Raw genomic sequence first — 57,671 nt, forward strand, 5'->3', positions numbered from 1 at the left:
AAAGAGAAGTAAGTCCATAAATAAGAACCTCTTCTCCTTCTAATGTTATATCTTCGCCAATAACCCCTTAAACTTTTCATAATTCACTTGCACACCGTCATCCAAGTTAATCTCTATCTGCATATCAGCCATATGATGCAACAACTCATCATATGCTTTCAATTCGTCGATTTTCTTATCGAGCGACTTCAATTCTTTTTTCGCATCGCTAATTTCCTTCGTTGTGGAATCCCCTTCGGTAACATCAAGCAAGTCTTTCTTCTCCGCATCCATACGAATCTGAACCTCATGCAAATAATCTGTCCGAATACGGGAGAGCGTCGTTTTGTCATAGCGATGCATATAAATTAAACAGTTGAATGCCTTCTCCTTGCCAGACGTGAACATCCAGTAAATGGGGCGTTTCTTATACACCTGGACATGATCTTTATAGAAATCATTCATGAAATAGCGACGCAATACTTCCTTTGCTGTTTCATTCTTCTTCCGCCCAATTGCATCCGACACAAAATCAAGATTTTCTTCAAGTGTTTCTTCACTGAATGTCATCCGAACGAAATCGACGAATCTTGTTACAATGTCATCTTCGAAATATGCACCTGGCAGGATTGGAAGTATATTATCTTCATCTGCTGGGAATGTTTTATAACGGGAAGCATCGAAATCTCCACCTGCAAAGATTAGACCTTCTTCATCGAGCGAATAACGACCGAAAGAACAGCCGATTGCGTAGGAGATGAACCTTTTGGTGTCATGTTCTAAGTCAACTTTTCGAATTGTTATATCTGCTTCATCTACTTCAGGTGTAAGTTCATCTTCCAAGTTATAAATTTCAATAAAATTTCGATTTAAATCTTCTTCATTTTTTTTAATTTGGTTAATATGAATCCCTGTTTCTCTCTCCCAATATTGGAATGAATCACTAATTTTAGTTTCCCCTTTTATCAGAAACGGATGAACTTTAAAATCCCATGAAATTTCTGAACAATCCCAATCACGTTTTGAGATTTCAATATTTTCTTCAACAAGTTTATTGATTATTGGTTCATACTCTTTAGAGTATATAATTGGCATTCTTCCAACATCTCCAACTTGACTTGCAAGAGTTGGATTTGATACTTTCATCAATTCTGTGCTTATTTTGCTACAAAGAAAAGATAAAATATAATTCTCTTTACTATCAGAAATGAATAATGACATCCCATTAGTATCGAATAGGGATCCTTCTGGCCTTAATCTCGCTCCAAAATAAGCACTATTAGTTAAAGACCAAGTAACACTTTTCTTAAACTGATACTGTGGATTCCTTACTACAGAATTTTTAAATGTTTTTAATTCAGTTCCATCATCTTCCCAATTAATAACATAATCAAAGTTCCCATACCATTTTCTATAAGCCCCTCCTTTGTTATATGGAAACCACTTCTTACTACTTTCTTTAGCGTCTTGCATGGTTGCGGAATTTAATTTTATTAATTGAAAATTGGGTTCAAACCAATATCTTAAAAACCTATCGTTATCTGCCGTTGCAATACCTTGTTTCAACTCAGATATATCGGAAAGTAACTTTGCATTATGATAAATTTCAAAAAATCTATCACTTAGCCAATATGCAATTGGAGTTGACGGAATCCAGGTGAATTTCTTTTGTTGTATAATAAATTTTCCTAAGTTATTAAAAAACCATTCTTTTTTTTGTTCATTAGTATCTACTGCACCTTGTCTTACAAAAAGCCTTCTATAAGTTGAATTATAGTTTGAAGTTTCAACATTTCTTAAGACAAATGAAGTAGTTCCAAAATCAGGGCCAAAAACCCCTCTACCAAGATGTAACATATTAATGAAAGTTTTTTCCCGAACCAAATACTGTCTTAGGTTTTCATACGTTATTATAAACATCCATGCAGGAGGATTAATTAAACTTATCAATCCTCCTAATTTAGTGAATTTTAAACTTCGCTCCATAAAGACAGTACTTAAATCTGATTTTGTATTTGGAAATACTTTCTTACAGTATTTAGAAAGTTTATCATTCATACTTTTCGCCCCCATATATGGGGGATTTGTACAAACCACATCATAATTTTCACTAATTATTTTTGTGAATAATAATAAGGATGGAAGTTTTTCTTCAATAATTTGTTTTTCAATCATCTCCACAAGGTCAGCTTGATTCTCTTTATACTCCTGAAAATATTGTTCAAGAAGTTCATACTTTAATGGTTCCACACTTAATAATGACCCGTACTCTTTTGCATCTTTCAATGTGATTTGAATAGATTGCAGTATTTCCATAATTTGCTCATTGTCACCTGCAACATTTGCAATCATCTCATCTGTTAGCCAATTGCTCTCTTGCACAGAACAAATTTTTAACTGAATAGTTTTTCTAAATACTCTACGGGACTTTGCCCTTGCTTTCATCATAACTGCAAAAGAAGCTAACTGAACTGCACGATCATCAACATCTAATCCGTACAAATTATTCTCTAAAATAAGTTGTGGAATCTCATTTTCCATATAACCCTTTTCAAGATACATGTCGTAGAAAACATCAAATGCATATACAAGAATATGCCCACTTCCACAACAAGGATCAAGAAAAGTGATATCTTCAGGATTTACATTTTTATATCGAATCTCTTCAAGTTGTTTAATAACCTCTTCTTCCTGCTCCGCTTCATCTAAATAATATTTCCACTCATTTTGTAATGAACTTTCAGGATAACTTTCAAGCCAAATACGTCCTAATGAGTTTTCTACCATATAACGAACAATCCAATTAGGCGTGAAAAGCTGTGTGGCCGCAGGTAATGTGTCTTTCGTAATTTTGATATTCTTTTTCAGATTAGCAAAAACCTCATCCTTCTCTTCTGCAATATAATATTGATAAAGCCAACCGATAATCTCAACCTTTTCCCAATTGCTCTCTGGAATGAATTCTATATCGGTCATTTGACGAACAAATGAATCCGTTCCAAGCAATCCTTCTGGAAAGAGGATTTCCGAATAGTCTTCAATTGTCTCGAACATGAATGGCATGTAGCGATTTAAATCGTTACAATGCATTTTAATCAAATATTTAAATAGCTCATCTGTCTCGTTATTTATCTTCATATCGTAAACTTTCACCTTATCTAAATCAAGATCCAGTGACAGTGCATCTTTCATCATATCTGGCTCAGCACTGCCTGAATTTGAGGAAAGAACACGCACTTTCGTTGGTAGATAGTCATTCACTTCCATGTATCGAAGTGCAATGAAACGATTGAACCAGGTATAGGCTGTTTCTTCCATTACACGCTGGAAACTAATTTCATTGATACGAGAAATGAGCTTGCTTCGTTGTCGTCTTTCTAAATCTGAAAGCTGTTTGCCGTCAATAAAGATGGCGTCAGAGCTTTCAACGTTTGCTTCTTGAACGGATTCTGCTGTAATTCCAATTTTTCGTGCTTGCAGTTCTACTTTTTCAAGCAATTCTCTTCTGGCTTCACTTGCAAATTTTTTTAATACGGCTTTATTCATCTATTTTCACCCTTCACTCGATAAACTCAATCTGTTTATTCGATTTAATGATTTGCTTTAACTTGTTTGATAACGTATTGATGTATTTGTCTACATCTTCTTCAGTAGATAATGTTGTTATGGCAACGAGTTCTGATACTTTTACGCTATGTTTCTGAACAACAGGTTGTAAGGTTGGTGGATCCACGACTTTCCCACCATTTTGCTCTATCTGTTCTTCCTCTTTTTTACGTTTCCACTCAGCTATTTCACGTCTTATTTCAGTTGCTGTTCTATCTTTATAGCTCGTACTTTGGGAAATCGTTGCATCCACTTTGAAAATATCCGTAAACCTTTCAAGATTGCCTTTTAATTCGTTATAGTAATCATCGACACTCTGTTTCGTTTCATTAGAAACACCATATTGTTTCGCTTGCAAAGACAATTCGTCATAATCCGCTTTTAATTTTCCTTTGGCGTTGACTTTTTTCTCTGTTAAGACAAGACTTATTTCCTCTTCCAACGCATGAATCAGCTCTGGAAATTCTTTGATTTTCCGATAAGGAATTGGGTCTTGGACTATCGAACGAAGCTTGTCCATAGCTTTACCGACTTCTTGTCCAGACAGATATGCTTTGTTTTCCTCGTACTTATTCAATCCAGCCAAACCTTGATCGAAAATATCTTTCTGGTTTGTGCCGAAGAAACTTTTCACGTAAACGATATCCTCTTCCCAATCTGTCAAATCATCTTCCAGTTCTGTTAGATTTGTGAAGAATGAAGCATTATCGAGTTTGCTGTCAAATTGTTCAAAATATTCAAGTCCTTTTTCGAGCAAGCTCATACCTGGATACTTCCTGCCTTCATAGCGTGATTTGTATGCATTAATTTCGGAAATTTGTTTGTCTATCATTCCACGGATATCTTTGACAAGTCCATCTTCGTCATCTGCTAAATCAGTGGTATTGAAAATTTCTTTGCACACACGTTTTGCAGTACGGATAAGTATTTCATCGACTTTCACACGTTTAAGTATGATTCCTTTATCGGCTTCATTTGATTTTCCAAAGACCGTTAATAATTTACTTGTATCTGTTTCTGGCTCTAAATACTCGGCGTTGTAACGGATACGGATACGTTGCTCTTTCAATAGACCAGCAATAAGCCCTGCAATGTCGAGTTGTTTCCATCCGTATGGTTTGGCCTCAAAACGGTCATAAATAAGCTTCACTCGTACTTGTTTTTGTATTTGAACTTGCATATCGATAAATTCATAGACTTCCCGTTTTGCCAATTCATTTGGCTTTGGTCCGATTGAATCGTCTAAAGAAAGTTGATCATTATCTGAACCTAAAATAGCGATTAATTGTCGTTCATTCTCCAAATATTCTTTCACATACCCTAACTTTGTATAGACGTTGTCAACCAAGTGTTTGAAAGCATAATTGATTTTCTCTTTCACAGAAGAACCTTTGATATCCATTTTGTCGCCGTTGACGAAGAAAGCCCCATCTTTGATAGCATCGTCCAACAGTTCCCGCACTCTGCGTCTTCGTTCACGTACTTCCGCTTGCTTATTGTTCAAGATATTTTGAATATTTTCTGGTAGTTGAGTAATGTTCTTTTTCTTGCGGTACTCTTCGATTTGTAGTGTATCTCTCATTTCCTCAACATATGCTTCATTGCCACCAAGCTTAATAATCATTTCACCACTGCCCGAGGTCATCATCATCATCTCTTGGTCAGACTTATGGTAATGGTCTGAAAGTGGGGAATGAATTTGCAGACCAATACTTGAAGTCTGGTTGCCGTAATTTTTCTCATCCATCTTCTGGTTGTATGAGAATGCATATTCTCTTGAATAATTGAATCGTTTTTCATCATACAGGTCTTGGAATATGTAAGTTGCCAATTCACGCTTCACGATATCCTCATCAATGTTCATTTGTTTGATTTCTCGATTGATGTCCTGTTCATCATCCGTTAAGAACAGATAATAGTCTCCGTTCTTTTGAATCAATGTTTGCGAGATCAATTTACGAAGAGATCCTTTGATTTTTTCTTTTAGTTGAAGCTTATCTTCATCAATATGCGTCACCATAAGTGTGGCAATATTGTCGATGTTTGCTGGTAGTTCTTTAATATATTTGATCATGAATAAAACTTTCAGTAAGTCCATATTGAAAGGATCGTCTTTTAATACTGGATTTTCATTTGCTCCATCAATCACCCTTGAAATAGATGGGTTTAGAAATTCTTTAATCGTATCGTAAAATGCATGGAACGGAATCAGCGTACCTTCTTCTAAGTCTTTAAAGCGAAGACCAGCTTCCTTGAACGCAGAAAGCATCGAACGTTCTCCTTCTGACAAGTGCTTTCCTGATGAACCATGCTTCCTTACCTGCTCAAACACATTTTGTAGTAGCTTAAATTGATACGGAATGAATGGATATACTTCCGCAAATTCTTGCCCATTGTCATAACCTCGAAGATCCGCTGTACTTTCACCGAAGCTAATAAGGTTTTTCAAGATGGCACTCTTTTCAGGAAAGAGTACTTTTAGTTTATCGTTTACGTGCGAGTGCTTCTCTAAAATACGTTTCTTAATCACTTCATCCACTGAAATGGATGATAGGGATAGTCTTGTATCGAAACGACCTTGAATTCGGGAAAAGTCATCTCCTTTTACCTTTACTATGGAGTCTATACTTTCTTGAGATGTAACTATAATCCATGCTTTTCCTTGTGCATGTGTACCAAGATCTTCTGCAAGGGTTTGCAAGTTAAGCATTAGGCTTCGGCTATCACCAATATATTGACCAATTTCGTCTACAAGGAAAACTAAATGGAAATTAGATCCTTTTTCATCGATATACTCTTTTACATCCTTAGTAAATTTCTCTATGCTAATCTCGAAGTTGTTCACACCATTTTCAAACCAATTTCGTGCCGATTCTTCCGACATATCGGTTACTTTGGTTAATGCCCCGATAACAAAATCCGCATCGAAATAGAAACTGTTACGGCGTTCGTGCCATGATTCTCCTGCAAGTGCCTGAAATTCTTCTTTAAACAACTGATATACGCCTTGTTTGTCTAAATACTTCTCCATCTCTGCAACACCTGGGATGTCTCCAAAATATCCTCTATGCTCGTAAAATACCTTCATGAAAACTCGTAAAATAGCGTCTTCTTTGGATTTATTGTCAAGTGAAGCTTTAGAGTCAATATTGAATAGAATTACTTCTGTGTCCACATCTGCAGTCCGTTTCATGTTGGCATAAACAAGGGGATCTTTTACTTTACCTTCAAAAAAGTCAATTGGTTGCTTACCCTTTACAACCTCATTCTCCAACAGATAAGCAAGAATCTTAAGGAAATGGGATTTACCTGATCCAAAGAATCCACTTATCCACACGCCCATTTTGTCCGTCTTTCCGTTAATCCCCTTTTGGTAATTGTCGTAAAACTTTGAAATGTGCTTATTCAATTCTTGTGTAACGACATATTCATCTAACTCTTGATAAATATCCGATTCATTTGTTTGTGCTACTTTAATAACGCCTCGAATATCACGTTCAATATCTTTAAAAAACATATCTTTCAATATCATCTAAAATCCCCCTTTTCTAATCCACTAAGCGGAATGCTCGGTAGTAGTTATCATCTTTAAATTTGCTAAACAATTGTAGTGATTGCCCATCGTATTTTCCTGGAAAAAACATAATTACAGGCGTTTTATCCAACACTTCTTGTAAGTTATTCAGGATGTTGTGCGACCTCACAAATGGATACACTTTTCCTATACCAGTTAAAATGACAACATTATGATCACCCAGTTGCTCCTTAATTTTCTCCAAGAACACCTCTGGTTTTGCAAACGTCGTTAAAGCTTTAAACAAAGTATCTTTTCCTTGACGCTCCTCCATGTCAAAAATACGGTCGAATATTCTCTTTTCTTTCGTGATATCTATTAGCATTTTATATAAATCAAATTCAACAATTCGTCTATTTGATCCTTCGTAATTAAACTCTTTTTTGATGTGTTTGATATAATCTCTTACAACAAGTTCCCCTTCTGGTTCATAATCGAAGACATAAAAGCTGATTTCGTTTCCCAGACCTCTTCCATCTATGAACTTGTCCTCTTTGATTTTCGGTATGATTTGATCCAGCCTTGCATTCAAATTAGCCATGTTCTCATTCCTCATTCACCCATCGCACGGACATATCGGCCATCGCCAATATGTGTGAGATGATTTTTGATTTTCTCGTCGATGATTAAGCGGTTCAGCTCATCGCTTCGTACATTTTTTAAAATCCCCGTTTCAACAAGCACTTTTCGATATGATTGTTTCAAACGTTGAATGGTGCTTTCCGACCAACTTGCCAAGAATACATCTTGCTCCGCTTTATAGTTGAAGAAAATATTAATATCTTTCTTTTCCAATGTAAGATCGTTAATCGCCAGTTTCTCACTAACCACTTCATTCATAAATTCGAAAAATAGTTGATCTGTTTTCATAATTCCATAAAGGTTGATACATTTTGCTATCTCCACAGGTTCCTCAAGGACGTATTTCCTCAACAAAGAGTCTAATGCAGTTACTCGTCTAATGATGTAAGGTATTGCCCTTTTTATACTTGTAGTTTTTTCATATTGAAAAATATTTTCGTCAATTACTTTTGAACGTATTTCGGATTCCGACAGCCCATCATTTTTCAAAGATGTCACCTGCTTAAATTCCCGAAACATAAAAGATGCTCCTGTCAAAGCAGAAGAATACTTCATTTCCATTGTCATCTAATCAAACCTTTCACACAAGACTAATAATCTATTTATTTTCCAATATTCTTTCAACTATCGCTAATCTACGTTTTCCGCATTGCTGTTGAACAACTGTTGTAAACCCATTATTTCTCATTAGTTTATCCTGATTATTTAAATACATACTTTTTATTCCTTCTATTAGCTCTTCTTCTTTAATCTTCTCCGACCAATATGCGTCAATCAATTGATTTAACGCAGTAGCCAAATCACGCTGAGTACGGTAGAAAAGTTTTAACTCCAAAAACGTCACCTCGTATTTCTTTTTTACTTAATTCTTATTTTACTTTTACTTTTGATGTAACACAATGTATTCTCAAGAAATTGCACACATTCATAACAAGCAGGAACAAAAAACTAAAATAGCTTCGTACCATAAAGATACGAAGCCATTAACTGAAACCTTTTAATTACCAATAACCTTCAGAACGTTCTTCTAATTGAATACGATAACTATCCTCCGTAACGATGCCCTCTTCAGCACATTCTGTTTCTACAGAAACAAAACGTCGCCTAATCATTGGTGTTACAATTACTTGTTTCTCCACAAGGATTTCTTCCTTCCCAAATGTATAAGGGGCAAAGTATTCGAGCATTTTCTCAATAATCTCTGCTAATTCAGAAAAAATTACCTCGTAATCTTCATCTGTTTTAAAATAAACACCTAACCTTCTATCACCAAAAACAATATCTGGGTGTACCTTTGTCTTTATTTCTTGCTCATTATGTTTAAAATCCTCAAACCAATCGTTTTTTGATTGTTCGAAGAATAATTCGGCAAAGGAACGGTATCTAACATCTTTTGAAGAAATCCTCAGATAGATTCCCGCTTTACCACCTCCAACTGTCATTATTCGATCGTTCTGATTCATTTTTTTCTCATAGTGAAAGTTTAAGAAGTAAGGTACTTCCAATCGTAATTTGCTAAGGAGACCTTTCTTCACATCTTCCACACGTGAAAAGTCTAACTCTCGGTTCACTGGCTCTACAGTTCCACAATGCGAAGCGGATAAATTCTTATTCGAATACTGAACAGTTAATAGTTTATCTATCTGGTTTAAGCGATCAAGTTGATTGTATATATCCAATTTGTACAGTCCATTTAATTCTTGTAATAATCTTATCCCAGATTCATTAATGGTTAAGGCATAGAAATCAATATACTTCTTCTTATTTTCCTTCATCCATTCCACTAAATCCTTCAGCAATTCATCATCAAATGAAGATGCTACCCAAATAACTACTCCTTCCGAATATCCGCTATTCATCATTTCCTTAAGACGAGCTAAGTAACGTTTATTTGCTTTGGTCACTTGCATCTCAAAAAAAACGTTTATTCTTCTTCGAGAATCGTAGCCCAATAAATCAACGTTTTTGCCCGCATGTCGTTGTTCCAATCGGATATTTTCTACCTTAAACCCTAATAACTGTTCCCAGGATTGATAAAAGTCCTTCAAGAAAATAGAAAAGATGGACTCTTTATTGGAATTATTTATGCTCATACTACCTTCTCTCCATTCATCGGCTCTCTTTAATAAAACCTGTTTAGTATGTAACGGCATCAAAATTTATTGTCGTCATTATAAATAGTTTCCTCTTTTTCTACATCAACCAGACTTTCAAGAAATAACCCGTAACGAGACCAATTATGAGCATGAAAATGTCACTGGATATTTCAATAATAATATTTCTGATAAAATCTTTAGATTCTAATTTAGCCAATACTTTTTCCATTCCCATTGTCCCCCTATCTTTTTACTTTCGATACATGTATAAGTACATTCATTTACACCCACTCATGTTTTGTTGATTCTAATGCGTTCTAACAATTCTTTATTAGATTTTTCTAACTCTCTTGTAGTACGAGATTTTGATGCTTCTGTTAAATGAGTAGTTTTTGATGCAACAGGTAATCTTATTTTCCGTGGAGGCGGGTTGATCAGTTGGTCTAAATCCATACTTAATTCATACAATGTTTCGGCACTAAATTTTCGATTTTTATCCCAATAAAGATCTCCCGAAGTATTGTCTATTTTTATACTTAAAAATAAATCAACATCCACCGTAAGTTCTTTTAGAAGATCCTTACTACTTTTTACTGATTTTATAAAGTCGCACACTCTGTACTTACCATTTTCAAATTCTAAAACCAATTTGAATGTTTTTGTTGCATAGAAAGAGATAATTTTCATTGAATAACGTCGCCTCATTTCATTCATTTTGTCCCCAACCTTTCAAACGTGATTCTTTTAATCAAACTCTATTGTCTTCCTTTCCTCCTCTATTTCCTGGCTCATGCATTTCTACTTTGTGTAGAGATACTGCCAGTTAATAAAATGCAAAAAAGCTAATTTACTTACATGCAAAACTTAATAGGCCTCTTCCAAATGGGCATACTGCTCCCATGGAAAAATAAACTACACCTATCAAAATTTGCGAACATAAGTAAATTAGCTTTCATAAAAGCAAAAGGTTTAATAAAAATATTTAAAGAAAAAGTTATTGACTATAAAAATTGATGTAACATCAGTATAAGTTGTTTTTGATTAATATTCAACCATCTTTTACTATTTTAAATAAAATTTTCCAATACCGTTACTGTGATAACTGTATCACAAAAAATATTTCGTTTGCTATTACGAGATTCCTTGGCAAAATAGAAAATGAGAGGAATTTTATTCCTCTCTCTCTCTCTAATTCATACACTTAATTCCTGTTTCAAATCATTTACCACTTGAATAACTTCGTAAATATCCGCAATTATGGTGTCTTTATCCCAACTAACATCATTAACTAAATCTAATAGGTTAAGAATTAGCTCTTTTGTTCCAGGACTTACAGATTTAACTCCATTCAAGGTGAAATCGTTTGTATACAACAGTTCCTCTAACAGAACTACACTCTCCTGATTGTTTGAGCTTACTTCTAACAAAAGATTTGGTGTAACACCTAAAACTGTTGCCAACTTTTCAATTACAGGAAACGACGGACAGATACGAAAACCGTTCTCTATTCGATTAATATAGCTTTCGCTGATTCCTGTCGCCTCGGTCATTTGTCTCAAACTCATTGACCTCTTTCTTCTAAGATGTTTAACGAGGTTTCCAAAATTCGGATTAACTGATCGACTCTCTCTCATATTCTACCATTCCTCCTGTATTTCACTCATGTGAAATTCCTTTTTAATTTGAAACATTATATTATAGATAATTAGCTCTAAAATATAACTTCAAATCGGGAAGCAAAATAGAATATTGATAGATTATTAATACGCCATACCTAATTCACTATGTTCATCTTCAGTGACTCGGATTGCTTAATGATTCTTTCTGTTAGTGGATCCATCATATATTCTCGACTTAGTAAGTGAGCCATTTTAGCATAGTGTTTAACACTTTCATCTGTATATCGCAACTCAAACTTAGCAAATTTTTTTATCAGTGCTACCTGTTTTTTTATATTGTCTATATACAGATCATTTGTTAGCTCGTCCAATGACTTATTAAATAATTTGTGAACTAATTTGTGGTCGGAATATATCTCAAAAATTCTTTCGGCATTGCCCTTTTGCTGAATGAGCTGTAAAGCACAATCAAATGCATAAATTTCTGCTAATGTTGCATCTGCTTTCAAATGAAATGTTTGTAAAGTATGCGTCTTCAAAAAACCCAAACCATTGACCTCTACCACACCTGCACCCATCGCAATTCCCTTACTTGAACCATCAATGATAAACTGTCTCATTTTTCTTCACCTCATGTGTCTGTCAGATCCAAAAACGTTTGTGCTACTTCCTTTTATTTCTCCCACCTGGTACAAAATCATCTTTGCACCATTTTACGAAGTTATTGGCATGTAACAAATAAGTTTTTGCAGTGCTTTCTGTTAATAAACCGCTTTTCTTAGCTTCCAGAACTTCCTTTTCATAATCACCCAATAATTTTGCTAACTGCCTTTTAAATTCCACGTTTTCCATCACTCAATCATCTCCCTTAACTGTCTTTTCTTACGAGCAATCATATAACAAATAAAATTTTCCCGAAAGTAAGCGGGAGTTATGATTGAATGATTGTGTTAAGAGTGGATTAATGGAGAAAGATCACAGTTTACAAGTCCTTGTCTCTTAATTCTTTAGACTTTTTATTAGGCTACTTTATTGAAAATCTTAATCGAATTGCTTCAAGTGCCAAATAACAATTCTTTTCGTCCAAATTCGCAAACAGATCTACAACTGTCCCACATGCGAAGTTGTTGTAAAGATTAAATGCCAACTTCACCAGTGCTGTTGCACTACTGGACAACTTAACTTCTTGAAAACCCTCTGTCCGTATCATCCCATTTTCAAAGTCGTAGAAAACAATCATCTTTTCTAATAGCTCACTGTTTCCTGAAAAAATGTAGAACATCGCATTTCTTTCTATATCCTGTGGATGTGTTTTATCCCTTTTTAATAATTCTTGGTAGTTCCTTTGATGACATGGAAATAAATACATAGAAAATCTCCTCCTGTTATTTTAAATTCTCTATGTTTTATGCAAAAGTATTTTCTTTATAAGTAGTATAGTCATTTTTTATGTAACAATTGGAATATAAGGAGGAATGTTTCTTATATTCCAATTTATTTGTTCTTTCTCGGATTTATAGGGCCAATTAAATTGTAGTACTACTTGTATAATTTAATATTGCAAAGTCTCTATTGTTTATCGTTAATACACTCTTGTCGTATGGTAATACAATAGGAGCTGAATCCTCCTTTTTCATTACGAGCATGATGACTGGGAAGTTATCTTCTTCATAGAATACGTACTGATTTTCCAAAGTGTACTCCTCACCTTTGGTTAACTGTATTTCCTCGTAACCATAGTCTATTGTAACGTCTTCAACCACTTGAACCATTTGACTTCTAACTGTTCTAATTAATTCACCACACCATACATAATCCAAAATTACAGAATCCCAGACGAAAGCTCCTTCCTTACATACGATAATTCCATCATTATTCCAAGGTTCTATTTCTTCAATTATCATTTCATCCTCAGATTTATTTTCTTTTTGAATTAATATTAATTGGTCTTCTATTTCTGCACGTACTGCCGAGATGCTGGCAAATTCAATATAATCGATTATAGTTAGCACCCCACACAAACCTGAACCTTCTTCGTTATACATATACATCACTTCTTCATATTCGTTAATATAACCACGGCTTAGTGCCACCTCGATTACCTGGTTTTGTTCTTGAATATTCATTACGTTCGTCATTTTTGTTTCCTCCTTCGATTTGTTATAGTTTTTCCCAAAATCTTTTGTGCCTTTAAACTTTAAAACTTTGTATTTATATTTCTTCTATTCACCTCACCTTGATTAGATCAGTTATCGTATCAACAAATAATGATGGATAACCTAAGTAAAAAATTCTGCTAAATAATCAAAAAAATTCCCTTACTTCTAACTAACACAAAAAAGCTAACTTACTTACACATACAATCAAACAGCTCAATGACTATTAAAAGGGACAAACTCCACCCTCCAAATAAGAGATTGAAACTGTATCAAATTGTATACGTATGTAAATCAGCTTTTATCTAAAAATTGGTTTTATATTAAATAAGCAAAACAAAAATTTATAACTAAAAAATATGTACCCTTAATATATATCGCTCCACATTAGATGTCAACCATTTTTTTCTATTAGTCCTAAATTATTACAAATGTTGTTCTCATGGCAACTCCATTACAATAATCGAGTTTTATAAGAGATTTAGTAAGTTTACGCATTTAACTGTTCAAGAACTATTGGAGAAAACATTTCTTTTCACCAATAATTATGACTTCACTGAGATCCTGCTATTCTAAAGTCTTATTTTAATAATATTCCGTAAAAGTTGGATAAGGATCAAGGATTTAGAGTAGAAACTCGTACATTTTTTCTTTCTTTTTCCTTCCCCTTTTTTCACCACCATCCCTTCTCCTGCTTGCATTTTCCTTCTTTTTTGCAATAAAAAAACCGAGACAGCGTACCAACGGTACGTATCTCGATTCTGGAAAAATGCCTAATATATATTTGTACCCCATTCTTAGTCAAGGTATATCTGTAATCAATTAAGGGTTATTCGGAAAAACATCTAATTCCTTTAATAGTTGATCGTTCAAAGTCTTCAAATTTTTATTACACTCTTTCATAGTTGTTTTGAATTCATTAATTACTTCATTATTAAATTGTTTAATAGCTTCATTATAGGAAGATAAAGCTTCCTCTGATGCTTTTCTTAAAGAATCTAATTCTTCATAAATAGCGTTTAACAAATATTTCACTTCATCACTACCATTTACTGTATATCTTACTATTAAGTCATCTATCTTAGTAATTATCTTATTGGAAATTAAATGCGTAATTGGAACTGAACCCTTGATATCATCGTTTAATAAAGGATCATGTGCGTAAATCAACATTCTTTCAAGTAAAACAACGATTCCAGGATCATCCGTACTATTATCTTCCACATGATAGTACATTAGTTTATTAGCATCAAATAACTTAAATAGTAAATTCTTTTCATGATTTCTATGTCTTTGTTTAAGTCCGCCCACCCCAGTTGCTTTTCCTACATAAATAATATCATCATCTTGGTTAAGAATTGCATAAACTCCAATTCGATCGGGTAATTCTTTGTATACTTCTTTATCCCAGCTAACTATTTTATCAGAAAAAGAGAACGCTAAATTTTTCATTCTCATGCTAAATTTGGAGTTCTTAAGGTAACTACCTGTACTATTTATTTTTATCTCATTGTTCAACTTTACATCTCCCATGGTTAGTATTCTCTTGTATATTAATTTCCCTGTTTACAACTTTAGCTTTAAAAAAACAATATCTGTTAATATTACTAACAATTATTTTTCCAAAGATAGATTAGAGTGTTTTTTGATATTCTGTATCACTATAAATACCAATAAAATCAGATGATTTCACTCTTGAGTCAGGTTGCAAAAAAGAAAGCCTTTCACATACGTATCCTTGGTGATTAACATAATTGTATATATTTGATAAAGAATAATCAATTATCGTTTTTTTCTTTAATAAATCAATATCTTTTTCCTTAAAGTTGTCAAAAGTAGTAGTATTCGTAAAGGATTCTACTGAATAAGTTGATAATGGTATTGCAAATTTTATTACATAGCATTTATTGTTAGAATTGTTACTCCAATCTTCAACTAACTTATTATAATTTAAAAGATTCGCAATATTATTCATCAGTTCTGGTCTTCTATTTACATTACCACCATACGAGAGAGCATTATCGGTACAGAAAAAACCATTAATTTGACGATCACAATAGAACTTATACGCAATATGTTCTAATAGGCGTCTTTCCTCGCTTTGCGACCATCCCTCAAATTTTTGACCAAATGTATAAGTTTGCTTATTATATTTTATTTCTCCCATTTTGAGATCGATATCTATTCCGTGTTTTTTTAAGTGTCTATTAAAAGGTGTATTTAGAGTTACAGCATCTATGGAATTAACTAACCCAATCTCATTTAGCGATTTACACTCGTCATCATTTGTCGTTACATGAAGCGAAGTAACTAAAAAGTCAACTGTAGAAAGGTTACTCTCATTAATGGAAAAATACGCTAAAAAGTCATCACATGATAACTCTTCTCTCTTTAGATATTCAATTATTTGTGGTCTTCCTATATCAAACAAATCTATTAAAGACTTTATCGTTACTTCAAAGGAAGTAATATCAATTATTGTAGTCAATTAAGCAATCCTCCTTTAACTTTCCTATATACAGTAAAATACATTCGTTCGTAACCATACTATCTACCTTATTAATTATTAATTATTAATTGTCTTCCTCTTGCTCTTCAAAAATTGGAGCTAAATTTAATCCTTGACGTTCAACACTCTCTTTAAATGACTTCACAAAAGCAGGATTTTCTCATTCACTTAATCCCTCCAATAAGTCATTAGACTAATGATTTCGGATTTATACATCATTAGTCTTTACCATTCTGTATTTTTATAGGATTACGTTCTGTTGGATTTTGAAATATCCCCAGGAGCTTTACTTCTTCATACCTAATCCATTCTACTCTCTTCCTTTTAAGTTCTTCTCTACCCATATTACAATTCCCCCATACATTCCCTGGGGGGTTATAATGATTAATAGCGTATATTTCGTAAATCTTTCTATTGGTTGGACTACAATAAAAAACTTCAACGTAAGTAAATAAATGTTTAAATGATTTTGTTGTCCCGCTATCACCTCTAAAATGCTTACTTAACCTTTTCCTTATATTTTGTGATTCCCCGATATAAATAATTTCCCCTACAGTATTTTTCATAATATAGAAACCCGATATATTTTGAACACTTTTATAATCCGAAAGAAAAACACGTTCTGATGGATTTGGAAGTTCAATATGGATCATTTAATCCCCCCTTTACTAACAATGCTATCTAATTCATGTTATCAGCAGTTCTTTTTTTCCTTTTCAATCCGTAATCTAACCAAGCACTACATTGTCTGACTTTTTCTTTATGAGAGTTAACCCAAAATATCTATAAAAAATCTCTTTTTATATCATCTATATTCTTTCTTGTTGTTATTTGAATAAAATTATAAAGCTCTTCCAAAATCCCTTTACTAACTAATTCCTTAAATTTTGTAATTTGTCCTTCATATCCTTCAAAATAAGCACTATGATACTCATTATTGTTATAAATCATTAGATATTCTTGATAATCCATTGTTACAATCTTGTCCTCAATCTGAACAAGAATACTATTCCAATCATTTATCCTTTTCGAATGAAGTGGCTTTTTTAAACCAGATTCCTTGTTTTCTTCATTTTTTATCTGATTAATAAATTGTTCTACTTCTAATTGATGTTTAAATAACCGCTCTCTATTTTTACCGTCTAAGCTTCTTAACGTTTCAGTTTTATATTCTACAAATCGAGTTTTCCGATAATGAATCTTTCCCTTTTTTTGATTAGTTTCTTTTCTATTATTTACGAGGTTATTTGCCGTTTTTCCTACAGTAGCAACAACACCCACAGTTTGCGATATTTCTTTCCAGTTCTTCTTAACAAACTTCCCCACTGTCGGCCCATGTTGCTTCGCTAATTCTACCATTGGTTTTATTGGTATTTTACTCATTATTCACACCCCTAAATTAGTATATTTATAAATACTATTTTACTACATGAACCAATACTATGTACCCATGTATTTAAATAAATCTGAAACTTCAAGAATTTATTTACGTAAAGATAAGAAACATTAAAAGGAATGATAACCATGAAAGTATAGACTCGTACAATAAAGAATCTTTCATGAAAGAACATTTGACTTTAGTATAAAAGGAATATTGTAATCGAATGATTTGGGCTATTAGTTCTTTACGACCTGAAGGAATTAATCGACTCTCTAATCCTTTTTTAGTCAACTGTCTTCCTTCTTATAGAAAGTCTAAAAGAAAAGTATTATTTGTTGGACAAGAAACGAATGGATGGGATTCATTTACGATTACTTTAGATACCTTTAATTATGCTGATGAAAGTTTAAAGAGAGACGCAATTATAAATTATTTACAGTGGATGTACGAAGACTTTAGAATTCAGCGAAAATCAAATCACACTGCTTTTTGGAGAGGGATGCGTAGGTTATATCAGTCGATTTCAAATGACGAGAGTGACGATGCATTTTTACATACTCAATTGGTTCGCTTTGACTACAATAAGAAAAGACCAACTCTATCCGTAGAAGACTTATTACAAGAAGAGTTTAATGTATTACCAATGGAAATAAGTGCTTTAGCTCCTGATATTGTTGTATTTCTTACAGGGCCTAATTATGATGAAAGAATTATTAAAACTTTTTCTAACGTTTATGCTAAAGGAAAACAATTAGTGTTTGAAGTAGAGAATGGCTACCAGTTCAACGAATTAGCTCGTCTATCACACCCTGATTTGCCATACCATACTTATAGAACCTATCATCCTATATATCCTCTTAGAAACAATCCAGATTTGTTCAAGTGAATTTGTGAAACATTTAAGAATCTTGATTTTTTATATATTAAATAGCAATAAGGATACCCATCTTTCTGGAAACAAAAAAAACGAGATAGCGTATCAATGATACGTTTCTCGATTCTGGTATTTAATATACTTAGCCTCTTATACATAGAGAAGAATTCTATCACATTTGGTAGAATCCAATGAAGTCCAAGGTATGAAATACTTTCTATTTTAATATTAAATTACCATCAACCCATTTCAAATTAGTTGCTTCAAATTCGCAATCTCTTAAATACTTCTTAGTAATGTATAACCTCGAATTCTACACCTTTTCTGATCGAAAAGCTCTATCTGTAAACTGATTATTAGTGTTTAAAATTATTAAACACATGTATTATTTTGCCTCCACTAAGTGTGTACTCAAATTTCATTAGACAATAATTTGTTTCTTTAGGAAAACTATAGATTCAAGATTCAAGTTACTATTCATTAAACTCTAAAATAACCACTCTAAAAGTAGCAGATTAATGGATTAATAGATGGAGATTCGCAACGTGCATTAGAAGGAGCCAAACAAATAGGTAAAACAGCACTGATTGCTACACTCGGAGTCTCAGTTTTAGATATGGCTGATATTGTCGACGTGAATGGTAACGAAGGTGGAAACATAGGTACAGGTGAAGTTGGGAACAACAGAAGTTTCAATGGTGGTTATCCAAGCCCTGTTAATGCAGAAATTGTAATGCAAGATAGTGAAGTTAACGTAGACTATATTCAAGTAGATAATCCGAATTCTCATTCCGTCGAGCCTCATTGGAGAACCCTTTCTAATGGTGAAACAATATGGGTAGATGGTGATGGAGATACAAATGTAAATCAAAGTGCCGAAGAAGGTGGCGGTTGGTCTCAATCTAACCCAGATTATCGGATATTGACAGAAAAAGCCTAAATAAATATGCTAAGCCAACAAACTTGTTGGCTTAACATATTTTTATATCACAATGTTTCTAAAATTTCATGGTTCATTCTGGAAAATTAATTGTTATAATTATTTTAGTTCTGGTAATTATCAACTTGTATTTTAAGGAGGGGAAGCGATGTCTTTATGGGAAGATATCTTAAAACTCGAAAAAGAACAATGTCTAAAAATCGGCAAAAAATTCGACGAAATTTCTTGGGGAAATCTAAATGAACAAAGCCAGATAGATTGTATTAATGAGCTTGCTGATTTTTTAGTAGATAGAATGAAAATTAAAAAGAAACCCAAAATAGAACTTGGTAAACTTCAAAATGATTATGGTGCATACCTTCCCGAATCGAATAAAATATATATTAATAAAGACACTTTAGCAGTTGGTGGCACGTTAACTGCAGTAACACTTGCACACGAACTTAGACATGCATACCAATTTCAAATCATTCACGAAGTAGAAAGTTTAAAATGGACAAAGTTATATAAAACCAATTTAAGACAAAGATTAGATTACTTTATAAGTAATCCAAACAATGATCCAGTACAGTTGTGGAAAGAAAACTACAAAAAGTATTATAACGATGGCCCTGAATATGAGGAACAGCCCCTTGAATTTGATGCGTTCCGATACGAAAGAAAGTTTTTAGAAAAGTTTTTCACTGAATAAATATCTTAGTGAATATACATATCTATCTAACAACCATAAAAACCAAGGCATTATTCTTTGTCCTTGGTTTTGACACTTTCTTTTATTAGATCTATCTGTTTGTAATACCCTTTGGAAATTAATTCTTTAGGTCAACTAACAATAGCCTACGCATCATTTGTAAACTACTCCAATATGCTGTGTGTAAAGGAATATCGTTGGAAATACATGCATTTTTAGTAATCAGCCAATCGTCTTATTCTTCTGTTCAATTTCTTGTTTTATTCCAATTGTCCACGGACTATTACACTGTCTTAAATTTATGATATAAAATCCAGACTTTTTAATCTTAAGTAAGGTCTCACATTCATCTTTACCGTCATAAATGGTTAATGAGCTTATATGTACTCCATTCAAGTCTAATAGCTCTGATATAAACTGTGCATTGGAAGAGTGTTTTATATTTACTCGGTATAACCCTTTTCGTAGAAAGGTTTGTTGAGATATCCACTTTCCTTCTCCATTAAATGTGTATAAACACTCCTTTGGAAGATCACATCTCTCGATTTGTTCTATTATTGAATCCTCTACAACAGTATAATTATCTAAAGCTTGCTTTAATTCATAAATTCGACCTTTTACATAGGTAAGTTCGTATTTTAATTTCTTTCTAATTTCTAAGATAGAGGATCTTTCACTACTTAAATAATCTTCGAACGAAATATTTAAAATGTAAAACATTTCTTTTAAAACATTTACAGGAGGTATCTCTTGGCATTTTTCATAATTTCTATATTTATGAAAAGTTATATTCAAAAGGTTTGCCATCTCCTCTTGATTTATTTTCTCGTTCTTTCTCTTTTCCTTCAATCTTCTTGCAATATCTGCAGATTCAAATAATTCTTCTACGAGTTCTTCTTCCATTCTAAATGACATATTAATCTTCCTTTTTAGTTATTCTCTTATGTATTAATTAAAAGCTTTTATTTTCCTCATAAAAGATGTGAACAGATTATTTAGATATTCCCTTTTTATATCGGAATGGTCTTAACAATTTCCAATGATTGACGTGGATTATGTAACTATTCACGGTGAATACTTTTTAATAGAGTAATACAAAACAGAGATAGCGTACCAATTCAATAGTATGTATCTCGGTTCTGGTATTTATTATATTATTTATCCCATAATCGCAAGGGTAGATTCTTTCATCGAACTTTCTATCAACTCTTACTTACTATATCTTTGGCATTTATTTTTGACCACATTTCCCGTACATGTGCTTTTGTTTCTATCAACAATAATCTCTTGTAGTAATAATTACAATGAAGTCAACCATTCGTATGTTTCCGTTTTACTGAACGATATCTCGTGATTTAACACAAAATCAGCTTTATTAATTATTAGTGCTTCATACCCTATCAAATCATCTACTGTTGATTGAGATTCTTCATCGTCTTCTTCATCGAAGTACTCTTCAAGATTCTCATATGTCAACCATAGACCTACAAATAATTTATTAATACCACCAAATTCTTTACTAATTGATCTCATAACATCTTTAGTTGTTTGATCTACTAATTCAGCAATTGCAGAATCTATTAAATCATATTCATCATATTCTTCCAAGTCGAACGAGGATCCAACTAATTGACCAATACGGATGGGGCTTAGTTCAATTCTGTCCATCCAACTATGAAAATCTGTACTAAATGTTTCTTCAGTAGTTATAGAACAAAACTCACCGTACAAAACAACCATCGAAATTAGACGGATGTATACTTTACACCTTTCAAGTTCATTTCTGTAGTCTGCAAGTCCATTATTTTCGATGCCGATCCATGACTTTTCAGCCCAAAGAATTTTCATATCATCTGACCAACCAATTTCCTCTAAAAGTTCTTCAACTAAATCTGAAATCTCATCCCAGCTTATCGTATTTTTTGTCTCCAAATTCCTCACCTCAGTTATGATATGAAATGCATTTAAGTATAACCACTATTCACCTTAAAAAATAGTATGATTCCACAGAAACGGATTCGACAAGAGCGTAATGGTAGTAAAAGTAACTCCTATGATTTACAAGTTCACTTTCAATGGCGTATTCTGTTAAGATAATTTTTACGTCTTCTTTATATATTAAAAAAGCAGATTCAGAACGATGATTCAATTGAATCCGCCTTGTTAAGTTTGCTCGTATTGTAGAACTTCTTCTACTATTCTTCTCGAACCAATATAAGTTAAATTAATATCAGCAAGATAAGTAGAAATTCATTCTATTCTCTTACCGACGTATCCGTCATTCCAACTGATTAAATTCTATGAAAATTATTTGTACTTATTTATCATTCGGAAAAATGGTAATTATTTGATTAAATAAGTTTGTAGTCGAGGAACTTATGCCCATTTGATTATAAACTTCTTGATAATGTTGTATCCATTTTAAAGAATCCGTCTGTATATGGGTGCAATCATCCACGAAATTTACAAGGATTAGCCAAGTTGGAATACCGACTTTTTCATTTAATACATATAAATATGTCAGCCTATTAGCCAATTGATAATATTGATTTAACCAGATATCTATAGATACCTGAGATCCCATAGCTCGCTTTACTTCCATTATCGAACTTTCTATCACCGCTTTACTTCTAACATCCTTGGCCTGTATTTTTGACCGCATTTCATGTACATGTGCTTTGGCTTCTACTAACAATAAACCATTTTGTCCATTTTTTCCTTCCAAAACGGCAATGCCATCCCACTGTGGCCCTTTCTTAGCCCAATACATCTCTAATTGAGTTCTTTTATCCTTCCATTCATCTACCAGTTCTAAAAACTCATTTCTGTATTCTTGATAGTCAGTTTCCATAAGCGGAGATTTCCACTCTATAGATAGTTCCTTATCTATAAAAGAGATCAAGGAGGGAGAACTCATTAAAATAAGTTTATTCAATTCACCTTGCTTGCTGTTTACATATTTTTGTAGAAGAAATTTACTCCCTTTAATTGCTTTCCCCTTCTCAGACCTTTTTGGGATAGGTAATAATTGCACTTTGATTTTCTCATTATATATTGATACAAGTTCAATCACTATGATTGGTCTTTGTGTTGGGATAAGAGGACACGGATGATAGTAGTCATCCCTAATAGTATGTTTCTTACCGAAAGTAGGAACCCCTGATTGCTCTATCTGTTCTCTCCAATGTTTTTTTATATGTTCAAGTTTTGTCCATCTACTTTCATGTTTAACTCCCCACCCCAATAGAATCCAAGGATGTTCTTTTAATTCACTTATTGAAGCTAACGATTCTGCGATGTCATACCTAAATGTTTGAACAAGTGATTCAAGCTCGTCAACTGCGTTCTGCGATTTCGTATTTTGCAGATTAAATAGATTATAGATATGAAATCGACCCGTTATGGGTTTATCTTTTCCATAAACTCCTTCTACAATTGATATTAATTGTTGCATTGTAGGATCTTCAGTTTTTACCCAACCACTTACCGAACCCTTTGTATCAAGTTCATAAGTTAATGCATTATTAAGAGTCGCAGACCCTGGATTTAGTAATAGACAAGCCCCGATAGATGTTTCCGAGTCGCCCCATTGAATAAATGCTGATGTTCTAAAAATATATTCTCCTCTTTTTACAAATGAGCCATAGGCTCTTGGTCTATTCATTAGAAAATCTCCTATTCGATTATACTTTGACTTGTCATCAGATTTATCTTTGCCATTGGATTCTCTGATCACCTATAAGAATGGTGACTTCAAGATTCAAAACTCTATTTACACTATTCATACCGTTATCTTTATAACAACATTTTATTATATAACAGTTTACAGTATTTTTATTTGTTATATAAAAGGTTGGAACCACTAACCTATTGAAATAATTTCATATTTTTAATATATTAAACATGTAGAAGAATTCAATAAACCCTCATCACCCCACAAAAATCCACTAAAACTAAGGAGATGCCACTTAATGAATGCAATTATGACTGAACTGTCGCTTTCTGAAATCAAACCAAATTCCCCATTTTAATTTCTTACTTTATTTGTAACGGTAGAAATCAAAACAATCATTCAATAACTACTCTAACATCTACCATTCAATATTCCCTATCTTCTAAAACCTCTTATTTACACTTCAGGAAAATGTCATTATAGTACGACATTTTCACTTATCTAATATCCAAACAACCTCAAAATATCAAACAATTCAACAAGGAGAGATATAAATATGGAACAAATCATAAACCCTTTAGTCTCTACAACTCTTGAAGTAGAGTTTAAAAATTTAATTATTACCACACTTGATCAAGTTATAAGAGAATATCAATCAAAAACATCTGAATGGATGAGTTTAAAAGAAGGAGCAAAGTACGCTGGCGTTTCTTACAATACCTTCATTAAATTTCGGGTAATGGGCTTAAAGGTCAGTGAGATCGACGGTATAAAACGTGTATCAAAAAAAGAGATTGATAATTTTCTAAACAGTCAAAGCTACTAAGAAAACAACATTCGGAGAAAGGTAAAGGTTTAAGACAGAATTACTTGGATTCACTTCATTAATTTTGTATGAAAAAGATGTTGCTATTGTGTAAATGATAGCAACTTTCACAGCCTATATCTTGTCTCCGTATAACCATTAGGAGGAAGACATGATGAATAAAGCAAAAACAAATCCAATTAAACCTTATATTAAAAAGAATAGAAAGTATTATATGTTCAAAGTCTATCTTGGCGTTGATCCATTAACAGGGAAGTCAAAATATACTACTCGTCGTGGGTTTGAGACAATAAAGAAAGCAGAACATGCGTTAGCTCGTATAAAACTTCAAGTTGCTAATGGTACATTTCGTAAGCAACATGCTGAAACATACCAAGAAGTATATGATTTATGGATTGCACAATACGAAAAAACAGTAGAAGAAAGTACATTTGTTAAAACAACAGGTATTTTCCGTAATCATATATTACCTGCTATGGGTGATTATAAAATAACTATGATAAATTATGCTATATGTCAAAGACATATGTACGAATGGGCCGATAAGTTAAAGAGGTTTCGAATTGTGAAATCTTACGCTTCAAAAGTTCTTGATTTTGCGATTAAAAGTGAGTATATACAAACAAATCCATTTGCATTGGTAGAGATATCGAATCGTACAAAAAAAGTTCAATATGCTAAAGTTAAAAGTGAAAATTTTTACACTAAAGAACAGTTAAATAAATTTTTACAGTGCATGGAACAAGAATCTAACTTTAAAGCCTACGCTCTTTTTCGTTTGCTCGCATACAGTGGTATCCGTAAAGGTGAAGCACTTGCCCTAAATTGGGATGATATAAATTTCAGCAAAAATGAAATTCGTATTAATAAAGCTCTTTCCAAAGGTAAAGAAAATAAACTGCTTATTGGATCTACGAAGACAGGAGTTACCCTGAATTTGAAAATGGACTCAACCACTATGGGGATTTTGAATGAATGGAAAAAGCGACAAAGACAAGATTGTCTCGTTTTAGGATATGATACATTGCAACCAAACCAACTTGTTTTCAATAATCGTTACAATGATTTTTTACAACCCACTATTACCCGTAAATGGCTTCAGAACATTCTAACAAAATATAAACTTCCTCATATCACAACACATGGCTTTAGACACACACACAGCACACTTCTCTTTGAGGCAGGCTGTGTTATGAAAGAAGTTCAAGATCGTCTCGGCCATTCTGATTTAAGGACAACAATGAACATATATACTCACGTGTCCAAACAAACAAAAGAGGTTGCGGTTAATAGATTAGAAACGTTTATGGCTATATAAATAAGTTATTGCCCTGTATAAATGTTATTCGGCTTGTTATACAAACTATTGTTAATTAATGTGTTAAAAATAAAAAGGATTGCATTTTTGCAGTCCTTTTTATTTTCATCTATTTTCTGTAAATATCCATTTACTAAACTGTGAAACTTGAGTATCGTCGCTCTAATCATATATGATAAATATGTTGCTTCCATATAATAGGCAACAATTACTCTCTATTTCTTGTCTCCGTAAGAAAATAGGAGGAAAAATGAGTAAATCTACAATTAACGCTATCAAAATGTACACAAAAAAGAATAATGAAAAATGCTACATGTTTAAAGTATATTGTGGTACTGACCCTTTAACTGGTAAGGAACAATATACTACTCGACGTGGATTCAAGACGAAAAAAGAAGCAAATCAGGCCTTAGCACAAATCAAACTTGAAATTAGCAAGGGAAAATTCAAAAAAAAACAAATTGAAACGTACGCAGAAATTTACGAGTTATGGATTACTCAATATGAAAAAACGGTTGAGGAAAGTACGTTTATTAAGACAACTGGTATTTTCAAGAATCATATTTTGCCTGCTTTTGGAGCATATAGGATTGAAAAAATAAACGTGGAAGCATGTCAAAGACATGTCGATGAATGGGCAGATAAGTTAAAAAAGTTTCGTACCGTGAAGTCCTACGCTTCCAAGGTAATTGATTTTGCAATTAAGCGTGGATATATTGAGAAAAATCCACTTTCATTAGTAGAAATGCCGAAGAAATTGAAAAAGTTGCGTATTGATGATGAAGACGAATTTGAAAACTTCTACACTAAAGAACAGCTTATTGAATTTCTTAAATGCATGGAGCAAGAAAGTAATTTTAAAGCATATGTGTTATTTCAACTTCTTTCCTACAGTGGTATGCGTAAAGGAGAAGCCCTTGCATTGACGTGGAAAGATTTAGATTTCACAAATAATGAAATTCGTATTAATAAAGCCATTTCAAGAGGGAAAAACAATAAACTTTATGTAAAAACCACGAAGACAGGTATTGCTCGTACAATTAAAATGGACTCAACCACTATGGGGATTTTGATAAAGTGGAAAAAGCAACAACGAGAAGATTATCATCTTTTAGGATTTAATACATTACAACGTAATCAACTTGTTTTCAGTAATGAACAAAACGAGTTTTTACAACCTACTAAAACACGCAAATGGCTCGAACATGTTTTAATAAAATATCAACTTCCCAAAATAACAACTCATGGATTTAGGCATACACATTGCTCGCTTCTCTTTGAGGCAAACGTAGGAATTAAAGAGGTTCAAGATCGCCTTGGTCATACTGATGCACAGACGACGTTGAACATCTATGCTCATGTATCCGATAAAGCAAAAGATGAAGCAATCAATAAGTTAGAAAACTTTATGAACCTGTAAAAGTTTTTGACCATGGTTTTGACCATGGATGTTTGAAATCCATTGAAACTCAATGAAACAGCTCAAAAGAAAAAACCCTTGAATACCAAGGGTTTTGACACTGTATGAAATCATATGATTTCTAACTATGGAGACGGCGGGATTTGAACCCGCGTCCAGAAACTCTAACACTTAAGCTTCTACGCGTGTATCTTACCTATTTGAAGTTTCGCGTAGCATTATGCCGATAAGCGGGCGTCCTGTACGCTAACTTGGAAATCTCTTGCTGACAGCTCAAGTGGCACTGCCAACCGTATCCCACTAAGAGTGAGCTCTACCTAGCCACATGGGCGATGGATAGATAAAGCAGATCCGAGCTTACGCTGCGAATGCTAAGTTGTTGTTTGTTTTGCCTGTTGTTATAAGTTCCGTTTTTACAGAGCCGAGCCTCTGACGCGCAACTCAAGCTTAGACTATCCCTGTCGAATCCATAACGTCCCCGTTTATGGAATAATGTAAGCTTCGTTACATAGATAACTATACATCAAATTAGGTCAAAATTCAAGTGATACACACTTCCACTATCAGGATAACTAGGAAGCTGCTATTATCGTTGGGCATCCTTGAATGCTCGCTCAATGTCGCGTTTCGCTTCTTTTTTCTTTAGTGTGTCGCGCTTGTCGTAATCCTTTTTCCCTTTACCGATGCCGATTAGGACCTTGGCGTAGCCGTTCTTTAAGTACATTTTGAGCGGTACGATTGTGTAGCCCTCTCGCTTTGTTTCACCTATAAGAGAACTGATTTGCTTCTTGTGTAGCAATAGCTTACGAGAACGCAGCGGATCGTGGTTAAAGCGGTTACCCTGCTCGTATGGACTGATGTGCATATTGGATATCCATGCCTCGTTGTTACGAATGCGCACGAATGCATCCTTTAGCTGCACCTTCCCGTTACGAATCGATTTGATTTCGGTTCCTTGTAGGACGATACCTGCCTCGATTGTTTCCTCGATAAAATAGTCATGATTGGCCTTCTTGTTTTGTGCTAGTGGCTTGTCGTCATGCTTTTTTGCCATTCTATTCACCCCTGTCTAAAGCTAGGTGGAGCGACCTAGGCCGCTCCCTCTTTATTTTTTCTTTGGTCGCTTGCGTTTTTGGGATTTCTTCGCAACGGACTCATAGAATTTCTTTTTCTGATTCGTTCCTTTTTTCGGTCCTGGCTGTGATTTGTCTTTTCTATCCTTGCCAGTGCCTTTTTTAGATGCATGGATGACCTTAGGACTTTCCTTACGTGTGCTGCGGCCAAAGGATTTTTTCATGCCTACAACCTCGAAGTCTACAGCGGCTTCCTCTGGTTTTACAGCTGAAACGCGAACCGTTACCTCGTCCCCGATACGGAACTGTTTGCCAGAGCGCTCACCGATCATCATCATTTGACGGTCGTCAAAGCGGTAGTAGTCGTCTGTCATGTTCGTCACATGGACAAGACCCTCGATTGTGTTTGGCAGCTCGATGAACATACCGAAGTTCGTAACCGAGCTAACGATACCCTCGAATTCCTCACCGATTTTATCTGCCATGTATTGTGCTTTTTTCAGTGCATCCGTGTCACGCTCTGCATCTACTGCACGGCGTTCACGTTTCGATGTATGCTCTGCGATATCGTCGATGATTGCACCCCAATGGTTGATAGTTGCGGATGAAACATCCCCATTCACTAAATACGTACGGATCAGACGATGTACGATTAAGTCAGGGTAACGACGGATCGGAGATGTGAAATGCGTATAGAACTCAGTTGATAAACCAAAGTGTCCTAGGCATTCTCCGTAATACTTTGCCTGCTGTAGGGAACGAAGAAGCATTGTTGAGATAACTGGCTCCTCTGGCATTCCCTCGATACTTTCAATGATTTCTTGAAGTGCTTTCGGGTGAATGTCATTGCCCGTACCTTTTACTACTAAACCGAAGTTCGTTAGGAAGCCGAAGAAGCGTTGAAGCTTTTCTGGCTTAGGATCTTCATGGATACGGTAAATGAACGGCACATCCAGCCATTTAAAGTGCTCTGCAACGGTTTCATTGGCAGCTAGCATGAATTCCTCGATCAGCTTCTCAGCCACCGTACGCTCGCGAATAGCTACGTCTGTTGGCCAGCCGTCCTCGTCTACTAGAATTTTAGCTTCCGGGAAATCGAAGTCGATTGCTCCGCGTTCCTCACGTTTCTTTCTTAGCACTGCTGCAAGCTCAGCCATATTCTCGAACATTGGCACTAGATCTTTGTAGCGCTCGATTAATGTTTCATCTTTTTCTTCTAGAATTTTATACACATCCGAGTAAGTCATTCGCTCTGTTGTGCGAATCACACTTTGGAAAATCTCATGGGAGGTCACCATACCAGAGCCATTGATGATCATTTCACATGAAAGCGTTAAACGATCCACCTGTGGGTTAAGCGAGCAAATACCATTTGATAGACGATGCGGAATCATTGGAATAACACGATCGGTTAAGTACACGCTTGTTCCACGGTCATATGCCTCGCGGTCAAGAGCTGAACCTTCTGTTACATAGTGGCTTACGTCTGCGATATGTACGCCAAGCTTATATGTACCGTCAGGCAATTTCGTAACTGTAACTGCATCATCCAAATCCTTCGCGTCTGCTCCGTCAATTGTGACGATAACCTCATCACGAAGATCTCTGCGTCCTTCTAGTTCACCTTCTGCGATTTGATCTGGAACAGCCTCTGCTTGATCGATTACCTCCTGTGGGAAGTCAATCGTAATCCCATGCTTGTAGATGATTGATAGAATATCAACACCTGGATCATTTTTATGTCCAAGGATTTTCGTGACAATCCCTGTTGCAGACTTTCTTTCATTCGGCCAATCGGTAATCTCTACAACTACCTTATGTCCATCTACTGCTCCTAGTGTGTCGCCTTTAGCAACAAATACGTCCATCGGCACTTTTTTGTCATCTGGTATAACGAATCCAAAGCCTTTATTATCCTGGAACGTACCAACAACCTGAGAGATCCCGCGCTGAGTGATTTTAATAATCGTACCTTCTCTACGGTCTCCTGATGATTCCTTCGATACGCGAACAAGCACCTTGTCACCGTTTACTGCCCCGTTAATTTCCGTTGGGGGAATAAAGATATCATCCATTCCAGCCTCTTCGGGTGTAACAAATCCAAAGCCCTTTGCATGACCGATGAAGCTCCCGACGATTAAATTCATGCGAGATGGGACACCATAACGATTAGATCTTGAGCGTACAACCGCTCCGCTGTCCTCCATAGAAACTAGTGTTTTTACTAGCTCCTTGAAGTCATCAGCCTCGGTCAGTCCGAAATGGTCCTCTAATTCCTTGGTGGTCATCGGTTTATATTCTTCTGAGTTCATTAACTCCAGTAATTGTTCTTTCATATTCTCCATCTAAACATCCCTCCCTTTTCAGATTGTGCGGAATTGGTCTGTTTTACACATTCCAATCCAGCGATTCTAAAAAGTTTAATATATCTTCATGTAACGTTTCCTTTTCTGGTCCAAGAGTAATGACATGACCAGATTCCTCGTACCAGTTTATCTTTTTTTCAATCGATTCAGCCTGCTCATAAATATAGTTTGCAGAATTTATGTCAATGACTGTATCAAGCTTCCCCTGTGTGACGAGAAGTGGCGCATAGATATGATCCACGTGATCGCGGACCTCATAGACGAATTCTCGCAGCTCACCCAGTGTTTGCATCGGATTTTTGCGAATCTCCTCTACTTCTTCTTCTATTTGTTCCTCGCTTTTACCTTCATATTTCTTATATTCCTTCGCGTATTTTACGACGCCCTCAAACATGACGTCGGTCGTTTTCATCGTCATTGGAGAGCACATAGTTACTATTCCCTTTACAGGTACTGTATACCCCAATTTCAAAGAAAATACGCCTCCGAGAGACAATCCAGCAACGGCAATTTCGTCATAGCCAGCTGCCTTTAACCGGTCGTATGCCTTCATAACATCCTTCCACCAGTCTTTTGGGCCAGTTTCTAGCAGCTCCTCCGGTGGTACACCATGTCCCTTATAATGTGGCGCCAAGGAAGTGTAGCCATTTTTTTCTAAAAACCGACCAAGCATCCGGACGTCGGACGAATTGCCGGTAAAACCATGTAATAATAATACTGCTCGTTTTCCTGCCTCGAAGAAAAACGGCTTTGGTGTAGTGATACGCATTCCAATAAAACCTCCTATATCCAAAAACAGCATTTCTTTTCTACTATATATATATCTTACCATTATTAATTTTATCTTATGTATGCCCAAATATAAAAGAAAACGCCTAACCAAATGAAAGTATGGTTAGGCGTATACATTCGTTTTTTAAAATTTAGTAACAGCTATCGTCAAAATGAAGAATAATACTGCAAGTACGACAGTCGCTCTATGTAAGATTAAATCCATACCACGAGCTTTCTGTTTTCCAAAGAGTTGTTCAGCTCCTCCGGAGATGGCTCCTGAAAGTCCAGCACTTTTACCTGACTGCAATAATACTACTACAATCAAAGCAAGTGAGACGATGATTAATAATGTCATTAATAATGTATTCATTGTTACACCTCCTGATTAGAACTTCACAACACTTATAATTTTACCAAATTTAAATAGAACTGACAACAGTCTATAAACTTTAAAGTAGTTATCTAAATAATATCATATATTTTCTCATAATCTAGCGGTAAAATGAAATAGGAAAGATTTAATGGTTTATTTTGTAAAAATACATAATGAATAGGAAAGATTAATTGTGAACAAAAAATTATTTGCAATGACCAGCATCATTCTTTTAGCGTTAATCGCTACCGTCTATTGGTTTACATTAAAGGAAGAAACGAAACTACCATCAGATAATTGGAGCAGAACTTTTTCGGTCGATATCCCTGCTTCTAATTATTCGAATTTTCAAGTATTAGATAAGGAGAATAGCTACATACTTGCTCTTAGAAATTTCAAGCAGCAAACCATCGTCTCCTGTGATTTGGACTTAAGCTGTAAGGAAGCTCGCAGTCTGGCCTTAACTAGTACAAGCACTAATGCCTGGAGTGATGAAACGGACTCTTATTATATTAAAAATTATTCCTTACTTCATTTCAGCACAAAGAACGGCAACAAGGAAATTGCCCAAAATGTCGAGGATTTCGTAAAATCGGACGATACGTTAGTCTACTGGACCAAGGACCGTCAGTTAACAGTTTTGAAGGATGGTCAAGAGCAAGCTTATGGGATGGATGAGCCTATCTATGATGTTAAAATTTTTGATAATAACATCTTTGCTATAACAAAGGATACTCAGGGAGACCGCTTTAGCGTATACACTCTAACGAACGAGCCTAACCAATTATTCAAGTTCACTAGTACAGCAAGCTTAGTATCCTCCTTAAATATTATTGAGCAGTCAAAAGAGGAGTACTTGCTGCTAATGGATGCAACCATTGTTTCTGGTGGTGCAAAATCGAAGGTGATCCAACAGGCATCTTTTAATCTTTCGCCAAATCAAACCATTCAGCTGACGAAGCTAAAATTTGAGCATGAAGAGGACGGTCGCACATTAGATGACATTACCCAGCCAACTGTACTTCAGCAGGACGGACAAACGTTAATAGCCTTTACCGCAACCTATGCCGGCAATAAAAACCAAGTGTTCATGGGGCCGCTAACTAATGGCACGATTCAGGCTACATTGTTGTCCAAATCAGGTATCAGATACGAGCGCCCTGTCATATTAGACAAGCAGACCGTTGCCTTTTTAGAGATGAATGGTTCTCAAAGGGAATTAGTTTACACCTCCTCTGACCCAATCAAAATAGAAGAGAGCAAACAAATTTCCAAGGAGGACTACAAGCAAGCAGCCTACACCCAGTTTAGTAAATCCTTTAACGGCTTAATGCTAGTACTGTTTGCCTTTGCATGGATCATCCTTGCATTTGGGATATCCTATTTGAGCACAGTCATTCTAAACCGATTTAAATATGAAAGAACCTATTTTTTAGGATTTGTTATCCATGTCGTCTCGCTTTTAGCGTTGCAAATCTTTTTCTTATATCGCTTTACGAAGGTGGAAACGATCATTGCAAATGTTCCATTCATTACGGAAAGCTGGCATTTTGTTGGTTTATTAGTCGTAGGAGCTGTTCTATCGGTCGTTCCATTATTCCTTGCCCGCTATAACCCAGAAGAGGAAGATTACACGTATATGATTTTATACGCGACCTTTATGAATCTTGCCATTATGTTTTTCTTGGTCGGCCCGTATATATTTTAAATAGAAAAGAGAGCAGGCGATGTACCTGCTCTCTTTTTTTGAGACTCGTTAGCAAATTATGATGGGCCTGCAAGAGTTTCGTGATTTCTGCAATGTTTATGCACGTCTCCGCAAGGTTTCACTCCATCTGTGCAAGGTTTTATTCTATCTCCGCAATGTTGCACGCAATCTGTGCAAGGTTCCGCTCCGTCTCTGCAACGTTCCGCATTTCCCTGATGTGCAACACCTTGCCTCATCTCTGCAACACTTCTATCCTTTTGCTCAACACTTCTCCCAATCTCTGCAACACTTTCCCTATTTCCCCGCAACTCTTTTACTTCCCGCAATGGTTCCTCTCTTTCGCGCAACACCTTGCTCCTTCTCTGCAACACCTCTCCCTATCTCTGCAACACTTACCCTATTTCCCGCAACTCTTTTATTTCCCGCAATGGTTCCTCTCTTTCGCGCAACACTTTGCCCATTTTCTGCAACACTTCTCCCTATCTCCGCAACACTTTCCTTATTTCCCACAACTCTTTTATTTCCCGCAATGCTCCCTCTCTTTCGCGCAACACTTTGCTCCTTCTCTGCAACACTTCGACTCATCTCTGCAACACTTTCCTTATTTCCCGCAACTCTTTTATTTCCCGCAATGCTTCCTCTCTTTCTCGCAACACTTCTCCCTATCTCCGCAACACTTCCCACGCTCCACACAAATCTTCCCACAAAAAAACTACTTAACACAAAAGTGTTAAGTAGTTATCTACCATTATTTATTTCAGGTTATAGAATGTTTTTTTGCCTAGGTATTGAGCTGTGTTGTATAGTTGGTCCTCGATACGTAGTAGTTGGTTGTATTTTGCTACGCGGTCGGAGCGGGATGGTGCTCCTGTTTTGATTTGGCCAGCGTTTGTTGCTACTGCTAGGTCAGCGATTGTTACGTCCTCGGATTCACCAGAGCGGTGGGAGATGACTGCTGTGTAGCCAGCGCGTTTTGCCATTTCGATTGCGTCAAATGTTTCTGTAAGTGTACCGATTTGGTTAACTTTTACTAGGATTGAGTTGCCTACGCCTTGCTCAATTCCTTGTGCTAGTTTTTTCGTGTTAGTTACGAATAGATCGTCTCCAACTAGCTGAACTTTTTTGCCAAGTCTTTCTGTTAGAAGCTTGTGGCCAGCCCAGTCGTTTTCGTCTAATCCGTCTTCGATTGAGATGATTGGGTATTTATTGCAAAGCTCTTCGTACCAATCAACCATTTCCTCTGAAGTTTTGACTACGCCTTCACCAGTTAGGTGGTATTTGCCGTCTTCTTTGTTGAATAGCTCAGAAGATGCTACGTCCATTGCTAGAAGGATTTCTTCACCTGGTTTGTAGCCAGCTTTTTCGATTGCGGTCATGATTGTAGAAAGTGCTTCTTCGTTTGATTTTAAGTTTGGTGCGAATCCACCTTCATCACCAACAGCTGTGTTTAAGCCAGCATCTTTTAATACTGATTTTAGGCTGTGGAAGATTTCTGCGCCCATGCGTAAAGCATGACGGAATGATTCTGCTCCTACTGGCATGATCATGAATTCTTGGATGTCTACGTTGTTGTCAGCATGCTCGCCGCCGTTTACGATATTCATCATCGGAACTGGAAGTTGTTTTGCATTAAACCCGCCTAGGTATTGATATAAAGGTACATCTAAATAGTCAGCTGCAGCGTGTGCTACTGCGATAGAAACTCCTAGAATTGCGTTAGCTCCTAGGTTACCTTTGTTTTCAGTACCGTCTAGCTCGATCATTGCATGGTCGATTTCAACTTGGTCTAACACTGAGAAATTTTCTTCTAATTCTGCCGCGATTACGTTGTTCACGTTTTCTACCGCTTTTAATACACCTTTTCCAAGGTATCTTGACTTGTCGCCATCGCGAAGTTCTACTGCTTCGTATTCACCAGTAGATGCACCAGATGGTACGATTGCGCGGCCATATGCTCCGCTTTCTGTGAATACTTCTACTTCAACTGTTGGGTTTCCGCGTGAATCTAATACCTCACGAGCTTGAATTTGTGTAATAATTGGCATTTTCAACTCTCCGTTTCGATTAATGTTTTACCTGTCATTTCAGGCGGTGCTTCTATACCTAATAAGTGTAACATGGTTGGAGCCAAATCGGCTAAAATTCCGTCTGTTCTAAGTGTTGCTCCCTTTTCAGTCACTATAACTGGAACAGGATTGGTCGTGTGAGCGGTCATCGGGTTACCCTCGATAGTGACTACCTCATCGGAATTTCCGTGGTCAGCAGTAATAATTGCCTGGCCGCCTTTTGCTAAAATTGCATCTACCACCTTGCCAAGGCAAGTATCCACTGCCTCGATTGCCTTAACGGTTGGCTCTAGCATTCCGCTATGACCTACCATATCGGGATTTGCAAAGTTTAAGATAATTGCATCAAATTTGTCTAATGCAATCTCTCCTACTAAAGCGTCGGTTACCTCATAAGCGCTCATTTCTGGCTTAAGGTCATACGTTGCCACCTTAGGAGAATTAATGAGAATTCGTTGTTCTCCAGGGAATGGCTCCTCTCGACCACCACTCATAAAAAATGTCACATGCGGATATTTTTCAGTTTCGGCTATACGAAGCTGTCTTTTATCACGAGCTGCAAGAACCTCGCCGATCGTGTTAGATAAATTTACTTTTTCAAATACTACATCCGCCACTACCTCATCGCTATAATGAGTGAATGTCACGAATTTAAGGTTCTTCGGATGCTTTTCGCTTAATGGGAAGCTATCGAACGATGGAGTATTTAACGCCATCGATAACTGAATTGCACGGTCAGGACGGAAATTAAAGAAGATGACTGCATCACCAGTATCTATAGTAGTAGCCGGCTGTCCATTTTTCTCAATGACAAATGGCACGACGAATTCATCTGCAATATCCTCCTCATAAGAGTTAAGTACTCCCTGAGTTGCTGTTTCAGCCGTTTTACCGACTCCATCTACCATCGCCTTATAGGCAAGGACAACACGATCCCAACGACGATCACGGTCCATTGCATAGTAGCGGCCGCTAATAGATGCGAACTGGCCTATACCAATATCCTTCATTTGTTTTTCTGTTTCCTCTACGTATCCTACCGCTGTGCGTGGACCAACATCACGTCCATCTAAGAAGCCATGTACGAAAACATCGTTCAGCCCCTGTGCTTTAGCAAGCTTCAATAAAGCAAATAAATGAGAATAATGACTATGAACTCCACCATCAGATAGAAGGCCCATAAGATGTAGCTTTCCACCCGTTTGCTTCACATGCTCAATCGCAGCTAAAAGCTTTTGCTCTTTAAAGAATTCCTCATCACGAATAGATTTATGAATGCGTGTAAGGTTTTGATAAACAATTCTTCCAGCACCGATATTTAAATGACCAACCTCTGAGTTACCCATTTGTCCATCTGGCAAGCCAACCGCCTCCCCAGAAGCGATCAAGGTCGCGTTCGGGAATTCGTTCCAATATCGATCGAAGTTTGGTTTTTTTGCATGAAAAACTGCATTACCATAAGTTTCAGGTCTTAGTCCGAAACCGTCTAAAATGATTAAGGCAACTGGACTTTTAGACATTTGCACCAGCCTCCAGTAGTTTCACAAACGAATCTACCTGTAAGCTCGCCCCGCCTACTAATGCACCATCAATATCTTCCTTAGAAAGCAATTCCTCAATATTTTCAGGCTTCACACTGCCACCGTATTGGATACGGACCGCACTTGCAACTTCTTCTCCAAAACCATCTAAAATCGTTTCACGGATTGCACGACATACATCATTTGCATCATCAGCCGTAGCTGTTTTGCCAGTTCCGATTGCCCAGATTGGCTCGTAGGCGATAATTGTGTTTTTCACTTGTTCTTCTGTAAGACCTTCTAGAGCTGCTGTTGTTTGAGCAGAAACAATGCTTTCTGTTTCGTTGCTTTCACGTTGCTCCAACGACTCTCCAACACAGATGATTGGCGTTAGGTTATTTTCAAATGCAGCCTTTGCTTTTTTATTGACTGATTCGTCGGTTTCGTTGAAATATTGGCGTCTTTCGGAGTGACCAATTACGACATAGCTTACGCCTAAATCTTGTAATTGTTGACCGCTCACTTCACCAGTGAACGCTCCTTCCTTTTCTTCATGCATGTTTTGAGCACCGATTGAAATAAAAGATCCCTTAGTCTCGTTAACTAATGACTCTAAAAATAGAGAAGGCGCACAGATGACTGCCTCTACATTCGTTGTGTCCAGTTGCTTCGCTTTTAATTCGCTAGCAAATTGCTTTGCCTCAGAAAGCGTTTTGTACATTTTCCAGTTTCCTGCGATTACTTGTTTACGCATATAAAATCTCCTCCATTTACTTATCGTTTAGTGCCGATACGCCTGGTAAGTCCTTACCTTCCATAAACTCTAAGGAAGCTCCTCCACCAGTTGATATATGGTCCATTTTATCTGCTACATCAAATTTCTCTACAGCTGCAGCTGAGTCTCCTCCGCCAATGATTGTATACCCAGAGGTTTCCGCCATTGCATTGGCAACACCCTTCGTTCCGTTTGCAAAAGCATCCATTTCAAACACACCCATTGGTCCGTTCCAAATAATTAGCTTGCTGTCTTTAATGACTTGATCGTAAAGCTTTACGGTTTCAGGACCAATGTCTAAGCCCATCCAGTCTGAAGGGATTTGGTCGATTGGCACTACCTTCGTATTTGCATCCTTGGAGAACTCGTCTGCAACAACCACATCGATTGGCAAATAGAAGTTCACGCCTTTTTCCTTCGCTTTTTCAAGGAAAGACTTAGCTAAATCGATTTTGTCCTCCTCTAAAAGAGAAGTTCCAATCTCATGGCCTTGTGCCTTCGTAAATGTATAAGACAGTCCACCACCGATTAGGATGTTGTCTACCTTGTCCAATAAATGATCGATGACACCGATTTTATCCTTTACCTTCGCTCCACCGATGATAGCTGTGAAAGGTCGTTCAGGTGTAGATAAAGCTTTTCCTAATACATCTAATTCTTTTTGCATCAACAATCCAGAAACTGCTGGAAGTAGCTTAGCAATACCTTCTGTTGTCGCATGTGCGCGGTGAGCAGCACCAAATGCGTCATTTACATATACATCCGCTAACGAAGCAAACGCTTTTGCTAACTCTGGATCGTTTTTCTCTTCTCCAGCGTGGAAGCGGACGTTTTCTAAAAGAACAACGTCTCCCTCGTTCATTTCAGAGATAGTATGTTCCACTTTTTCTCCAATTGATTCATCTAATTTAGTGACAGGCTTATTCAATAGCTTTGCTAAATGCTCGCCAACCTTTGTCAATCGTAGCTCTTCCTTTACTTCCCCTTTTGGGCGACCCATATGGCTTGCAAGAATCACTTTTGCTCCTTGCTCGATTAAGTGTTGGATCGTAGGTAGTGCTGCACGAATACGAGTATCATCTGTAATTGCACCGTCTTCCATTGGTACATTGAAGTCTACTCGACAAAAGACGCATTTTCCCTTTAACGTTACATCGCTCATTGTTTGTTTTTCCTTCATAAAATAAGCCTCCTTATGTAATTGAATTGCCTACTTAAAAAAAGAAGGAGCAAAAGGGGTAACCTTTGCTCCTTTACCCTCTTTTATTATAGAGGTTATTATACTTTAACGCTATTCAAAAACTAATGTTCCTCGGCTTTTGAAAGGCTTAGTGCTTTAAATTATAACCCTTTTTTTGCCATTAATAATGCAAGGTCGATACAACGTGCAGAGTAGCCTGATTCGTTGTCATACCATGCTAATACTTTTACAAGGTTGTCACCTAATACCATAGTAGATTGTCCGTCTACAGTTGAAGAAGCAGTGTTACCATTGTAGTCGATTGATACTAATGGAAGCTCGTTGTATTCAAGAATTCCTTTTAGTTCATTTTCAGAAGCTTCACGAAGCACTTTGTTTAACTCTTCTACAGTTACTTCTTTGTCTAGCTCTGCTACAAAGTCGACTAGTGATACGTTTGGTGTCGGTACACGAACAGCCATACCATCTAATTTTCCTTTTAGCTCAGGTAGAACCTTCGCTACTGCAGCTGCTGCTCCAGTTGTTGTTGGAATCATAGACTCAGATGCTGCACGAGCACGACGGTAGTCGCTATGTGGTAAGTCTAAGATACGTTGGTCATTTGTGAATGAGTGAATTGTTGTCATCATCCCACGTTTGATACCAAAGTTATCTTGTAATACTTTTGCTACTGGTGACAAGCAGTTTGTTGTACAAGAAGCGTTTGAAACTACATGATCTGTTTCTGGGTTATATTTTTCTTCATTTACACCCATAACGAATGTCGGCATATTGTCTTTCGCTGGAGCAGAAAGAATAACTTTTTTAGCTCCTGCTTCTAAATGCTTGCCTGCTTTTTCTACTGTGCTGAATACGCCAGTAGATTCGATTACGATGTCTACTCCTAGGTCTTTCCAAGGAAGTACTGAAGGATCCTTTTCTGCGAATACTTGAATGTTTTTCCCGTTAACTACTAGGTATTCACCCTCTGAAGTGATGTCCGCATTAGAGATACCGTGTACAGAATCATATTTCAATAAATGAGCAAGCATCGCTGCATCTGTTAAGTCATTGATTGCTACTACTTCTAAATCCTTTTGCTCTAAAGCTTCTCTGAAAACCTTACGTCCGATACGTCCAAATCCGTTAATAGCTAATTTTACTGTCATTATAAATTCCTCCTAAATGTTTTTTGGAATTACTTTCATCATTTCGTTTGCTGCACCTTCATCTGTTACTAAGACAGTTTGCAATGGTGCCTGCTTGAAATAAGAAATAAGTGCATTTGCTTTTTTTGCCCCGCCTGCAACCGCAAGTAGATGCTCTATATGTTGAAGCTGGTTTAACTGAACGCCAATTGTTCGAATATGGTGAACTGCTTCACCCTGGTTGTTGAAATAATAGCCAAACGACTCACTGACCGCTCCTCTACTTCTCAGAAGCTCAATCTCCTCGTCACTAGAATTTCTTCTTTTGGCCATTTCTAAAGCATCGCCTATTCCATGAATAATGATGTTCGTCCTTTCATAAAGGTCCATCATTTCTTGAATAAAAGGCTCTTTCTTCATCGTCATATATGCTTCCTCACTTAAGCGGTCAGGTATATATAACGTGCGGTAGGATCCATTCATCTTACTAGCAAACAAAGACGCTATTGTATTTGCTTGTAGCCGGACATCCTTCCCTACCCCTCCTCTAGCTGCAATAAACAACAAGTCCTTCCATCTGGACGACTCCGTCATTGCATGGGAGATGGATGCAATCGTTGACCCACCGGTAACTGCGATAATGTGTTCATTCAGTAAAATACTTTCTAAATACTTTGCAGCCTCCTGCGATAAAAGCATAGATGTATTTGTATCATTATCTACATTTCCCGGAACTATAATCACATCTTTTATATTTAAATATTTTTTTAACATTAGCTCCATCTGCGATCGACCCGACCACAAACGAACTACTTCTTTTAACTCTGTTAATACTTCATTGCCCTCAGCTGTAATCGAAGCTCCCTCACGAGAAACCTCTATCAAGCCTTGAGTCCTTAAAGCGTCCAATTCCTTACGAGTTTCACGCTCGGTTAAGCTTAGCTGTTCACCTAGAACTCTTCGGCCAATACCTTTGGTCAGCTGGATTGTTTGGAGAATACGATACCTCTTTTGAAGCAAGTCACTCATCTCTGGCATTAGCTTTAGTTGCGCACCTAGAAAAGAATCCATTTGTCACATCCCAACCTTAGTGGTGACGTTTTTGTCCCACTTACACCAAAAATGTCCCATCTACTCAAAAAAATTTAATTTCTATAATCATAATACTTTAATATATTCAAAATAGCAATATTTGTGTTTGGAAGCATCAATTTTCTAATGCTTCCATCAGAGTCACATAGTCTACATTCCCATACTGTATGATTTCCCCTTGATATTCCACAACGGGAATCATGAGCATATACTTTTCATGCAGCTGATCATCCTCTTCTATATTATGCTCTTCTATTTGAAAGGGCACGTCCTCTTGGACTAGCTTCAGCATCATTCTCGCATCATCACACAAATGACACCCCGGTCTTGTATAGAAATGGACTATCATTTTTCTATACCTCCTTCCAATAACATTTACCTTCACTCATTATAATCCTATTAGATATCAAAAGCGTGTGTAAAGTTATGCGTACAAATTATTCCTTAAAAGGTAAAATAGTAATATAGAAAACAACACAAAATATGCTTGATTTTTGCTTTAGGCGAACGCTTTTCCGCGGGGGAGCGATAAGCCATCACCGTCGCTAACGCGTCGTATGTGATGTCTTATCTGTCTCCCAACTCCCGCTGGAGTTGTCGCCTGTCGCTTCAATAAATAAATAAATAAATAAATAACTAGATTGCATGTATTGACTTCAAATTATTTCGTCACTTCGCAAAAGTCTACTTGGAAGAATCATTTACCTTTACTTTATTTAAAAGCGATACTTTTTAAAAGTTCCTTCGTCTATTGCTTTAAGGGAGGTCAGAAGATGGAAATGGAACAGCTATATAGAGACCACAGCGACCGGGTTTACGGCTACATTTACTTGCTTGTCCGCCATAAGGAATGTGCGGAGGATCTAACACAAGAAACATTTTATAAAGCATTTAAAGGAGTTGATTCCTTTAATAAGCAGGCTTCTACTGCTACATGGATACTAAAAATAGCTCGCAATGTTACCTATGATTATTTTAGAAGAAAAAGAGTGATTCAATTTTTTTCATTTGAAAAAGAGCATGATTTAGAAACTAGGGCACTTACACCCGAAGGTAGCTTTGAACAAAAAGAACAGCTTACGAGAATGTACGACTCCTTACGATTGCTAAAAAAAGACTATCAAGAGGTTATCATCCTGCGAAAGGTTCAGGAGTGCTCGATCCAGGAAACCGCCTTCATACTTGGATGGACCGAGGCAAAGGTAAAGATGAAAATGATGCGTGCACTTGAGGCACTAAAAAAGGAATTTCACCAAAAAGGAGGTTATGCAGATGGAACCGTCAAAGGAATTTGATGAGCTTTTCGCGGATATGAAGAATGTCGAGCGTTCTAATGAAGCAAGACGCAACACATGGCTAGCAGTGAAGGGACGAATGGAAAAGAAAAAACGAAGAGTATTTCCAGCCATCATTTCATTAGCAATAGTTGCGATAGCCTCCTTTCTAATCATTACGTATCTCATGCCCTCCGAACCAGAGCAAACAGCTAAGTCTCTCACTAATGAAGAAGTTATTATGGCGGTACTTGAAAGAGAATACAATGGACCAGATGAGGAGCTTGAACGTTTAATGCAGGAGTGGTTTGATCTGCAAAGCAAAACAAGCGCGGAGAGCCAAGAAGAGTACGACAAACTATTAGATTCAAAGGAATACAAAGACTATATGAATTATTATTATTCTAGCTTTAGTGAATACTTTACGGAAAATGAGTTGAAACAAGCTATTAATACTGTCATGGTCTTCAAATATAATCATTTTCTATTGGATAACGACATTTCCATACATTTAGAGAAAGTTCAAATTGAACAGGAAAAGGATCATCCAAATATTTATCGTCCTATCGTTGAAATTTCCTTAACAAACAGCCAGGGACAGAAAATTTCTCATACGTTAAAAGAAGAATTTATCTTTTCGAAAACAGAACCCGGAAAAATAGGGAGATACAACGGCACAGGCGATGTAGATGGCATACCTTTACGTGATAAAATAGAGAATTTCGAAGCCTATGTAAACACCGACAAGTAGTTCAATGAAATTGCAGAAAAAGATTAGGAGAAAACCAACTCTTTGTTGGTTTTTTTGTTGTCGGGAGCTGTTTTACGACAATGTTGCTCTAGATTACTACAATCGCCTGATGTTTTACGACAATCACGGCCTAGTTTACTACAATCTCCTGGTGTTTTACTACAATCCATTTTCTCAATCAGTCTTCTCTCCGCTTTTACTACAATCTCTTCACTTTTTACGACAATCACGGCCTAGTTTACTACAATCGCCTGTTGTTTTTCGACAATCCACGCAACAAAAAAAGAAGAGCCCTCGCTCTCCCCTTGTCCTAGACTTTTAGCATAAACTCCGCTTCGCCCTCATTAAGCTTGCCTGTTTTTTGGAAGCCGAGGCTTTCGTATAGCTTGATGGCTGCTTCGTTATCTGGCTCGGTTGATAAATAGATGCTTTCACAACCATCAAGCTGCTTTATTTCGTTCAAGATTAGCTCAATTGCTTTTCTGCCATAGCCTTTACCTTGACTCTGATGATCGATCATAAATCGGCATAGCCAGTAGTTTGAAGTTTCTTCATCTAACCCGTACATCGTAAAGCCAATAAGCTTGTCCTCAACCTCTATCCCTCTTGTAATCCAACCAGTTTCATAGACTGATTGAACGATGGATAATGCATTGGATGCTACAAATTTTTCTACTATAGTTGCTTTGCCGTCCTCGTTAGTTGATAGAAAGACAATTTTACGCCAGTTATCCTCGTTTATCTCTACTAGTTTCATTTCTACATCCCCTCTCTTTTTATATTTTATCAGAATAATAAAAACTTGAATATGCAGTATAGATTACTATTTGCGCTCGAGACCCCTGTTCCTATTTATCATCCTATAAAGGAGAAAGATTACTAGTGCAATTACCACAACAGTAGGAATAGACAACCGATTAGTATTGCTAGTTGTATAAACTTGTGGCTGTATAGTTTCCTCTTTCAAACCATATTCTCCTATTACTTCATTGTATAAAGCCTGGTATGTGTAGAGAACTGCCTCGTCGATAAAGCCTTGATTCAAATAAGGCATAGTATATTGATCAATTATACGGTCTACTTTTTCGTACGATATCGCTTCCTCTAAATCGCGATCTACTGTTATTTCAACTGTCGGCCCTCCTTGATTGATAGGATTTGCCTCAATCAAAATAACAATGCCATTTTTCTTTCTAACACTTCCTATTTTATTTTCACGTATGACCTCCATGTTGAATTGTTCTGCTGACTGATCACCTATATTATCGATAATCATGACAACCATTTGAGCAGTGGTTCCTTGTTTCAATCTGCTTCCTAATCGCTCTATTTCTAGATTAGTTTCATCAGCTAGATAACCTTCTAAATCTACTAAATAGGAATCTCTAGGAACATTAGGAATGTTAGTTGCAGCTCCTGTCGTTAACGGAAACAATAGAGAAACAAATATTATACTAACTAGCAAGTGTATAGTTCTTTTCAATAGCACCTATCTCCCTTCAAATTTAACTCTTACCCTTTTATCTATTTAAAGCCTCTATTTTTACTTTATTCCAAATATTCAAGACTAATTCATTATATACGAAAACTATCTTATTAATTTTCAAAGAGAGATGTCTTCCCGTTTTGTGGGTTTAATATAGGAAAAGAGTGGTAATGATGAATAGACTGCAATAAAAAAGGAGGTAAAAACATGGAACAATTACATAAAGAGGATTTAACTCCAAAGGAAGCGGTGGATGCACTCGAACAAATTCAAGGAAAATTTCCTGGAGCAAGAAGAGCCCATGCAAAGGGAGATATGTATGAAGCGGTATTTCATCCGAATGGCAATGCGGTACCTTACACTGTAGCGCCTCACCTTCATAGAGAAGCTGTCTCCGCTACCATCCGTTTTTCCAATAGCCCGCCTAACCCTGCTTCGATAGATTATCTTACCCCGGCAAAAGGACTGGCTGTTCAATTTCAGCTAGCAGATGGCAGTATCACCAATTTAGTGAGTGCTACTGTGCCTATGTTTGTCACTAGCAGCCCTAGAGAATTTATAGATATGATCGAAATTTTCACTGATGAAAAAACAGGAATCAAAACTATTGATAGAGGTCTTGCCATGGTAGAGCTGCTCTCTAAAAAATATCCACATAGCAAAAACGTAATACAAATCATTAAAGAGCAGGCAAAACAGCCGCCAATAAGTTACGCAGAGCTCCATTATTATCCTATACATGCCTTCTATTTCGTCAATAAAGACGGTGTTCGTCAGGCGATTAAATATGAATGGGTTCCTGTTAAAGAAACAAAGGCCCCTGCTTTGACAAGTAAATCTCTTTCAGCTAATTATTTGACCGAGGAACTAGATAACAGATTAAACCAGGCGTCAGTCGAGTTTGACCTCTTTATCCGCTTAGCGGAGGATGGAGATAATCCAAACGATGCTACAGATATGTGGCCAGAGGAAAGAAGAAAAGTGAATATTGGTCGTTTGGAAATCAAAAATAAAATACATCCTAAGGAAGACATTGTTTTTGATCCAACGATTGTACCGGAAGGCATAGAGCTAACAGATGATCCTATACTACACTTTCGTAGTGGCGCATATGCTGAATCATATGAAAGGAGAAGTAAAAATGAGTAAGGAAAATGCAGGGCACTAAAGCTCGACAAAGCATATACTTTCATATCTTGTAAATAAAAAAACACTCGAAGAATTCGAGTGTTTCTAAATGTTATGGACGCCCCTGGAGGGAATCGAACCCCCATCTCAAGAACCGGAATCTTACGTCATATCCATTAAACTACAGGGGCAAGCGACCTTTCTATTATACAAATGGAATAGGAATAATTCAAGTCAACATTTCTAAGCTTAATATTTGACCTTCCTTGACCATTCCATGTATGATAAAGTTACAACTGAGGTAGAATTTCTCAGTACACAAATAAAAATAAAAAATATAACCACCTTTGAAGGAGGCAATCCAGGATGAATTTAATTCCTACAGTTATTGAACAAACAAATCGCGGTGAGCGTGCCTATGACATCTATTCAAGATTGTTAAAAGACCGCATCATCATGCTTGGTAGTGCGATTGATGACAACGTGTCAAACTCTATCGTTGCTCAGCTTTTATTCCTAGAAGCGGAAGATCCAGAAAAGGATATCTCCATCTACATCAATAGCCCAGGCGGAAGTATCACTGCTGGTATGGCTATCTACGATACAATGCAATTCATCAAACCAGACGTACAAACTATTTGTATCGGTATGGCAGCATCAATGGGTGCTTTCTTACTTACTGCTGGAACAAAAGGCAAGCGCTATGCACTTCCAAACGCAGAGGTAATGATTCACCAACCACTTGGTGGAGCTCAAGGGCAAGCAACAGAAATCGAGATCGCTGCAAAACGCATCTTGTTCTTACGCGATAAATTAAACCACATTATGTCTGAGCGCACTGGTCAGCCACTTGAAGTAGTTTCAAGAGACACAGACCGCGATAACTTCATGACAGCAGAACGTGCAAAAGAATACGGTCTAATCGATCATATCATCGCACGCAGCGAAATGAAAAAAGACTAATAATGCCATGAAATCCAAGCGAGCTCCTGTTCGCTTGGATTTTTTTGTAACTTAGTAATGAAAGGTTGTGTAACTATTCTATATCAAATAACTTCTTTATTTATCATTCTATTTTTAGTCATCTATACCTTCAGCCTACAAAGCAAAATTAGAAAATTAGAAGAACAGCAGGACCTTCATTTTACCGGTGACGAGGATTTAGAAAAACAAATTCTAGAGATGAATAATAACGGCAGTAGCCTAGTGGAAATGGTCAAATTCGTTCGAAATGAAACAAATTTAGGGCTAGTTCCTGCAAAAAAATACGTAGATAAGATCATTAACAACGACATTTCTTCCTAATATGAGCGTGTTCATTTATATGAACACGTTTTTCTATATATAAAGCAATCTATTTTTTTAACCCTGACTATTGCCTAAAAGTTTTAAATGAAATTATAATCACTTCATAAAAGAGTTTACATTGTTTTCTCTTAAAATTGAATAGTGTAGCATGACGGAAATTAGATAACTTATTTTTCCCCATACGACTTTCTCTTTCCTACACAACCTATGATTGAAGCGGCAGGCGGCGACTCCTACGGGAAGAGGGTGACAGATAAGCCATCACAAACGACGCGAATGCGGCGGTGATGGCTTATCGCACCCCCCGTGGAAAGCGACCGCCTAAAGCGGAAATCTACATACTATCGTTCATACTTTTCAAGAAAATTGAATTTGCGACTATCTCTTTCCTACACAACATATGATTGCAGCGGCAGGCGACGACTCCAGTGGGATCAGTGAGGCAGATAAGACATCACAACCGCGCGCGTAAGCGACGGGTGATGGCTTATCACTCACCCCACGGAACGCGTCCGCCTATAGCGAAAATCTCTCCTCTCTCCTTCATTCTTTTCAAGTAACTGTTTAAATAGTTGAGTAAGTTTTTTCACATGACTTTCTATTCCTACACAACCTGTGATTGAAGCGGCAGGCGGCGACTCCAGTGGGATCAGTGAGGCAGATAAGACATCACAACCGCGCGCGTAAGCGACGGGTGATGGCTTATCGCTCACCCGACGGAAAGCGTCCGCCTAGAGCGGAAATCTACCAACTATTAGTTATACTTTTCAAGGAGATACATACGATTAAGATTAAAAAGCTGCCATACAATCCATACCGGATCATACAACAGCCTTACGATTAATTATTCTGCTTTAGAAATGAATTTAGCTAGTGATTCTACTGCTTCTGCTTCGTCAGAACCCTCAGCACTTAAAGTGATGGTAGCACCCTTGCTTATCGCTAAGCTCATGATACCCATGATACTTTTAGCGTTTACTTTTTTATCGTCTTTTTCTAAAAACACATCTGCAATATAACGATTAGCTTCTTGTACAAATAATGCTGCTTGTCTTGCTTGAAGTCCTGATTGTAATTTTACCTCGACCTGTTGTTCCGCCATAATCCTTAGCCCCATTTCTTTAAATTGATTCGCCTCTTCTTAATGCATCTGCTATTTCATCCAATTTGCGCAAACGATGGTTGACACCAGATTTACTTACGTTTCCAGTGGACACCATATCTCCTAGTTCCTTTAGTGTAACATCCTGATACTCCACTCGCAGACGAGCTATTTCTCGCAGCTTCTCTGGCAATTGGTCTAAGCCGATTGCGTTATCGATAAAGCGGATGTTCTCCACTTGTCGGATGGCTGCGCTGATGGTTTTGTTTAAATTGGCAGTTTCACAATTGACTAAACGATTGACACTGTTGCGCATATCTCGGATGATTCGCACATCCTCAAATTTCAAGAGGGCACGATGAGCTCCAGCAATGCTTAAAAAGTCAGATATTTTTTCTGCTTCCTTTAAATATGCCACAAAACCTTTTTTACGTTCAATTGTTTTTGCATTTAATTCATAATAATTCATTAAATCGACTAATGCGTCGCTATGTGTTTTATATAATGAGTATACTTCTAAGTGGTAAGATGAAGTTTCGGGATTGTTTACAGAGCCACCTGCTAAAAAAGCACCTCGTAAGTATGCTCGTTTACAGCAATTCTTTTTGACAAGCTCTGGGGAGATGGAGTATTCGAATTGAAAACCTTCCTTCAAAATCATTAAATCCTCTAGTAAGCTTTTTGCCCCTTCTCTGACACGACAAATATACACATTATTCTTTTTTAATCTCATTTTTTTGCGGACGAGCAATTCCACATCTAACTTATACATTGATTTGATAAGAGTATACAGTCTTCTGGCAATTGCCGCATTCTCTGTTTGAACATCCAGGCTTAGCATTTTATTGCTAAATGACAGAGATCCGTTCATTCGGATGAGCGCAGATAGCTCTGCTTTTGAACAGCAGGGCTTTGATTCCTCCTGCGTCATTTCTTTTTTAGTTTCAGAAGCAAACGACATATAACGTTTCCCCCTTTCTTGCAGAACCTATCTTCTTAGATTCTCATTGTCCTGCATATTCGAAAAGCCATTTCGCTACTTCGATTGCATCATGTCGCACTGCGCCATTATATACGACGGAAATGTCTTTCTTCACGATATCTATGTCTAGTGTCTCTAGCTTATCTAAATCTATTTTAACTGGTGATGCCATCTCTTGCTTATATAAATATTGAACGTTTTCAGGAATCTCTTCCTTACTTATAAGAAGAGTATCTAGGAAGTCTTCTCCTACATGGTCAATAAGCGCCTTTACATGATCATAGGCAGTATAGTTATTTGTTTCTCCAGCCTGCGTCATGAGATTACAAATATACACCTTCTTCGCCTTAGAACGAATGACAGCCTTTCGAATATCTTCTACTAATAGATTAGGCAATATACTAGTATAAAGGCTACCTGGTCCAATAGCTATAATATCCGCTTGGCGAATAAGGTTTACAGCCTCTGGTAAAGGCTTTACATCAGCGGGAGTAATAAATACCTTTTCTATTTTTTTCCCATAGTCCGGTATTTTAGATTCCCCTGTAATAATGGTTTTATCCTCAAATTCAGCATGTAATGTCACTAGCTGATTGGCAGCCGGCAATACTTTGCCATGTATATTAAGCACTCTACTCATTTCAGTAATTGCATGAGCAAAATCCCCTGTAATAGAGGTTAATGCTGTTATCATGAGATTTCCTAAGGAGTGTCCCTCTAGCTCACTGGAATGTGCAAATCGAAACTGGAACATTTCCTCTACTAGCGGTTCTACCTCTGATAATGCTGCTAAAACGTTACGAATATCACCTGGTGGTGGAATATCATAATCATCTCTCAATCTACCAGAGCTTCCTCCATCATCAGCTACTGTAACGATAGCTGTAATATCTAGCGGAAGCTTTTTTAGACCTCGGAGTAAGGTTGATAAGCCAGTACCTCCACCTAAAATGACTATTTTTTTTCGGTGTTTTGTACGACCCATTTAGTCATTCCTTCCTAATTGTAACGTCTCGATGCGTAATTATAGTTTCGTCATCCGCCTTCAAAAGGTTACCAAAATATTCTGCCAGTGTAACAGAACGATGTTGACCGCCCGTACAACCAAAGGCAATTACAAGCTGCGTTTTTCCTTCTCTTTTGTACTGCGGTATCATAAAGTTGAATAGATCAGTCAGCTTCTCTATTAAAGTCTTCGTGTCTGCCCATTTTAGAACGTAGCTAGAAACTTCTTCATTTAACCCTGATTTCAAACGAAGCTCCTCTATGTAATAAGGATTTGGGAGGAAACGCACATCAAAAACCAAATCAGCATCAATGGGAATTCCGTGCTTAAATCCGAAGGACATGACATTCACCGTAAAGACCTTGCTTCCATTCGAAGAAAATTCCTCTTGAATTTTTTCACGTAGCTCTCGAGGTTTCATCTTTGAAGTATTATAAATGAATTGAGCTCTTCCTTTTAAATCAGAGAGAAGCTCTCTTTCTTTTTTGATGCCCTCTAAAGGCAATCCAGCATTAGCCAATGGGTGGGAACGTCTAGTTTCCTTATATCTTCTGACAAGTACCTCATCCTGTGCATCTAAAAACAGGACCTTCGGAGTTACAGAAGTTGCTTCCTGAAGATGATTAACTGAATCCACCAATGAGTGAAACATTTCTCCGCCTCGCATATCCATTACAGCGGCAATGTTTCGAGGTTGCTGGTTTGACTCAATCATTAGCTTTATAAATGTACTTAATAGTTCGGGTGGAAGATTATCGATGCAATAATATCCTAGATCCTCAAAGCTTTGTATAGCTACTGTTTTTCCTGCTCCGGACATACCCGTTATTATAACGACTTCTGTTTCTTGCTTTGGTTGTGCTTCCACTGTTTATATTTCCTCCCCTGATTGCTGAATAGTTTCACTTATCAATGAAAATTCTGGAGTATAAACGAAGGTACCATACTGCATACCTTTTTCTTTTACAGCGAACAACAGATTAGTACGGTCTCCTTCAGCCATCGGAAGATGTTGTAAGGATTCAACTGGGTGCCATTCAAGCACACCTTCTTTAGTTTCTTTATATGGTGTTCCTTCTATATCTGTTCCGATAAAGGTAAATAACATCCATTCATCTATACGCTTACCGTCTTCTTCAATCACCATAGTATAAATACCTTTTAAATGAGGATTGATAGGCACTGTGTTTGTTTCTTCCGTAAATTCACGTACCGCAGAAACTAGAATGGATTCTCCTTCCTCCATCTTGCCACCTGGCGCTACGTACCAATTTCTACGTGGTTTCTTTAATAAAAGAACTTTGTTGTCTTTACATATAAGTAAGTTAGCGATTCTTTGCACGTATGGTCACTCCATCTTTCACTTTAGTTACATTCTATTATACATGAACTTACACAAAAAGAGACTGCTTCACGACTTAAATCGCAAAACAGCCTGTTCAAAATCTTGCATATATAAAAAGGGGGTCAATTTATATACTTTAATATACACCTTTAATATTTCAGTACAGTTACAGTTAAATTAAGATAAAATTAAATTACACATTTGTTGTATTTTTATCTTTTAAGTGCTCGATATAGTGCTGAGCTGATAATGCAGCAACACTTCCGTCACCTGTTGCTGTAACGATTTGGCGAAGCATTTTGTCTCGAACATCACCAGCGCCAAAGATTCCAGGTACAGTTGTTTCCATTTTTTCGTTTGTCACGATATAACCATTTTCGTTTAAAATACCAAGATTAGTAAATGGTTTAGTTAATGGAAGCATTCCTACATATACGAAGACGCCGTCTGTATCAAATGATTTTTCTGAACCATCCGCTGTAGAGACTAGAGTAACACTAGAAACCTTACCATCTGTTCCATGAATCTCTTTTAATGTTGTATTCCAGATGAAATCAATTTTTTCATTTGCAAAGGCACGATCTTGCAGGATTTTTTGAGCACGAAGCTTATCTCTGCGGTGAACAATCGTTACTTTGTTAGCAAATTTAGTTAGGAAGGCTCCTTCTTCTACAGCAGAATCTCCTCCTCCAACCACTACAAGGTTTTTACCTTTAAAGAATGCACCATCACATACTGCACAATAGCTGACGCCACGACCACCAAGCTCTGTCTCACCGGGAATACCCATTTTTTTGTATTCGGCACCTGAAGAGATGATGACTGCTAACGCGTTATATTCTTTTCCGCTTACTTTAACTGTTTTATAGTCTCCATTATCGATTACCTCGGACACGTCACCGTAAGCATATTCTGCACCGAATTTTTTTGCATGGTCGAACATTTTAGTGGAAAGCTCAGGTCCTAAAATTGTTTCAAACCCTGGGTAGTTCTCTACCTCTTCTGTGTTGGCCATTTGGCCGCCAGGAATTCCACGCTCAATCATTAAAGTGGAAAGGTTTGCTCGTGAAGTGTAAACAGCAGCTGTCATGCCTGCTGGACCGGCACCTATAATTATTACGTCATATATTTTTTCAGTTGTCATCTAAATTCCTCCTACTTACTACATACCAACAATCTAACTAATTTTATATCCTTCATCAACTAATATGCTTAGGAGTCAGAAAAAGGTAAAAATTGGATGAGTTCGTTGACGTATTTCGTGAGTGTTGCAGTTGTAATCCCATATTGCTCGGCAAATTGTTTTTTCGTCACGTTTTTCATACGAGACGAAGCAAACATATACTCCGTAGCGGCTGCTAAAGCACGTGGATTTTTAAATGCGTAAGCACGTTCTAATGCTCTTTCTACTAAAACAAACCACATTTGGAACAGGAAGGTATCTGACTGTTCTAATGGTTTATGAGCGTCATAAAGTAAGTCAGAGGCAGAAATTGCTCTTAAAAAAGCTTTCTCTGCTGGAGACTTTTCATCAAATTTATGGCCTAATGAATTGGCCAAAAACAGTTTTTCCATAGTAGTTAGCTCATCCACTACAATCCATTTAGGATGGGCAATAATTTCCTGGCGATGTCTGGATTTCCCTAAAAGATAGAATCCAAATATACGTTCACTAATATGTTTATCCTGTAGCTTTTCCAATATCAAATTCTTTTGTTCATCACTATCTGGCTCCACTAAATCCTTCATTTGCGGTAGCCAAGGCTCGAAGCCTGCTTTTTCAGGGTCAAGTTTTAAAAGTGCCTTCCAAGCATTGCGGGCAACTTCCTCATGCCCTGCAAAGTATGCAGAGTGCGAGAGCCAAAAGTAAAATCCAGGATCTGCTTCAAAACCTTTTCTCTGTAAGCTTCTCAGCCATTTGAAGGCTTGTTCATATTTACCAATCAACGCAAAGGTAGCACCTAATTTGTATCGGTGCTCGATAAAATATGGATTAATCTTGGACAGGAATTCGATGATTTCATCTAGTTCCTCGGTATTTTTTTCATAATAATGAATTACCGCAAGATTACATAGCGCATGGATGTTCCCTGGGTTTTCTCTTAGAACTTGATGCAGTAAAGCCTTCGATTGCTCCTCTTCCCCTATATAAAAATAGGCAAGGGCCAGATTATTAAAGGCAGCCCAGAAATCAGGATGATCAGCAATTATAGATTCAAGTAGCTCCACGGCTTCCTCAAACTTTCCTTGCTCCATTAAACGTCTCGCCTTTTCCTGTAAAAACAAGGCTTCACTTGATGGAGTATCCAGCTGTAGAGATACGATATCCTCCTGCTCGGTAAAGTCGACGATTTCCATCGCTTCCTCCATATATTCTCCGCTTATTTCTTTTTCTAAATACATTTTGGCAAAGCGATTTGCCTCTATGAAGTTTCCTAAATGAGCATTTACCTCAGCTAAGAAGAATATAATATCCCCTTCGTTTGGGTCAAGCGCATGGGCACTTCTTAATAATTCATGAGCATAATCATATTTATCAAATTCCATTTGCAAAATGGCGTATTGGAGTAAAATCATTGGGTCATCCGGGCTTAAATCAGATGCTCTTTTTAAATACTTATGAGCTTTTTGATACTCATCCTTTTGAAGTTCATCTAATGCTTTTTTATAGTAATATTCGCCAGTCGGCAAGAATGAAATTATATTTTCTTTGTCTATTTTCTTTTTTCTTTTATTATTCAAGATAATCCTCCGAAAAATAATAAGGAACGTTATCACAACGTCCCTTATCAGTATAATCTCAGTATATCATAAAGTATTATTTTTTATGTGATTTCGTTTCATGTCTTTTTTGCAATACTTGTAATAAATCATAATAGCTTACATTTTGGTTTTGCAATAAAACAAGCAAGTGATAGATGAGGTCTGCGGCCTCCCATTTCAGCTCCTCTGCATCGTTATTTTTAGAGGCTATAATTACTTCTGATGCTTCCTCTCCGACCTTCTTGCATATTTTGTCTACACCTTTTTCAAACAGGTAAGTTGTATAGGCTCCCTCTGGCATCGTTTGTTGACGTTCTTCAATAGTTTTTATCAAGTTAGTAAGTACATTATAGCCAGATGCTTCTTCGAATTTTTCTAAGCTCTTATGAAAGCATGTCTCTTCTCCCGTATGGCAAGCCGGTCCACTAGGCAGCACTTCTAGTACGAGTGCATCTGAGTCACAGTCTGTTTGAATCGATACGACATGTTGGGTATTTCCAGACGTTTCTCCCTTGTGCCAAAGCTCTTGTCTGCTTCGGCTAAAGAACCATGCTTCCTTCGTCTCAACCGTTTTTTCATAAGCCTCCTCATTCATATACGCAAGCGTTAAAACCTCTCTTGTAACGGCGTGCTGTACAATTACTGGGATTAGTCCTTTATCGTCAAATGTTAATGTAGCCATGTTAAAAACTCCCCTTCAAGGATTGCTTGTTAATTTATTTTTTGTAACGCATCTGATAGTGTAAAACGGTTATTGTATAACGCTTTTCCTGTTATTACTCCACTTACGCTAGAAATTTTAGCCAACTCGGCAACTGCTCCAATGTCCTCTAAGGAGCTGATGCCACCTGAAACAATAATGGACAAACCTGTAGCCTCGGCAAGTTCTTTATTGGCTTTTAAATTTGGGCCCTGTAGTGTTCCATCTGTCGTAATATCCGTGAAAATGACATGTTTTGCTCCCTTGGAGGCAAAGTATTGGCCTACTTCAACTGCAGATTTACCAGAGGTTTCTAGCCAACCATGAGTTGCTACCATACCATCTTTTGCATCTAAGCCAATGACAATTCTGTCTCCACCATACTCCTCGATCAGTTCGGCAACAAGCTCAGGCTGTGAAATAGCAAGACTTCCAATAATGACACGGCTTACACCGTTATCCAAATAGTAGCTAACATCCTCCTTCGAGCGTATCCCACCACCTATTTGAACTTTAACTGGAAGCTCATTGGCAATTCGAATGACCTCATTTGCATGAATCTTTTCTCCATCCTTTGCTCCGTCTAAATCAACAAGATGAATCCATGTAGCTCCTTCATTTGCGAACTTTTTTGCCATCTCAAATGGAGAATCTCCATAAATCGTTTCTTGGTCATAATCCCCTTGATAAAGGCGTACACATTTACCACCCTTCATATCTATTGCAGGATACACTTGTATCGAACTCATGATATACCTCCTTTATGTGAGTAGACCTTTTGTGGAAGGTACACCCTTCACTCGATCATCTATTGTAATAGCTTCGTCAATGGCACGAGCCAGCGCCTTAAAGATTGCTTCAATCATGTGGTGAGTATTTGCCCCGTAATGAACAATTACATGGACATTCATACGTGCTTCTAGTGCAAACTTCCATAAAAACTCATGGACTAACTCTGTATCAAACGTACCAACCTTTTGTGTCGGAAATTGTGCTCTGAATTCTAAATGAGGTCTGTTCGAAATATCGATAACAACCTGAGCTAAAGCATCATCCATTGGAACAAATGCATTACCGTAGCGTTTGATGCTCTTTTTATCTCCTAATGCCTCTTTTACTGCTTGGCCGAGAACAATGCCTATGTCCTCTGTCGTATGGTGATCGTCAATATGCGTGTCACCATTTGCTTTTATCTTAGCGTTAAACAATCCATGTTTAGTGAACAGGTCTAGCATATGGTCCATAAAAGGAACACCTGTCTCGATTTCAGCCTTCCCCTCACCATCTAGGTTAATATCTACATACACCTTTGTCTCATTTGTCATTCTTTCTATTTGAGCGTTTCTTTGTTTAATCATTTAATAACCCCTTTTCCCAGCTTCTTGATTCAACAGAGCGTGCATGGCCCTCTAATTGCTCTAGTCTAGCCAAGCGAGCGATTTTAGGATATTGCTCCTGCCACATTTCCTTCGAATAATAAACTACGCTTGTTTTTTTAACAAAGTCATCTATATTCAACCCGCTTGAAAAACGGGCAGTACTATTAGTCGGCAGTACGTGGTTCGTTCCTGCAAAATAATCACCTACTGGCTCACTGCTATATCGACCAATGAAAATAGCCCCAGCATGCCTGATTTGCTCGCTTAGCTCTTTTGCATTTTCTGTGATAATCTCTAAATGCTCAGGAGCTAATTCATTTGTTGCTTTAACCGCCTGTTGTAGCGATTCAGCCAAATAGATGCGTCCATAGTTTTCAATAGATGCTCGAGCAATTTCTTCACGTGGCAGCAGTTGTAGCTGTCTTTCCACTTCATCTGACACCTTTTGTGCTAATCGCTCACTAGTGGTTATTAAAACAGAGCTTGCAAATGGATCATGCTCCGCCTGTGCTAGTAAATCGGCAGCTACCTCATCGGCAAAGGCTGTATCATCAGCGATAATAGCAATCTCACTAGGTCCTGCAATCATATCAATAGCTACCTTGCCAAACACTTCTCTTTTCGCAAGTGCCACATAGCTGTTACCAGGTCCTGTGATTTTATCGACAGGCTTAATGGATTCCGTTCCATATGCAAGTGCTGCAACCGCCTGGGCTCCTCCTACCTTGTAGATTTCGGTAATACCTGCGATTTTAGCTGCAACTAAAACCGAAGCAGGTAGCTTCCCGTCCTTAGAGGGTGGAGATACGATGACTACTCGATTTACTCCTGCGACTAGTGCTGGAATGGCGTTCATGAGAACAGAGGATGGATACGCTGCTGTTCCTCCAGGAACGTATAACCCAACAGCATCTAGTGGGGAAATTCTATATTGAATATACGAGTTTTTTTCTAAAGCAAGGTCAATATTTTGTCTGATTTGCTTCTCATGAAACAGCCGAATGTTATCTGCCGCTTCCTTTAAATCTTCTACTAACTGAGGTTCAAAGCTGAGGAATGCCTCTTCCATCTCCTCATCGGACACTTTCAAATTTGAAAGCCTTACCCCATCCCATTTTTCTGTATAAG

At 37.0% G+C, this 57,671-nt stretch carries 57 protein-coding genes, 1 tRNA gene and 1 other RNA gene (1 of these 59 only partly in view); 12 read left to right on the forward strand and 47 right to left on the reverse strand.

The window, feature by feature from the left end; translation table 11 throughout:
- Positions 1-45: 45 nt before the first annotated feature.
- The 16 genes from pglX to MHB55_RS15775 form a co-directional block, all read right to left on the reverse strand.
- Positions 46-3,525: a BREX-1 system adenine-specific DNA-methyltransferase PglX gene (pglX, locus tag MHB55_RS15700; RefSeq protein ID WP_340863601.1), complete on the reverse strand. Its 3,480-nt coding sequence runs from the start codon at positions 3,523-3,525 to the stop codon at positions 46-48.
- 13 nt (positions 3,526-3,538) lie between these two features.
- Positions 3,539-7,117, reverse strand: coding sequence for a BREX system P-loop protein BrxC (brxC, locus tag MHB55_RS15705; RefSeq protein WP_340863602.1), 3,579 nt, complete (start codon positions 7,115-7,117; stop codon positions 3,539-3,541).
- A gap of 16 nt (positions 7,118-7,133) precedes the next feature.
- Positions 7,134-7,700 carry a DUF1788 domain-containing protein gene (locus MHB55_RS15710; RefSeq protein WP_340863603.1) on the reverse strand — a complete coding sequence of 189 codons (567 nt, stop codon included), beginning with the start codon at positions 7,698-7,700 and terminating at the stop codon, positions 7,134-7,136.
- An 11-nt stretch (positions 7,701-7,711) separates the two neighbouring features.
- The gene (locus MHB55_RS15715) at positions 7,712-8,308 is read right to left on the reverse strand and encodes a DUF1819 family protein (protein WP_340863605.1); all 597 of its coding nucleotides are present in this window, start codon (positions 8,306-8,308) and stop codon (positions 7,712-7,714) included.
- Positions 8,309-8,339: 31 nt separating this feature from the next.
- Complete coding sequence (locus tag MHB55_RS15720; protein ID WP_340863606.1) at positions 8,340-8,585, reverse strand: TIGR04540 family protein; 246 nt, start codon at positions 8,583-8,585, stop codon at positions 8,340-8,342.
- A 157-nt stretch (positions 8,586-8,742) separates the two neighbouring features.
- Positions 8,743-9,834: a hypothetical protein gene (locus MHB55_RS15725; RefSeq protein ID WP_340863607.1), complete on the reverse strand. Its 1,092-nt coding sequence runs from the start codon at positions 9,832-9,834 to the stop codon at positions 8,743-8,745.
- A gap of 294 nt (positions 9,835-10,128) precedes the next feature.
- On the reverse strand, positions 10,129-10,551 hold the full coding sequence (locus MHB55_RS15730; protein ID WP_340863608.1) for a hypothetical protein: 423 nt from the start codon (positions 10,549-10,551) through the stop codon (positions 10,129-10,131).
- A 479-nt stretch (positions 10,552-11,030) separates the two neighbouring features.
- The gene (locus MHB55_RS15735) at positions 11,031-11,471 is read right to left on the reverse strand and encodes a helix-turn-helix domain-containing protein (protein WP_340863609.1); all 441 of its coding nucleotides are present in this window, start codon (positions 11,469-11,471) and stop codon (positions 11,031-11,033) included.
- Between the two features lie 140 nt (positions 11,472-11,611).
- Entirely contained in the window at positions 11,612-12,076 is a 465-nt protein-coding gene (locus MHB55_RS15740) for a reverse transcriptase-like protein (RefSeq protein ID WP_340863610.1), read from the reverse strand.
- A gap of 43 nt (positions 12,077-12,119) precedes the next feature.
- Positions 12,120-12,308 carry a hypothetical protein gene (locus MHB55_RS15745; protein WP_340863980.1) on the reverse strand — a complete coding sequence of 63 codons (189 nt, stop codon included), beginning with the start codon at positions 12,306-12,308 and terminating at the stop codon, positions 12,120-12,122.
- Between the two features lie 172 nt (positions 12,309-12,480).
- Positions 12,481-12,825 carry a DUF6075 family protein gene (locus MHB55_RS15750; RefSeq protein WP_340863611.1) on the reverse strand — a complete coding sequence of 115 codons (345 nt, stop codon included), beginning with the start codon at positions 12,823-12,825 and terminating at the stop codon, positions 12,481-12,483.
- 157 nt (positions 12,826-12,982) lie between these two features.
- Positions 12,983-13,594, reverse strand: coding sequence for a hypothetical protein (locus MHB55_RS15755; protein ID WP_340863612.1), 612 nt, complete (start codon positions 13,592-13,594; stop codon positions 12,983-12,985).
- 840 nt (positions 13,595-14,434) lie between these two features.
- The gene (locus tag MHB55_RS15760) at positions 14,435-15,130 is read right to left on the reverse strand and encodes a hypothetical protein (protein WP_340863613.1); all 696 of its coding nucleotides are present in this window, start codon (positions 15,128-15,130) and stop codon (positions 14,435-14,437) included.
- A 115-nt stretch (positions 15,131-15,245) separates the two neighbouring features.
- Positions 15,246-16,100: a hypothetical protein gene (locus MHB55_RS15765; protein ID WP_340863614.1), complete on the reverse strand. Its 855-nt coding sequence runs from the start codon at positions 16,098-16,100 to the stop codon at positions 15,246-15,248.
- A gap of 239 nt (positions 16,101-16,339) precedes the next feature.
- Entirely contained in the window at positions 16,340-16,774 is a 435-nt protein-coding gene (locus tag MHB55_RS15770) for a GIY-YIG nuclease family protein (protein ID WP_340863615.1), read from the reverse strand.
- A gap of 130 nt (positions 16,775-16,904) precedes the next feature.
- Positions 16,905-17,504 (reverse strand): hypothetical protein, encoded by a 600-nt coding sequence (locus MHB55_RS15775; RefSeq protein WP_340863616.1) that lies wholly within the window; start codon positions 17,502-17,504, stop codon positions 16,905-16,907.
- Positions 17,505-17,725: 221 nt separating this feature from the next.
- On the opposite strand from MHB55_RS15775, the gene MHB55_RS15780 reads away from it, so the two are divergent.
- The 3 genes from MHB55_RS15780 (at position 17,726) to MHB55_RS15790 (ending at position 20,007) form a co-directional block, all read left to right on the forward strand.
- Positions 17,726-18,388 (forward strand): hypothetical protein, encoded by a 663-nt coding sequence (locus tag MHB55_RS15780; RefSeq protein ID WP_340863617.1) that lies wholly within the window; start codon positions 17,726-17,728, stop codon positions 18,386-18,388.
- A 604-nt stretch (positions 18,389-18,992) separates the two neighbouring features.
- Positions 18,993-19,316 carry a hypothetical protein gene (locus tag MHB55_RS15785; RefSeq protein ID WP_340863619.1) on the forward strand — a complete coding sequence of 108 codons (324 nt, stop codon included), beginning with the start codon at positions 18,993-18,995 and terminating at the stop codon, positions 19,314-19,316.
- Between the two features lie 148 nt (positions 19,317-19,464).
- Entirely contained in the window at positions 19,465-20,007 is a 543-nt protein-coding gene (locus MHB55_RS15790; RefSeq protein WP_340863620.1) for a DUF6782 family putative metallopeptidase, read from the forward strand.
- Between the two features lie 222 nt (positions 20,008-20,229).
- Here MHB55_RS15790 and MHB55_RS15795 read toward each other — a convergent pair whose 3' ends face one another.
- The 3 genes from MHB55_RS15795 to MHB55_RS15805 all read right to left on the reverse strand — a co-directional run bounded on the left by MHB55_RS15795 (position 20,230) and on the right by MHB55_RS15805 (position 23,671).
- The gene (locus MHB55_RS15795; protein WP_340863621.1) at positions 20,230-20,922 is read right to left on the reverse strand and encodes a helix-turn-helix domain-containing protein; all 693 of its coding nucleotides are present in this window, start codon (positions 20,920-20,922) and stop codon (positions 20,230-20,232) included.
- Positions 20,923-21,306: 384 nt separating this feature from the next.
- Positions 21,307-21,939: a hypothetical protein gene (locus tag MHB55_RS15800; protein ID WP_340863622.1), complete on the reverse strand. Its 633-nt coding sequence runs from the start codon at positions 21,937-21,939 to the stop codon at positions 21,307-21,309.
- 385 nt (positions 21,940-22,324) lie between these two features.
- Entirely contained in the window at positions 22,325-23,671 is a 1,347-nt protein-coding gene (locus MHB55_RS15805; protein WP_340863623.1) for a hypothetical protein, read from the reverse strand.
- 565 nt (positions 23,672-24,236) lie between these two features.
- Here MHB55_RS15805 and MHB55_RS15810 point away from each other — a divergent pair.
- From MHB55_RS15810 to MHB55_RS15820, 3 genes are all read left to right on the forward strand, one after another.
- Positions 24,237-24,506 (forward strand): DNA-binding protein, encoded by a 270-nt coding sequence (locus MHB55_RS15810; RefSeq protein ID WP_340863624.1) that lies wholly within the window; start codon positions 24,237-24,239, stop codon positions 24,504-24,506.
- Positions 24,507-24,660: 154 nt separating this feature from the next.
- Positions 24,661-25,824 carry a site-specific integrase gene (locus tag MHB55_RS15815; RefSeq protein ID WP_340863625.1) on the forward strand — a complete coding sequence of 388 codons (1,164 nt, stop codon included), beginning with the start codon at positions 24,661-24,663 and terminating at the stop codon, positions 25,822-25,824.
- A 250-nt stretch (positions 25,825-26,074) separates the two neighbouring features.
- Positions 26,075-27,244, forward strand: a complete 1,170-nt coding sequence (locus MHB55_RS15820; protein WP_340863626.1) for a site-specific integrase — start codon at positions 26,075-26,077, stop codon at positions 27,242-27,244.
- Positions 27,245-27,369: 125 nt separating this feature from the next.
- Here MHB55_RS15820 and ssrA read toward each other — a convergent pair.
- The 5 genes from ssrA to secG form a co-directional block, all read right to left on the reverse strand.
- Positions 27,370-27,724, reverse strand: a transfer-messenger RNA (tmRNA) gene (ssrA, locus tag MHB55_RS15825).
- Between the two features lie 106 nt (positions 27,725-27,830).
- Positions 27,831-28,298 carry an SsrA-binding protein SmpB gene (gene smpB / locus MHB55_RS15830; RefSeq protein ID WP_144538776.1) on the reverse strand — a complete coding sequence of 156 codons (468 nt, stop codon included), beginning with the start codon at positions 28,296-28,298 and terminating at the stop codon, positions 27,831-27,833.
- 51 nt (positions 28,299-28,349) lie between these two features.
- Complete coding sequence (gene rnr / locus MHB55_RS15835; protein WP_340863627.1) at positions 28,350-30,662, reverse strand: ribonuclease R; 2,313 nt, start codon at positions 30,660-30,662, stop codon at positions 28,350-28,352.
- 43 nt (positions 30,663-30,705) lie between these two features.
- Positions 30,706-31,452 carry an alpha/beta hydrolase gene (locus MHB55_RS15840; protein WP_340863628.1) on the reverse strand — a complete coding sequence of 249 codons (747 nt, stop codon included), beginning with the start codon at positions 31,450-31,452 and terminating at the stop codon, positions 30,706-30,708.
- 147 nt (positions 31,453-31,599) lie between these two features.
- On the reverse strand, positions 31,600-31,827 hold the full coding sequence (gene secG / locus MHB55_RS15845) for a preprotein translocase subunit SecG (protein WP_144538782.1): 228 nt from the start codon (positions 31,825-31,827) through the stop codon (positions 31,600-31,602).
- Positions 31,828-32,023: 196 nt separating this feature from the next.
- Between secG and MHB55_RS15850 the strand changes: the two genes are divergently transcribed.
- Entirely contained in the window at positions 32,024-33,538 is a 1,515-nt protein-coding gene (locus MHB55_RS15850; protein ID WP_340863629.1) for a hypothetical protein, read from the forward strand.
- A 294-nt stretch (positions 33,539-33,832) separates the two neighbouring features.
- Here MHB55_RS15850 and MHB55_RS15855 read toward each other — a convergent pair whose 3' ends face one another.
- The 8 genes from MHB55_RS15855 to MHB55_RS15890 all read right to left on the reverse strand — a co-directional run bounded on the left by MHB55_RS15855 (position 33,833) and on the right by MHB55_RS15890 (position 41,668).
- Positions 33,833-34,243 carry a hypothetical protein gene (locus tag MHB55_RS15855; protein WP_340863630.1) on the reverse strand — a complete coding sequence of 137 codons (411 nt, stop codon included), beginning with the start codon at positions 34,241-34,243 and terminating at the stop codon, positions 33,833-33,835.
- A gap of 47 nt (positions 34,244-34,290) precedes the next feature.
- Positions 34,291-35,583: a phosphopyruvate hydratase gene (gene eno / locus MHB55_RS15860; protein ID WP_144538786.1), complete on the reverse strand. Its 1,293-nt coding sequence runs from the start codon at positions 35,581-35,583 to the stop codon at positions 34,291-34,293.
- A gap of 2 nt (positions 35,584-35,585) precedes the next feature.
- Positions 35,586-37,124, reverse strand: a complete 1,539-nt coding sequence (gene gpmI, locus MHB55_RS15865) for a 2,3-bisphosphoglycerate-independent phosphoglycerate mutase (protein ID WP_340863631.1) — start codon at positions 37,122-37,124, stop codon at positions 35,586-35,588.
- A complete protein-coding gene (gene tpiA, locus MHB55_RS15870) occupies positions 37,117-37,878 on the reverse strand; it encodes a triose-phosphate isomerase (protein WP_340863632.1) in 762 nt (253 codons plus the stop codon). The genes gpmI and tpiA overlap by 8 nt, the downstream gene beginning before the upstream one ends.
- 16 nt (positions 37,879-37,894) lie before the next feature.
- Positions 37,895-39,061, reverse strand: a complete 1,167-nt coding sequence (locus MHB55_RS15875) for a phosphoglycerate kinase (RefSeq protein ID WP_445678253.1) — start codon at positions 39,059-39,061, stop codon at positions 37,895-37,897.
- Positions 39,062-39,240: 179 nt separating this feature from the next.
- Positions 39,241-40,248: a type I glyceraldehyde-3-phosphate dehydrogenase gene (gene gap / locus MHB55_RS15880; RefSeq protein WP_144538794.1), complete on the reverse strand. Its 1,008-nt coding sequence runs from the start codon at positions 40,246-40,248 to the stop codon at positions 39,241-39,243.
- A 12-nt stretch (positions 40,249-40,260) separates the two neighbouring features.
- Positions 40,261-41,298, reverse strand: coding sequence for a sugar-binding transcriptional regulator (locus tag MHB55_RS15885; protein ID WP_144538796.1), 1,038 nt, complete (start codon positions 41,296-41,298; stop codon positions 40,261-40,263).
- 136 nt (positions 41,299-41,434) lie between these two features.
- Positions 41,435-41,668 (reverse strand): glutaredoxin family protein, encoded by a 234-nt coding sequence (locus MHB55_RS15890; protein WP_154310109.1) that lies wholly within the window; start codon positions 41,666-41,668, stop codon positions 41,435-41,437.
- A 424-nt stretch (positions 41,669-42,092) separates the two neighbouring features.
- Here MHB55_RS15890 and MHB55_RS15895 point away from each other — a divergent pair, with 424 nt between their 5' ends.
- Together MHB55_RS15895 and MHB55_RS15900 are read left to right on the forward strand one after the other, a co-directional pair.
- Complete coding sequence (locus MHB55_RS15895) at positions 42,093-42,614, forward strand: RNA polymerase sigma factor (protein ID WP_340863634.1); 522 nt, start codon at positions 42,093-42,095, stop codon at positions 42,612-42,614.
- The gene (locus MHB55_RS15900; RefSeq protein ID WP_340863635.1) at positions 42,592-43,344 is read left to right on the forward strand and encodes a hypothetical protein; all 753 of its coding nucleotides are present in this window, start codon (positions 42,592-42,594) and stop codon (positions 43,342-43,344) included. The genes MHB55_RS15895 and MHB55_RS15900 overlap by 23 nt, the downstream gene beginning before the upstream one ends.
- Before the next feature lie 23 nt (positions 43,345-43,367).
- Here MHB55_RS15900 and MHB55_RS15905 read toward each other — a convergent pair whose 3' ends face one another.
- The 3 genes from MHB55_RS15905 to MHB55_RS15915 form a co-directional block, all read right to left on the reverse strand.
- Complete coding sequence (locus MHB55_RS15905) at positions 43,368-43,574, reverse strand: hypothetical protein (RefSeq protein ID WP_340863636.1); 207 nt, start codon at positions 43,572-43,574, stop codon at positions 43,368-43,370.
- 80 nt (positions 43,575-43,654) lie between these two features.
- Positions 43,655-44,101 carry a GNAT family N-acetyltransferase gene (locus MHB55_RS15910; RefSeq protein WP_191697643.1) on the reverse strand — a complete coding sequence of 149 codons (447 nt, stop codon included), beginning with the start codon at positions 44,099-44,101 and terminating at the stop codon, positions 43,655-43,657.
- 66 nt (positions 44,102-44,167) lie between these two features.
- Complete coding sequence (locus MHB55_RS15915; RefSeq protein WP_340863637.1) at positions 44,168-44,827, reverse strand: TPM domain-containing protein; 660 nt, start codon at positions 44,825-44,827, stop codon at positions 44,168-44,170.
- A gap of 210 nt (positions 44,828-45,037) precedes the next feature.
- Here MHB55_RS15915 and MHB55_RS15920 point away from each other — a divergent pair, with 210 nt between their 5' ends.
- Positions 45,038-45,979, forward strand: a complete 942-nt coding sequence (locus tag MHB55_RS15920) for a catalase (RefSeq protein ID WP_340863638.1) — start codon at positions 45,038-45,040, stop codon at positions 45,977-45,979.
- Between the two features lie 98 nt (positions 45,980-46,077).
- Here MHB55_RS15920 and MHB55_RS15925 read toward each other — a convergent pair.
- Positions 46,078-46,149 (reverse strand) — tRNA-Arg (locus tag MHB55_RS15925).
- A gap of 175 nt (positions 46,150-46,324) precedes the next feature.
- Here MHB55_RS15925 and clpP point away from each other — a divergent pair.
- Together clpP and MHB55_RS15935 are read left to right on the forward strand one after the other, a co-directional pair.
- Positions 46,325-46,921, forward strand: a complete 597-nt coding sequence (gene clpP / locus MHB55_RS15930) for an ATP-dependent Clp endopeptidase proteolytic subunit ClpP (protein WP_144538955.1) — start codon at positions 46,325-46,327, stop codon at positions 46,919-46,921.
- A 57-nt stretch (positions 46,922-46,978) separates the two neighbouring features.
- Entirely contained in the window at positions 46,979-47,263 is a 285-nt protein-coding gene (locus MHB55_RS15935) for a hypothetical protein (RefSeq protein ID WP_340863639.1), read from the forward strand.
- A gap of 847 nt (positions 47,264-48,110) precedes the next feature.
- On the opposite strand, the gene MHB55_RS15940 is transcribed toward MHB55_RS15935, so the two are convergent.
- The 11 genes from MHB55_RS15940 to hisD all read right to left on the reverse strand — a co-directional run.
- Complete coding sequence (locus MHB55_RS15940) at positions 48,111-48,368, reverse strand: HPr family phosphocarrier protein (RefSeq protein ID WP_144538959.1); 258 nt, start codon at positions 48,366-48,368, stop codon at positions 48,111-48,113.
- A gap of 19 nt (positions 48,369-48,387) precedes the next feature.
- Positions 48,388-49,329 (reverse strand): DNA-binding protein WhiA, encoded by a 942-nt coding sequence (gene whiA, locus MHB55_RS15945; protein WP_144538961.1) that lies wholly within the window; start codon positions 49,327-49,329, stop codon positions 48,388-48,390.
- A 43-nt stretch (positions 49,330-49,372) separates the two neighbouring features.
- A complete protein-coding gene (locus MHB55_RS15950; protein WP_151113130.1) occupies positions 49,373-50,335 on the reverse strand; it encodes a gluconeogenesis factor YvcK family protein in 963 nt (320 codons plus the stop codon).
- A gap of 4 nt (positions 50,336-50,339) precedes the next feature.
- Complete coding sequence (gene rapZ / locus MHB55_RS15955) at positions 50,340-51,224, reverse strand: RNase adapter RapZ (protein WP_144538965.1); 885 nt, start codon at positions 51,222-51,224, stop codon at positions 50,340-50,342.
- 3 nt (positions 51,225-51,227) lie between these two features.
- Positions 51,228-51,698 (reverse strand): NUDIX domain-containing protein, encoded by a 471-nt coding sequence (locus MHB55_RS15960; RefSeq protein ID WP_144538967.1) that lies wholly within the window; start codon positions 51,696-51,698, stop codon positions 51,228-51,230.
- 196 nt (positions 51,699-51,894) lie between these two features.
- Entirely contained in the window at positions 51,895-52,845 is a 951-nt protein-coding gene (trxB, locus tag MHB55_RS15965; protein ID WP_340863640.1) for a thioredoxin-disulfide reductase, read from the reverse strand.
- A 68-nt stretch (positions 52,846-52,913) separates the two neighbouring features.
- Positions 52,914-54,443, reverse strand: coding sequence for a tetratricopeptide repeat protein (locus MHB55_RS15970; RefSeq protein ID WP_229654023.1), 1,530 nt, complete (start codon positions 54,441-54,443; stop codon positions 52,914-52,916).
- 76 nt (positions 54,444-54,519) lie between these two features.
- Complete coding sequence (hisIE, locus tag MHB55_RS15975; protein ID WP_144538971.1) at positions 54,520-55,146, reverse strand: bifunctional phosphoribosyl-AMP cyclohydrolase/phosphoribosyl-ATP diphosphatase HisIE; 627 nt, start codon at positions 55,144-55,146, stop codon at positions 54,520-54,522.
- A 29-nt stretch (positions 55,147-55,175) separates the two neighbouring features.
- A complete protein-coding gene (gene hisA, locus MHB55_RS15980) occupies positions 55,176-55,913 on the reverse strand; it encodes a 1-(5-phosphoribosyl)-5-[(5-phosphoribosylamino)methylideneamino]imidazole-4-carboxamide isomerase (protein ID WP_340863641.1) in 738 nt (245 codons plus the stop codon).
- A gap of 12 nt (positions 55,914-55,925) precedes the next feature.
- Positions 55,926-56,522, reverse strand: a complete 597-nt coding sequence (gene hisB, locus MHB55_RS15985; RefSeq protein WP_151113122.1) for an imidazoleglycerol-phosphate dehydratase HisB — start codon at positions 56,520-56,522, stop codon at positions 55,926-55,928.
- Positions 56,515-57,671, reverse strand: the 3' portion of a protein-coding gene (gene hisD / locus MHB55_RS15990) for a histidinol dehydrogenase (protein WP_340863642.1). It continues 130 nt past the right edge of the window; the window shows 1,157 of its 1,287 coding nt (coding positions 131-1,287); the start codon falls outside the window, past its right edge — the gene reads right to left on this strand; its stop codon occupies positions 56,515-56,517. Before hisD ends, hisB begins: the two co-directional genes overlap by 8 nt.

Origin of the sequence: Psychrobacillus sp. FSL K6-1267 (assembly GCF_038003265.1) — a bacterium.
In the GTDB taxonomy this organism is placed as follows: Bacteria; Bacillota; Bacilli; order Bacillales_A; family Planococcaceae; genus Psychrobacillus; species Psychrobacillus faecigallinarum.

Bases quoted from the DNA above. Each gene is read 5' to 3' on its own strand.
- secG (WP_144538782.1), bottom strand. From the start codon at position 31,827: ATGAATACATTATTAATGACATTATTAATCATCGTCTCACTTGCTTTG.
- MHB55_RS15755 (WP_340863612.1), bottom strand. From the start codon at position 13,594: ATGACGAACGTAATGAATATTCAAGAACAAAACCAGGTAATCGAGGTG.
- MHB55_RS15910 (WP_191697643.1), bottom strand. From the start codon at position 44,101: ATGAAACTAGTAGAGATAAACGAGGATAACTGGCGTAAAATTGTCTTT.
- MHB55_RS15710 (WP_340863603.1), bottom strand. From the start codon at position 7,700: ATGGCTAATTTGAATGCAAGGCTGGATCAAATCATACCGAAAATCAAA.
- gap (WP_144538794.1), bottom strand. From the start codon at position 40,248: ATGACAGTAAAATTAGCTATTAACGGATTTGGACGTATCGGACGTAAG.
- MHB55_RS15950 (WP_151113130.1), bottom strand. From the start codon at position 50,335: ATGGGTCGTACAAAACACCGAAAAAAAATAGTCATTTTAGGTGGAGGT.
- MHB55_RS15840 (WP_340863628.1), bottom strand. From the start codon at position 31,452: ATGCGTATCACTACACCAAAGCCGTTTTTCTTCGAGGCAGGAAAACGA.
- trxB (WP_340863640.1), bottom strand. From the start codon at position 52,845: ATGACAACTGAAAAAATATATGACGTAATAATTATAGGTGCCGGTCCA.
- hisIE (WP_144538971.1), bottom strand. From the start codon at position 55,146: ATGGCTACATTAACATTTGACGATAAAGGACTAATCCCAGTAATTGTA.
- rnr (WP_340863627.1), bottom strand. From the start codon at position 30,662: ATGGAGAATATGAAAGAACAATTACTGGAGTTAATGAACTCAGAAGAA.
- MHB55_RS15750 (WP_340863611.1), bottom strand. From the start codon at position 12,825: ATGTATTTATTTCCATGTCATCAAAGGAACTACCAAGAATTATTAAAA.
- MHB55_RS15740 (WP_340863610.1), bottom strand. From the start codon at position 12,076: ATGAGACAGTTTATCATTGATGGTTCAAGTAAGGGAATTGCGATGGGT.
- MHB55_RS15885 (WP_144538796.1), bottom strand. From the start codon at position 41,298: ATGGATTCTTTTCTAGGTGCGCAACTAAAGCTAATGCCAGAGATGAGT.
- MHB55_RS15795 (WP_340863621.1), bottom strand. From the start codon at position 20,922: ATGTCATTTAGAATGGAAGAAGAACTCGTAGAAGAATTATTTGAATCT.
- MHB55_RS15770 (WP_340863615.1), bottom strand. From the start codon at position 16,774: ATGATCCATATTGAACTTCCAAATCCATCAGAACGTGTTTTTCTTTCG.
- MHB55_RS15785 (WP_340863619.1), top strand. From the start codon at position 18,993: ATGGCTGATATTGTCGACGTGAATGGTAACGAAGGTGGAAACATAGGT.
- MHB55_RS15920 (WP_340863638.1), top strand. From the start codon at position 45,038: ATGGAACAATTACATAAAGAGGATTTAACTCCAAAGGAAGCGGTGGAT.
- MHB55_RS15775 (WP_340863616.1), bottom strand. From the start codon at position 17,504: ATGAGTAAAATACCAATAAAACCAATGGTAGAATTAGCGAAGCAACAT.
- whiA (WP_144538961.1), bottom strand. From the start codon at position 49,329: ATGTCGTTTGCTTCTGAAACTAAAAAAGAAATGACGCAGGAGGAATCA.
- smpB (WP_144538776.1), bottom strand. From the start codon at position 28,298: ATGGCAAAAAAGCATGACGACAAGCCACTAGCACAAAACAAGAAGGCC.
- MHB55_RS15805 (WP_340863623.1), bottom strand. From the start codon at position 23,671: ATGAATAGACCAAGAGCCTATGGCTCATTTGTAAAAAGAGGAGAATAT.
- clpP (WP_144538955.1), top strand. From the start codon at position 46,325: ATGAATTTAATTCCTACAGTTATTGAACAAACAAATCGCGGTGAGCGT.
- gpmI (WP_340863631.1), bottom strand. From the start codon at position 37,124: ATGTCTAAAAGTCCAGTTGCCTTAATCATTTTAGACGGTTTCGGACTA.
- MHB55_RS15735 (WP_340863609.1), bottom strand. From the start codon at position 11,471: ATGAGAGAGAGTCGATCAGTTAATCCGAATTTTGGAAACCTCGTTAAA.
- MHB55_RS15810 (WP_340863624.1), top strand. From the start codon at position 24,237: ATGGAACAAATCATAAACCCTTTAGTCTCTACAACTCTTGAAGTAGAG.
- MHB55_RS15780 (WP_340863617.1), top strand. From the start codon at position 17,726: ATGATTTGGGCTATTAGTTCTTTACGACCTGAAGGAATTAATCGACTC.
- MHB55_RS15940 (WP_144538959.1), bottom strand. From the start codon at position 48,368: ATGGCGGAACAACAGGTCGAGGTAAAATTACAATCAGGACTTCAAGCA.
- MHB55_RS15815 (WP_340863625.1), top strand. From the start codon at position 24,661: ATGAATAAAGCAAAAACAAATCCAATTAAACCTTATATTAAAAAGAAT.
- MHB55_RS15730 (WP_340863608.1), bottom strand. From the start codon at position 10,551: ATGAATGAAATGAGGCGACGTTATTCAATGAAAATTATCTCTTTCTAT.
- MHB55_RS15745 (WP_340863980.1), bottom strand. From the start codon at position 12,308: ATGGAAAACGTGGAATTTAAAAGGCAGTTAGCAAAATTATTGGGTGAT.
- MHB55_RS15715 (WP_340863605.1), bottom strand. From the start codon at position 8,308: ATGACAATGGAAATGAAGTATTCTTCTGCTTTGACAGGAGCATCTTTT.
- hisB (WP_151113122.1), bottom strand. From the start codon at position 56,522: ATGATTAAACAAAGAAACGCTCAAATAGAAAGAATGACAAATGAGACA.
- eno (WP_144538786.1), bottom strand. From the start codon at position 35,583: ATGCCAATTATTACACAAATTCAAGCTCGTGAGGTATTAGATTCACGC.
- MHB55_RS15875 (WP_445678253.1), bottom strand. From the start codon at position 39,061: ATGAGCGATGTAACGTTAAAGGGAAAATGCGTCTTTTGTCGAGTAGAC.
- MHB55_RS15790 (WP_340863620.1), top strand. From the start codon at position 19,465: ATGTCTTTATGGGAAGATATCTTAAAACTCGAAAAAGAACAATGTCTA.
- MHB55_RS15725 (WP_340863607.1), bottom strand. From the start codon at position 9,834: ATGAGCATAAATAATTCCAATAAAGAGTCCATCTTTTCTATTTTCTTG.
- hisA (WP_340863641.1), bottom strand. From the start codon at position 55,913: ATGAGTTCGATACAAGTGTATCCTGCAATAGATATGAAGGGTGGTAAA.
- pglX (WP_340863601.1), bottom strand. From the start codon at position 3,525: ATGAATAAAGCCGTATTAAAAAAATTTGCAAGTGAAGCCAGAAGAGAA.
- MHB55_RS15820 (WP_340863626.1), top strand. From the start codon at position 26,075: ATGAGTAAATCTACAATTAACGCTATCAAAATGTACACAAAAAAGAAT.
- MHB55_RS15895 (WP_340863634.1), top strand. From the start codon at position 42,093: ATGGAAATGGAACAGCTATATAGAGACCACAGCGACCGGGTTTACGGC.
- MHB55_RS15900 (WP_340863635.1), top strand. From the start codon at position 42,592: ATGGAACCGTCAAAGGAATTTGATGAGCTTTTCGCGGATATGAAGAAT.
- MHB55_RS15935 (WP_340863639.1), top strand. From the start codon at position 46,979: ATGAAAGGTTGTGTAACTATTCTATATCAAATAACTTCTTTATTTATC.
- tpiA (WP_340863632.1), bottom strand. From the start codon at position 37,878: ATGCGTAAACAAGTAATCGCAGGAAACTGGAAAATGTACAAAACGCTT.
- MHB55_RS15890 (WP_154310109.1), bottom strand. From the start codon at position 41,668: ATGATAGTCCATTTCTATACAAGACCGGGGTGTCATTTGTGTGATGAT.
- brxC (WP_340863602.1), bottom strand. From the start codon at position 7,117: ATGATATTGAAAGATATGTTTTTTAAAGATATTGAACGTGATATTCGA.